The organism is Lysobacter spongiicola DSM 21749, from assembly GCF_900167055.1.
Lineage (GTDB): Bacteria > Pseudomonadota > Gammaproteobacteria > Xanthomonadales > Xanthomonadaceae > Novilysobacter > Novilysobacter spongiicola.
In genome coordinates this window covers 569,623-625,503 of record NZ_FUXP01000001.1, presented here as the reverse complement: position 1 = coordinate 625,503, position 55,881 = coordinate 569,623, and the positions used below count along the sequence as shown (strand labels likewise).

Below are 55,881 nucleotides of genomic sequence, written 5' to 3'. Positions count from 1 at the left end.
GCGAAGATGGCGGCCACCCTGCCGGCGCTCTACGTAACCGGCGAGGAGTCGCTGTCCCAGGTGGCCGGTCGCGGTTCGCGCCTGGGCTTGCCACTCGATGGCGTGAATGCGCTGGCGGAAACCTCGGTCGAGAAGATCCTGGAGCAGGCGGTGGCGACCCAGCCGCGGTTGATCGTTGCCGACTCGATCCAGACCCTGTGGACGGAGTCATTGGCCGCGGCCCCGGGTTCAGTCAGCCAGGTGCGGGAAAGTGCCGCACGGCTGGTCCGCTATGCGAAGGAAACAGGCACCGCGGTGTTCCTGGTGGGGCACGTGACCAAGGAGGGCGGCATCGCCGGCCCGCGCGTGCTCGAACACATGGTCGACGCGGTGCTGTACTTCGAAGGCGAGTCCGGCAGCCGCTTCCGCGTGCTGCGCGCGTTCAAGAACCGCTTCGGCGCCGTCAACGAACTCGGTGTCTTCGCGATGGGCGACAAGGGCCTGCGCGAAGTCCCCAACCCCTCGGCGATCTTTCTCTCCGGCAGTGCCAGTCCACAGCCGGGCAGCTGCGTGATGGTCACCCGCGAAGGAACGCGCCCCCTATTGGTGGAAGTGCAGGCGCTGGTTGATTCCTCGCCGCTGTCCAACCCACGGCGCGTCGCGGTCGGCATGGAAGGCAACCGGCTGGCGATGCTGCTGGCGGTGCTGCACCGGCATGGCGGCATCGGTGTCGGCGACCAGGACGTGTTCGTCAATGTCGTCGGCGGCATCCGCGTGCAGGAGACCGCGGCCGACCTGCCGGTGCTGCTGGCAGTGCTGTCCTCGCTGCGCGACCAGCCGCTCGCCGAACAGGTGATCGCATTCGGCGAGGTCGGCCTCTCTGGCGAGATCCGTCCGGTTCCCAATGGCGAGGATCGTCTCAAGGAAGCCGCTACACACGGGTTCAAGCGCGCCATCGTGCCCAAGGGCAATGCGCCCCGCAGCGGCAAGGTGGGCAGCATGGAGGTGATCGCGGTGGAGCGGCTGTCGGAGGCCCTGGAGGCGATATGAGTCTGGGGCGAAGGGGTCTGGCACGTGTTGCGCGCGCAGTCTTGAAGCGATTGGTCGTGATCGCGGTTCTTTCGGGGTGCAACTGGGTCCCAGTGGGAGCATCCCAGGTGCAACCCGGTAGCCAGCAAGCTGGCCAAGGCGAGGCTGCTGCCGGCCGTGAGGACGCCTGTGAAAGTGCTTCCGCGCCTGATCTGCGGGATCTTTGGGGCCGCTATACGGTTGTTTCGGTCCAACGGTATCGGGGAGGCTTGACGCCGGAACCGGACGCGCTTGAACGGATAGGAAGAGCGGTGATCCTTTCCGAAGATGAATTCGTGTACGACGGTTCAGCCCTCTCGGCCCCGCGATACCGTCTGGTGTGCCAGGACGACATCGTCGTCGAAGGAGAAGTGCCAAGTCCTGCTGGCCGCAGTGTCACCTCGTTCTACGGCTTTCGTTCCGAGCGCGAGGTGATCTGGATTCTCAAGGTGAGGGGGGAGGGCGACGGTCGTTCGATCTTCGTGTTCGAGATCGCCGGCGCCGGGAATGGGCTGGAACTGTGGGAGCCATACGATGGCTTCATCTATCTGATGGAAAGGCAGGCGGGCCTGGGGGGTACGAGCCGCGATAGCCGGCACAGCTGCGGTGTCGCTGCTTGCCGCTGATCGGCCGCGTGACACTCTGGCCCTGTCGCAGCCGACAGGGGGCATACCGTCAGCCCCCCCTTTGGCCGGTGCCGCGCTCAACCTTGTCCCAGCACCAGCTCCAGCACGAACTTCGAGCCAAAGAACGCCAGGACCAGCAGTGCCATCGCCACGAGTGTCCAACGGATGGCGGTCGAGCCGCGCCAGCCGCGGACCCTGCGGCCCAGCAACAGCAGGCCGAACGCCAACCAGGACAGGATGCTCAGCACCGTCTTGTGCACGAGGTGCTGGGCAAGCAGGTTCTCCACGAAAAGCACGCCCGTCAGAAGGGCGGCGCTCAACAGCACGAATCCAACGGCGATCGTCCGGAACAGCAGGGTCTCCAACTGGACCAGGGGCGGCAGCGCACGTAGCCAGGCGTGGTACTGGCGACGCCGCAGCGCGCGGTCCTGCATCCATAGCATCACCGCCAGCAATGCGGCGATGGCCAGCGTGGCGTAGGCCAGCAGGGCCAGCCATGCATGCAGCTGCAGCCGCCAGTCGAGTGCTTCGGGCTCGAGCCGTCCGTACAGGTGGTAGCCGAGCAGGGCGAGGATCGCCACGGGATAGACGACCACGCCAAGTGCAGCCATGCGTCCGTTAGCCCCCACCGCCGTGGTCAGAGTCGTCATCCCCAGCGTGACCAGTGAAAGGGCTGCATAGAAGTGCAGGTCCGCGCCTCCGTGCGCTTGCCAGGCCAACCCGTGGACCAGTGCGTGCAACACCACCGCGGGCACGGCTGCCCACAGCCAGGCCTTGGGCGGGCGCGGGTCGGGCCCATGCCTGACGCCGGCGACCAGCAGGCCGGCCGAGGCCAGGTAAAGAGCCATGGCGATGAGAACGATTGTCATCGGAGAAGTCTCGCACAGCCGCGGCCGTAACGGCCGGCTTTGTTATCGTCGATCCATGAGCTTCCACATGGCCGACATCCGCGATAAACGCCCCACCCGGCGCCGGGCCGTCGCCGTCGGTGAGCTGCAGGCGGGGCCCAGGGCGTTCCCGATGATCGTGGAACGCACGCTGCCGAAGGGTGATGCGCTGGCCATGGCCGAAGTCGCGGGCCTCCAGGGCGCGAAGCTGGCATCGGCGCTGATGCCCCTGTGCCACCCCTTGCCGCTGGACCTGGTCCGTATCCATTGCGAAACGCTGGCGGAGCGCCAGGTGGTGAGGGTGTACTGCGAGTGCGCGGTCGAGGCGCGCACCGGGGTGGAGATGGAGGCCCTGGCGGGCGTCAATGCCGCGCTGTTGACGCTCTACGACCTGTGCAAGCCCGTGGAACCCGCGCTGGTCATCGGCCCGGTTCGCCTGTTGTTCAAGGAGGGTGGGAAGTCCGGCTTGTGGCTCAACCCCGATGGCTTGACCCAGGCGGAGCAGGAGCGGTTCCGGCCGCGGGCGCCCGCCGGTCTGGATGGCGCGCGCTGCGCCGTTCTCACCTTGAGCGACCGCGTCAGTGCCAGTAGCGCCGAGGACCGCTCGGGACCCGTCCTGGCGCAGGCGCTTGCCGCTCTCGGTGGTCACGTCGCGGAGATGGGAGTCCTGCCTGACGGCATCGAGCCGCTATGCGGACGCCTGCGTGAGCTGGCCGAGGACGGCGTCAAGCTGTGCCTGTGCACTGGCGGCACCGGGCTGGGTCCGCGCGACCTCACACCGGAAGCCCTGGCGCACTCGGGGGGGCGCCCGATCCCGGGATTGTCCGAGATGCTGCGCTCGGAAGGCAGCCGTCATACCGCGATGGCGTGGCTCAGCCGGGGCGGCGCAGTGCAAGTCGAGGGAATGCTGGTGATCTCGCTCCCGGGTAGCGAGCGTGCGGTCCGGCAGGGCTTCGACATACTGGCGCCGGTGCTGGCCCACGCGCTGGCGATGATCGATGGCGGGGGCCACGAGTGAAGGTCGAAATCCTTCTCTTCGGGGCGCTGCGGGATCTCCAGCCGGAACCGTGGCTGGAGGTCGAGATGCCGGATGCGGCTTCAGTCGCCGGACTGCGCGAGGTGCTGAAACATCACGCGCAGGGACATTGGCCCGCGCTGCCTCAGGGCCTGCTGGACCGCTGCGCCTTCGCCAGCGACACCACAGTGCTGCGCGATGGCGACGCGCTGCCCCCGGGATCGGTTGTGGCGGTGCTGCCGCCAGTGAGTGGGGGCTGAAATGCAATTCGCGAAGTGCGAGGTCCGGGACGTGGCAAACGCCGTGCTGGAGCCGAAGGAGGCGCTGGAGTTCGTTTCGCGCCCCAGCTTTGGCGGCATGGCGCTGTTCATCGGGCAGGTCCGGGACCTCAACCTCGGCAAGTCCGTGGTGGCCGTGGAGTACGACGTCTTCATGCCGCTGGCGGTGGCGGGATTCGAGGCGATCGCCGGCGAGGCACGAACGGTGTACGGGGACGGGGTGGCGATCTACATCGGCCATGCGCAGGGGCGCCTCGGAGTCGGGGGGCTGGCGATGGTCGTGGCCGCCGCCAGTCCGCACCGCGAAGAGGCGTTCGGCGCCTGCCGGCAGGTGGTGGAGGCGGTCAAGCACACCAGTCCCATCTGGAAGCGTGAGCACTACACCGACGGCAGCAGCCAGTGGAGCGAGGGCTGCGCGCTGTGCGGGCCGGAGGGCGCGCCGGGCTATACTTCAAGGTCGGTTCCACCCCCACGACCCCGGTAACAGCTCATGTTCGAATCTCTGACCCAACGCCTGTCGGGCACCATGGAGCGCCTGCGTGGGCGCGGCCGGCTGACCGAGGAAAATATCCGCGAGTCGCTGCGCGAGGTCCGCATCGCCCTGCTGGAGGCCGATGTGGCGTTGCCGGTGGTGCAGGCCCTGATCGAGCGCATCAAGGTGCGGGCGGTCGGGCAGGAGGTGCTGAAGTCGCTGACGCCGGGCCAGGCGCTCATCAAGATCGTGCGCGACGAGATGACGGTGGTCATGGGCGCGCAGTCGTCCGAGCTGAACCTCAACGTGCCGGCGCCGGCGGTGATCCTGATGGCGGGCCTGCAGGGCGCCGGCAAGACGACCACCGTCGGCAAGCTGGCCAAGCACCTCAAGGACAAGCGCAAGAAGAAGGTGATGGTGGTCTCGGCCGACGTCTACCGGCCGGCCGCGATCGAGCAGCTGCGCACGCTGGCCGGCCAGGTCGACGTGATGTTCTTCGAGTCGCGTGCCGACCAGAAGCCCGAGGCAATCGTCCGCGCCGCCATCGAGGATGCGCGCAAGTCCTATGCGGACGTGCTGATCGTCGATACCGCCGGCCGCCTGGCGATCGACGAAGCGATGATGGAGGAGATCAAGGCCCTCCACGGTGCGGTAAAGCCGGTCGAGACCCTGTTCGTCGTCGATTCGATGACCGGCCAGGACGCCGCCGCCACCGCCAAGGCCTTCGGCGAGGCGCTGCCGCTGACCGGCGTGGTCCTGACCAAGACCGACGGCGACGCGCGTGGCGGCGCGGCCCTGAGCGTGCGCTACATCACCGGCAAGCCGATCAAGTTCATCGGTACCAGCGAGAAGCCGGAAGGCCTGGACGTGTTCCACCCCGAGCGCGTCGCCGGCCGCATCCTCGACATGGGCGACGTGCTGTCGCTGGTCGAGCAGGTCGAGCAGCAGGTCGACAAGGACAAGGCGACGCGCCTGGCGGAGAAGGTCGCCAAGGGCAAGAAGTTCAATCTGGAGGACATGCGCGACCAGCTCGAACAGATGCAGGGCATGGGCGGCCTGAGCGGCCTGATGGACAAGCTGCCGGGCATCGGCCAGATTCCCGAGTCCGTCAAGAGCCAGGTTACCGGCAAGGAAGTGCCGCGGCTGGTGGCGATCATCAACTCGATGACCATCAAGGAGCGGCGCAATCCGGCCCTGCTGAACGGCTCCCGCCGCAAGCGCATCGCCACTGGCGCCGGCGTGACGCCGGCCGACGTGAACCGCCTGATGAAGCAGTACCAGCAGATGGAAAAGATGATGGGCAAGCTGGGCCGCGGCGGCATGAAGGGGATGATGCGCGGCATGAAGGGCATGATGGGCGGCCGCGGCGGCATGCCGTTCTAGGAAAAATGTCTTATACTCGCCGGCTTACCCCGTCATTCCGGCGGCTGGGCAACACAGGAAAACACCCATGGTCAAGATCCGACTGACCCGCGGCGGCGCCAAGAAGCGTCCGTTCTACCACATCATCGTTACCGACAGCCGCAGCGCCCGCGACGGCCGCAACATCGAGCGCGTCGGTTACTACAACCCCGTCGCCACCGGCGGCGAGAAGCGCGTCGAGCTCGACACCGCGCGCGTGCAGCACTGGCTGGGCAACGGCGCGCAGCTGACCGACAAGGTCGCCGTGCTGTACAAGGAAGCGCTGAAGTCGGCCGACGCGCCGGCTGCTTCCGCAGCCTGACCTGCGGGCCGCGCTCCGGCGCGGCCGCATGCAATGAACGATCAAGGGCGTCGCATCCTCCTCGGACGGGTGGCTGGCGCCCTTGGCTTGCGTGGCGAGGTGAAACTTGAGTCGTGGACCGAGCCCCGGGACGCGATCTTCCGCTACCAGCCCTGGACCCTGCGCGATGCGCAGGGGCGCGAGCGCCAGATCGAGGGCGTCCGTGGCCGCGACAGCGGCAAACACATCGTCGCAACCTTCCCTGATGTCACCGATCGCGACGGCGCCGAAGCCCTCCGCGGCCTCGAGATCCACGTCCCGCGCGAAGCGTTGCCGCCTGCCAAACCCGGCGAGTTCTACTGGGTCGACCTGGAAGGCCTGCGCGTCGTCACCGTTGATGGCGTGCCACTGGGGACGGTGTCGCACCTGTTTTCCACCGGCGCCAATGACGTGCTGGTGGCCCGGGACGACGAGCGCGAACGGATGATCCCGTTCGTACGCCCGCAGTACGTGACCGACATCGATCTGGAAGGTGGCGTGGTAACCGTGGACTGGGACCCCGAGTTCTAGCCCGCGCTATGCGTATCGACGTCGTCAGCCTGTTCCCTGATTTCATCGCCCAGTGCGCCGCCTTTGGTGTCACCGGGCGGGCAGTGGAGCGCGGGCTCCTTTGGCTGCACGGCTGGAACCCACGCGACTATGCGGAAGGCAACTACCGCAAGGTCGACGACCGGCCTTTCGGTGGAGGGCCGGGCATGGTCATGCTGATCGACCCGCTGCGGAACGCGTTGCAGGCCGCGCGCCAGGCGGATCCGGCGCCATCGCGCACCATCTACCTCAGTCCCCAGGGCCGCCCGCTGACCCAGTCGCGGGTGCGTGAGCTCGCTGGGGAACAGCGGCTGGTGCTGCTGTGCGGCCGCTACGAAGGCATCGACGAGCGCCTGGTGGCCGCGGAGGTTGATGAGGAAATCTCCATCGGCGACTACGTGCTCTCCGGTGGGGAGCTGGCAGCCGCCGTGCTGGTCGATGCGGTGACCCGGTTGCAGGAGGGGGCACTGAACGATGCCGAGTCCGCGCAGCAGGACAGTTTCGGCGATGGCCTGCTGGACTGCCCGCACTACACGCGGCCGGTGGAGCACGAGCTGGGCGCGGTCCCGGAGGTGTTGCTGTCGGGCAACCACGCCCATATCGCCGCCTGGCGTCGGATGCAGTCGCTGGGGCGGACCTCGCAGCGGCGGCCGGACCTGCTCGACGAGCAGGCGCTTTCAAAGGCTGACCGCAAGCTGCTCGAGCAATGGCGGGTGGAGCAAGGGTAGGAGCGACGTGAGTCGCGACCTGTACATTCCGCCCCGGGCCGGGTGAGGTCGCGACTGACGTCGCTCCTACGGGAGGCTGCTGCCCTATGGCGTTCCGGCCGCGTCTGTCGCTATAATGTGCGGCTTAGCTACATCCATGCCATGACGCGGGTCCACGTGCACTCGCGCAACAACGACTCCAACAGGCCCGACCATGAACAAGCCCTCGCTCAACACGCTGTTGCAAGAATTCGAATCCGACCAGGTGCAGCGCCAGCTGCCTGACTTCAGCCCCGGCGACACCGTCGTGGTCAACGTGAAGGTCAAGGAAGGCAATCGCGAGCGCGTCCAGGCCTACGAGGGCGTGGTCATCGCCATGAAGAACGCCGGCCTCAACTCCGCCTTCACCGTGCGCAAGATCTCGCACGGCTTCGGCGTCGAGCGCGTGTTCCAGACCCACAGCGCCACCATCGACTCGGTCGAGCTGAAGCGCCGCGGCAAGGTCCGTGCCGGCAAGCTGTACTACCTGCGTGGCCTGGAAGGCAAGAAGGCGCGCATCAAGGAAGACCTGGCCGCCTACGCCAAGGCCAAGGCGGACGCCGCTGCCGCCAAGTAAGCCGGCGCAGCAGGCTCCAGCATGGACGGCCACCGAAAGGTGGCCGTTCGCGTTTCCGGCCTCCGGCCATGCACGACGCTTTCGCCGATGCCACGGATAATGGCCCGATGAGCAGCCACGATGCCCCGACCACCGTACGCCTGGACCTCTGGCTCTGGGCGGCGCGCTTCTTCAAGACCCGCAGCCTCGCCAAGCAGGCGGTGGAAACCGGAAAGGTCGAGGTCGGGGGGCAGCGCGCCAAGGCCGCCCGCGGCGTGCGCCTCGGCGACAGCCTGAAGGTGACGCGCGGTGATGAGCACTTTGAAATCAGCGTGCTCGGCCTCAGCGACAACCGCGGGCCCGCTGCGGTGGCGCGCACGCTCTATGAGGAATCCGAGGCTTCGCGGCTGGAGCGTGAGCGGGTGCGTGCAGTCCGTGCCGCAGAACGCACCGGCTACCACGCCCCCGATACCAAGCCCGACAAGCGTGCGCGCCGGCTGATCCGCGCGCTGGGCGACATCGATTCGTTCTAGGTCACCCGACCGGCGTAGTCCGGGAGCTCCGGGTTGCGACGGAACTCGAAGATCAGTCGGGTCTCGATGTGGGCGACTTCAGGACGCTCGGTAAAGGCTTCCAGCGCCAGGTCGCGCAGGTGGTTGCTGTCCCTGACGCCCACGTGCACGAGGAAGTCGTCGGCCCCGGCCACGTGGTAGAACGCCAGCACCTCGGGCAGGCTGGCGAGATGCCGGTGGAAGCTGTCCAGTTGCCCACGCGAATGCCGCGCCAGCCGCACCGAGACCATCGCCTGCAGCTGTATGCCGATGGCCGCTGGCGAGATCTCGGCGTGGAAGCCCTGGATGGTGCCGGTGGACAGCAGCCTGCGCACCCGTTCGAAAGCCGTCGAGGGCGCGATTCCCGCATGTTCGGCAAGCTCCTTGTTGGGCAGCCGAGCATTCTTCCGCAGAAGGCTCAAAAGGGCGAAATCGATTCTGTCGAGCATGGTTGAACGGCTCCGGGGTCGAAGGATATTCGTCAGTTGCCGCTGTAGGTGTACAGCATTCTACGATGCAGGGCATACACCGATCATGAGCCCCGCCATGCCTCGTTTCTATACCAGTGCCGTGCACGCCGGCCGCCAGGACTTCCGCGAGCTGTGCGTGCACGCGCCGCCGCTGGACCTGTCGACCACCTATCCGGTCGACGATCTCGCCACCGGCACCGCCAGCTTCGACGCCCTGGTGGCGGGGGAGGCCGAAGCGGGGAATCCGATCTACGCCCGGCTGCACAATCCCACCGTGGCCCGTACCGAGCGTGCCATTGCGGAACTGGAGGGTACAGACGCCTGCGTCGCCTTCGGTTCCGGGATGGCCGCACTGACCGCGGTGCTGATGGAGCGCCGCCAGCACGGCGGCCACGTGCTGGTGGTGCGGCCGCTGTATGGCACCTCCGACCACCTGCTTGCGAGTGGCCTGTGCGGGCTGGAAGCGGAGTTCGTCGAGGCCGGCGACATCGGCGCGAGGCTGCGCGCGGACACCACGTTGGTGGTGATCGAGACACCGGCCAACCCGACCCTGGCGCTGGTCGACATCGCCGCCGTGGTCGCGGCGGCCGGGGACGTGCCGGTACTGGTGGACTCCACCTTCGCCACGCCGGTGTTGCAGAACCCGGCATCGCTGGGGGCGACCTATGTCCTGCACAGCGCCACCAAGTTCCTCGGTGGGCACGGGGACGTCATTGCCGGTGTCGTCTGCTGCGATGACGACCATGCCCGGCCCCTGCGCACGGTGAGGGCGGCGACCGGTGCCTTGCTGCATCCGCTGGCCGCCTACCTGTTGCATCGCGGGCTGCCGACGTTGGCGCTACGGGTGGAGCGGGCTCAGGCGAATGCCGGTGAGGTGGCACGAAGGCTGGAACGCCATCCCGCCGTCGCCGCCGTCCATTACCCGGGCCTGGGCAATGTCCGGAATGCGCACCTGGTGGGTAGCCAGATGCGCGGGGCGGGGGCCTTGATCGCGTTCGAGATGAAGGAGGGCAAGGCGGCTGCCGCGGCGGTGATGCGGGGGGTCCGCATCATCACCCCTGCGGTGAGCCTGGGTTCGGTGGACAGCCTGATCCAGCATCCGGCCGGGCTGACGCATCGGGTCGTGGATGCCGCGGCGCAGGACGCCAACGGCATCACGCCGGGGTTGCTGCGCCTGTCAGTCGGCATCGAGCATGTCGAGGACCTGTGGGAGGACCTTGCGCAGGCGTTGGACGCGGCTGCGGATACGGGTGGCGTGACGGAGCTTCGGGCGCGGGCGTAAGGAGTTGGCGGGGCTTCGCGGGTCGCGACTGACGTCGCTCCTACAGAAGGACCGGCAATACGGATGAGCCGGACGATCGCGCCATCGCACTTGTAGGAGCGACTTCAGTCGCGACCTGTACATCGTGGCCGGAGCTGCGCGGTCGCGGCTGAAGCCGTTCCTACAGAAGACACCGCCCAACACGGATCTGCTGGCGACTGCGCCTCCGCTTTTGTAGGAGCGACTTCAGTCGCGACCTGTACATCATGGCCGGAGGTGCGCGGTCGCGTCTGAAGCCGCTCCTACAGAAGGCAGCCCCTCACGACAGCGACTTCAGCCGGTATAGCGCCTCCAGTGCTTGCTTGGGGGTCAGCTCGTCCGGGTCCAGCGCCGCAAGGGCATCCATCGCTGCCGAGCTGGGCGAGAACAGGCCGATCTGCTGCGGCTGGTCCAGCGACGCGGCGGCCATCGACGGTTTCGGTGCATCGCGGCTGTGCTGCTCCAGTTCCGCCAGCCGGCCCCGCGCCTGGTTGATCACCGCCCTGGGCAGTCCCGCCAATGCGGCCACCTGCAGGCCGAAGCTGCGGTTCGCCGGCCCTTCCTTGACCGCATGCATGAACACCAGGTCGTCGCCATGCTCGACCGCGTCCAGATGCACGTTGGCGATGCCGCTGCCACCGCTGCGGTTGGGCTCGCCGGCAAGGGTCGTCAGCTCGAAGTAGTGCGTCGCGAACAACGTGTAGGCGCGGTTCGCGTGGGCAAGGTGGCGGGCACAGGCTTCGGCGAGTGCCAAGCCGTCATAGGTCGAAGTGCCGCGGCCGATCTCGTCCATCAGCACCAGTGACTCCGCGGTCGCGTGGTGGAGGATGTAGCTGGTTTCGCTCATCTCCACCATGAAGGTGGACTGGCCGCGGGCGAGGTCGTCGCCGGCGCCGATGCGGGTCAGGATGCGGTCGACCGGGCCGATCACCGCCCGTGACGCCGGTACGAAGCTGCCGATGTGCGCCAGCAGCACGATCAGCGCGTTCTGGCGCATGTAGGTGCTCTTGCCGCCCATGTTCGGGCCGGTGATCACCAGCATGCGGCGGGTGTCGTCCAGGCGCAGGTCGTTGGGTTCGAACGGCTCGTCGCGCACCGCCTCCACCACCGGATGCCGGCCGCGTTCGATGCAGATGCCCGGATCCTCGGACAGCTCCGGGCGTGACCAGTCCAGCGCCTGCGCGCGCTCGGAGAGGCAGGCCAGCACGTCGAGCTCCGCCAGGGCCGCCGCGCACCGTTTCATCGGCTCCAGCCGTTCGCCGAGCGTGTCCAGCAACTGCTCGTACAGCAGCCGCTCCCGGGCCAGGGCACGTTCGCGCGCCGACAGCACCTTGTCCTCGAAGGCCTTCAGCTCTTCGGTGATGTAGCGCTCGGCGTTGGTCAGCGTCTGCCGACGGGTGTAGTGGGTGGGCGCCTTGGCGGCGTGCACCTTGCTGACCTCTAGGTAGTAGCCGTGCACGCGGTTGTATCCGACCTTCAGGGTCGGGATGCCGCTGGCCTCGCGTTCCCGGATCTCCAGGTCGACCAGGAACTGGTCGGCGGTGGTGGAGAGCGTGCGCAGCTCGTCGAGTTGGGCGTCATGACCGGTGGCAAAGACGCCGCCGTCGCGGGCGAGCACCGGCGGCTGCTCGACAATCGCCGCTCGCAGCAGGTGCGCCTGTGCATCGTGCTCGCCGAGTTCGGCCAACAGCTCGTCCAGGCGCGGCGAGCCCAGCGGGGCGAGCAGGCGCTCGACCTGCGGCAGCAGCCCGAGCCCATCGCGCAGCGTGGACAGGTCGCGGGGGCGGGCGCTGCGCAAGGCGATGCGCGACAGGATGCGTTCCAGGTCGCCCAACGCCCGGAAGCACTCGCGCAGGTCATCGCCTGCGCGTGAGTCGATCAGCGCCTGCACGGCCTGGTGGCGTCGGCGCAGGACGATGCGATCGCGCAATGGCCGGTGCAGCCAGCGGCGCAACAGGCGGCCCCCCATCGGAGTAACGGTGGCATCGAGCACACCCAACAGCGTGTGCCGCGCATCCCCGTCGACCCGGGTGTCGAGCTCCAGATGGCGGCGGGTGGCGGCGTTCATCGCGATGGCGCCGTCGCCGGATTCGACCGCGATCGACGTCAGGTGGGGCAGCCGCTGCTTCTGGGTTTCTTCGACGTAGCCCAGCAGCGCCGCCGCAGCGGCGATGGCCTGGGGGCGCTCCTCGATACCGAAGCCGGAAAGGTCGTGCAGGCCGAAGAACTTCAACAACTGGCGACGGCCGCTGTCGGCGTCGAACAGCCACGGTGCACGTCGACGGACCCCGGTGCGCCCGGAAATGAAGGCAGGCCAGCCGTCCTCGTCCGGACACAGGGTTTCGGCTGGATCAAGGCGGGCCAGTTCGGCTTCCAGTGCGTCCTGGCTCGCCACCTCGTTGACCAGGAAGCGACCACCGGCCAGGTCCGCCCAGGCGATGCCATAGCCCGACTTGCCGCGGGATACAGCCAGCAGCAGCGTGTCGCGGCGCTCGCTCAGCAGGGCCTCGTCGGTGACGGTGCCGGGGGTGACGATGCGCACCACCTTGCGCTCGACCAGGCCCTTGCTGGCGGCGGGGTCGCCAATCTGCTCGCAGATCGCCACCGACTCCCCCAGCGCCACCAGCCGGGCCAGGTAGCCTTCGGCGGAGTGGTGGGGCACGCCTGCCATCGGGATCGGCTGGCCACCGGAGCTGCCGCGCTGGGTCAGGGTGATGTCCAGCAGGCGGGCGGCCTTGCGGGCGTCGTCGTAGAAGAGTTCGTAGAAGTCGCCCATGCGGAAGAACAGCAGCACGTCGGGGTGCTCTGCCTTGGCGGCGAAGAACTGCTTCATCAACGGCGTGTGTTCCGCCGTTTTCGTAGTGCCGGAGGCGGCAGGTTCCATGGAGTCCCGGGAGCTCGCGTTGCGCACCGCATTGTGCCATCGGCGGCTCTGCGTCTGGGCCATCGTCCGTGCTGGACACGGCGGTTGCAGGTGCCGGGACTGTGCTAACTTCCGCTGCAGGACGGGCATGGATGCTTCCCGCCGCAGTCCCCCACGGCGGCCGGGCGCGCACCCGCCTCAAGTCGCCGCCGCAAGGCCGGCCTCTAATGCTGTGTCATGGCAAGGGGACAACATGATGAATATGAAACCCACCCGCTCGATGCTCGCAAGCGCAGTGCTGGTGGCGCTTGCCATGGGCGCTGCACCCGTGGCTGCCCAGGAGGCGGAAGCGCCCGCCGCGACGGAGGAGCAGCGCCCCACCACGTTGTCCGGACTGACCGTTACCGCGCAGAAGCGTGAGGAGCAGTTGCAGGACGTGCCGGTCGCCGTGACCGCGCTGGACGAACAACTACTGCAGGACACCGGCATCCGCGACATCAAGGACCTTCAGGTGCTGGTGCCGGGCCTGACCGTGACCAGCACCCAGAACGAGGCCATCACGACTGCCCGCATCCGGGGTATCGGTACGGTGGGCGACAACGTCGGCCTGGAATCCTCGGTCGGCGTGGTGATCGACGGCGTCTACCGGTCGCGCAACAGCGTCGGCTTCGGCGACCTCGGCGAGCTCGAGCGGATCGAGGTCCTCAAGGGCCCGCAGGGAACCGTTTTCGGCAAGAACACCTCGGCCGGCGTCATCAATGTGGTGACGCGGCGACCCAGCTACACCCAGTCCGCCGAGGCCGAAGTCACCGCCGGAAATTACGGCGCGATGGGGGTGGCCGGCTACTACAACGATGCACTGAGCGACAACGCCGCTTTCAGCGTCTATGCCGCCAAGCGCAAGCGCGACGGCTGGATGGACGTGGTCACCGGCAAGGGACCGCGTACGGAGACAGAGGACTACGACCAGAACTACCACCTGCTGCGCGGCCAATTGCTGTTGGAGCCGACCGACAACGTCGATGTCACCTTCATCGCCGACTACACCAGTCGCGAGGAGAACTGCTGCACCGCCGTGCAGCTGGTGACTGGCGGCACCGCCCCGGTGATCAACGCGCTGGGCGGTGGCAACGCGATCGCGATCCCGGCCGATCCGTTCGCCCGCGTCGCCTACAGCAATCGCAGCACCGAGCAGGACATCAAGGACAAGGGCATTTCAATGCAGGTCGATTGGGAGTCGCCGTGGTTCGGCGGCGCCACCCTGACCTCGATCACCGCCTCGCGTGACTGGCAATCGATCAACGGCCTGGACTTCGACTTCACCACCGCCGACCTGCTGTACCGGGAAGCCGACGCGGACGAATCCTTCAGCGGCTTCGAGAACTTCAGCCAGGAGTTCCGCCTGACCGGCGCCTCCGACTCGGTCGACTGGATGGTCGGGCTGTTCTACTCGGACGAAGATCTCACGCGGAACGACTCCTACCGGATCGGCGCGGACTACGAGCCCTACCTGTCGACCCTCGTCGGCTCGCAGGTACTTGGGGGACTCGCACAGCAACTGGCGCCGTTCGACATCGATGTCGACATGTCGAACCCCGCGCTGTTCATGTCGCAGGTCAGTGGGCAGCCCTTCGGCAGCAACTTCGCCGGGTTGGGCGCGCATGACCGCTACAAGCAGGACGCCCGCAGCCTGGGCCTGTTCACCAACAACACCTGGCACGCTACCGATGCGCTCGACCTGACGCTCGGGCTGCGCTACACCACCGAAAAGAAGGAGCTGAGCTCGGTCTACTCCAACCCCAACGGAAGCGTGGGTTGCGGCTCGGTGCTGGCCAATCCCGCAGGGCGGGTGGCGGCGGCGCTGATGGCGCGCGGGGTACCGATCACGTCGCTCCCACCCGAGCTGCAAGCGCAGATCCTGGGCGCCGTGGCGCCGCAGGTCGCCGGTTACATGTGCCTGCCCTGGGCCAACGCGCTGCACAACGGACGTGTCACCGACCAGGATCGGGAAGAGAAGGAGTGGTCGGGCACCGTCAAGGCGGCCTACCGCTGGAACGAGCACGTCATGACCTACGCCTCCGCGGCGCGTGGTTACAAGGCGGGCGGATTCAACCTCGACCGCGTGCAATCTTCGAACGGCCTGTCCAGCGGCGGGTCGGGAATCACCCCCGTGGACGACACCTCGTTCCCGGGTGAGTTCGTGGACAGCTTCGAACTGGGTGCCAAGACCACCTGGGCCGACGGCAACCTGCTGCTCAACGCCACGCTGTTCCACCAGACCTACGAGGACTTCCAGCTCAACAGCTTCCTGGGTACCAGCTTCGTGGTCCGATCGATCCCGGAGGTGGTGTCGCAGGGTGTCGACGCCGAGCTGATGTGGCAGCCTGCCGCGGTGGATGGGCTGATGCTGCAGGGCGGCCTGATGTACGCCGATACCACCTATGCCGATGACATTCCCGGCGCGGACTTCGCCCCCGGCGGACAGCTGTACAAGCTGCCGGGCAACCAGGCGAGCTTTGCCCCGGAATGGTCCGGCACGGCATCGGCGACCTACGAGTGGGGCTTCGGTGCCGACCTCGTCGGGCGGTTCAACATCGGCGCCAAGTACATGTCGGACTACAACACCGGTTCCGACCTGGACGACGAGAAGCACCAGGATGCCTTCACCGTATTCAACGCACGGCTCGGGTTCGGTGCCGCGGACCGCAGCTGGATGGTCGAGCTGTGGGGCCAGAACATCTTCGACGAGGACTACGTGCAGGTGGGCTTTGACGGACCGCTGCAGGCGATCGGTTCGCCGGAGCCGGGCGACCCGATGAATACCTACAACGCCTTCCTCGGCGCACCGGCGATGTACGGCGTGACTTTCAGGATGAGGTACTAGCCTGCGGAGGAGGGCGCGCGGGTCGTGCCGGTGACGGTATAGTCCGCGAATGAGCAAAGACGCCTCCGACGACGCACTGCGCAGCCTCGCCGAGCAGGTCGGCGAGGCTGCGCGGCACCACCACCACCGGCTGGTTGCAGCGGAAAGCTGCACAGGCGGGTGGATCTCCAAGACGCTCACCGACGTTCCCGGGTCGTCCGCATGGTTCGAGTGCGGCATGACCGCCTACAGCTACGAGGCCAAGCAGGCGATGCTCGGCGTCCAGCCCAGCACGCTGGAAGAACATGGCGCAGTGAGCCGGGAGACCGCGATCGAGATGGTGTCCGGTGCCCTCGTGCATTCCGGCGCCAGCCTTGCCGTGGCGGTGACGGGTATCGCGGGCCCGGGAGGCGGTACCGATGACAAGCCGGTCGGGACGGTATGGATCGCCTGGAAGCGCAGGGGAGGGTACCCGACCGCACTGGTGTTCCACTTCGAGGGCGACCGGGAATCGGTGCGTCGGCAGACCGTGGCTGCCGCGCTGCACGGGCTGCTCGACCTGGCGAACTGAGCGGCGCTTGCAGCGTCCGGGGTTCATTAGTAGCATTACTACTAATGAACCCCCTGACTGATACCCAGCGCGCGATCCTCACCCTCATTGCCGAGCGCATCAGCGAGGAAGGCATGCCGCCCTCCCAGGCTGAAATCGCGCGGGCGATGGGGTTCTCCAGTGTCCGGGCAGCCCAGTACCACCTCGAGGCGCTCGAGCAGGCGGGTGCCATCCAGCGCCTTCCCGGCAAAGCCCGCGGGATCCGGCTGCTCCAGCCGCATGTTGAAAACGAGGTCGGTTCCGCGGTCACCCCCGACACCGGTGATGCGCTGCTGCTGCCGATCCTTGGGCGGGTGGCGGCAGGGGCACCCATCGGTGCCGACGCCGGTATCGACGATCACCTGCTGCTCGACCGCAACATCTTCTTCCCGTCACCGGATTACCTGCTGAAGGTGAGTGGGGATTCGATGCGTGATGAAGGCATTTTCGACGGCGACCTCATCGGCGTGCACCGCACGCCCGAGGCCAGGAATGGCCAGATCGTCGTGGCCCGCATCGATGACGAGATCACGGTCAAGCTGCTGAAGGTCGGCAAGGACCGTATCCGCCTGCTGCCGCGCAACCCGGACTACCAGCCGATCGAGGTGTTGCCCGACCAGGACTTCGCCATTGAGGGGCTCTACTGTGGCCTCGTGCGCCGTGGTCGCTGAAATGCCCGGGCACGGCGCGGTGTTTTCCGACCCCGTCGCGATGCCTGGACCGATGCGGCCGGCTCGCCTCCATCTCCCAACATCCACCCCAGGGCCACTGTCGCAATCCGTGCGACCGGCTCCCCCTAATCTGGACGCACTCAACTGATGGCATCAAGGACAACGACAATGGACGACAACAAGAAGCGTGCGCTGGCCGCAGCCCTGGGCCAGATCGAGAAGCAGTTCGGCAAGGGGTCGGTCATGCGCATGGGCGACCGCGTCGTGGAAGCCGCCGAGGTGATCGGGACCGGTTCGCTGATGCTGGATATCGCGCTGGGCATCGGCGGCCTGCCGAAGGGACGCGTGGTCGAGATCTACGGACCGGAATCCTCGGGCAAGACCACGTTGACGCTGCAGGCTATCGCCCAGTGCCAGAAGGCGGGCGGAACCGCGGCGTTCATCGATGCAGAGCACGCGCTTGATCCGGTCTACGCCGCCAAGCTGGGCGTCAACGTCGAGGACCTGCTGCTGTCGCAGCCCGATACCGGTGAGCAGGCGCTGGAAATCGCCGACATGCTGGTGCGCTCCGCCGCCGTCGACATCGTCGTGGTGGACTCGGTCGCCGCGCTGACGCCGCGTGCGGAAATCGAGGGCGAGATGGGCGACCAGCTCCCGGGCCTGCAGGCCCGCCTGATGAGCCAGGCACTGCGAAAGCTGACCGGCAATATCAAGCGTTCCAACACGCTGGTGGTCTTCATCAACCAGCTGCGCATGAAGATCGGCCAGATGATGCCGGGACAGAGCCCCGAGGTGACCACCGGCGGCAATGCCCTGAAGTTCTACGCATCGGTGCGTCTGGACATCCGCCGCATCGGTTCGATCAAGAAGGGCGACGAGATCATCGGCAACCAGACCAAGATCAAGGTGGTCAAGAACAAGCTGGCGCCCCCGTTCAAGCAGGTCATCACCGAGATCCTGTATGGCCAGGGCATCTCCCGCGAAGGCGAGCTGATCGACATGGGCGTGGAAGCCAAGCTGGTCGAGAAGGCCGGCGCCTGGTACAGCTGCGGTGACGAGCGGATCGGGCAGGGCAAGGAGAACGCCCGCCAGTACCTGAAGGACAATCCTGAAGTGGCTGCCCGGCTGGAAGCGGCGTTGCGCGAGAAGTTCGTGCCGGCGGAAGCCCGTCCGGAGGAGTCGGACGCCGCCGAGGTCGAGGCCTGACCAGGCCTCGGCTTGACTGATGCCGGACGAACGTCCCGACAATGAAGGCGCCGACGGCGGCCTGTTCGGTCCCGGCGGCGCCACCGGCCGGCGGCGAAAGCGCCAGCCCCAGACCCCGATGCAGCGTGCATTGGGGCTGCTGGTGCGTCGCGAGCATTCACGCAAGGAGCTGGTGCGGAAACTGGTCACCCGGGGGCTGGATGCCACCGAGGTGGAGCAGGCGGTGGACCGGCTTGCCGAGGCGGGATGGCAGGACGACAACCGGTTTGCCGAGAACATCGTCCGCGCGCGCGCCAATGCAGGCTACGGCCCGATCCATATCCGCGCCGAGCTCGGCACGCACGGGCTCGACAGCGACGCCATCGATGCCGCGATGGAGACGTTCGACGGGGACTGGCTGGAGAACGCACGCGAACTGGTAGTGCGCCGGTACGGGGAATCCGTCCCCGATGACCTGCCCCTCCGGCGGAAGGCGGCGGACCTGCTCATGCGGCGCGGGTTCCCCGGCCAGGTCGTGCAGGCCGCCACGCGGTGGGATCCAGACGACTGAGGCAGCGGCTCGACCTGCCTGATACGCTAAGAGGCTTTCCGCAGTTGCCGATGCGGCCCATGGCCCCCATGCTCGGGGATCGGGCGCACGCGCCTGCCCAGCCCCTTCTTATCCGTGCCAGGCATGAACAACAGACCCAGCATCAGCACCAGCGACATCCGCCGTGACTTCCTCGAGTTTTTCCGGGACAGGGGCCACACGATCGTACCGTCCGCACCGCTGGTGCCGGCGAACGACCCGACCCTGCTGTTCACCAACTCCGGCATGGTGCAGTTCAAGAACGTCTTCCTCGGCAGCGAGAAGCCGGGCTACGTGCGGGCGGCCGACGTGCAGCGGTGCCTGCGCGCCGGGGGCAAGCACAACGATCTCGACCAGGTCGGCTACACCGCCCGGCATCACACCTTCTTCGAGATGCTGGGCAACTGGTCGTTCGGCGACTACTTCAAGAAGGATGCGATCCATTGGGCGTGGGAACTGCTGACCCAAGTCTGGAAGCTCCCGGCCGAGCGCCTGCTGGTGACCGTCTACCAGACCGATGACGAGGCCTACGACATCTGGAAGGACGAGATCGGCATCCCGCCCGAGAGGATCGTCCGCATAGGCGACAACAAGGGCGCGCCGTTCGCCTCCGACAATTTCTGGCAGATGGCCGACACTGGTCCGTGTGGGCCGTCCACCGAGATCTTCTACGATCACGGCGACCAGCACTTCGGCGGCCCTCCGGGCTCCCCTGACGAAGACGGCGATCGCTTCATCGAGATCTGGAACCTGGTGTTCATGCAGTTCGACCGCCAGCCCGATGGCACGCTGGCGCCACTGCCAGCGCCCTGCGTCGATACCGGCATGGGCCTGGAGCGGCTCGCGGCCATCCTGCAGGGCAAGCACGGGAACTACGAGATTGACCTGTTCCAGCACCTGATCGCCGCCGCCGGTCGCCTGACCGATACCACGGATCTCGACAACAAGTCGCTGCGCGTCATCGCCGACCATATCCGTGCGTGTGCGTTCCTGATCGTGGACGGGGTGTTGCCCTCCAACGAAGGCCGGGGCTACGTGTTGCGCCGGATCATTCGCCGCGCCCTGCGCCACGGCTGGATCCTCGGCAGGAAGCAGCCCTTCTTCCACCACATGCTGGAGCCGCTGATCAAGGTGATGGGCGAGGCGTATCCGGAGCTGGGCAAGAACCGCGAGATCATCGCGCGGGCACTGCTCGCCGAGGAGGAGCGCTTCGCCGAGACGCTGGACTCCGGCATGCGCATCTTCGATGAAGTGGCGGCGCGCTGCGACGGTGTCATTCCGGGCGCGGACGCGTTCCGGTTGTACGACACCTATGGTTTCCCGGTGGACCTCACGGCGGATATCGCCCGTGAACGCGGCCTTTCCATCGATATGGCGGGCTTCGACGAGGCGATGGAGCAGCAGCGGCAGACCGCACGCGCGGCGGGCAAGTTCGGTGGCGCGGTGTCCATCCCGGCCGAACTGGTCGCACAGCTGCGGCCCACGGAGTTCCTCGGATACGACTGCCTCACCGACGGCGGGCTGGAAGTGGTCGCGCTGCTGAAGGATGGGCGTCCGGTCGATGCCATCGAGGCTGGCGACGAGGCGGTGGTGATTCTCGATCGAACGCCGTTCTACGCCGAGAGCGGTGGCCAGATGGGCGATGCCGGCGAGCTGGACATGCAGGGCACCCGTTTCGTCGTCGGCGATACGGTGAAGCTCGCAGGTCAGTTCCATGGCCACGTCGGCCGTTTGTCCGATGGCACGATCAAGCGAGGTGACCACGTGCTTGCGTCGGTTGACGAGTCGCGTCGGCGGGCCATCGTGCTCAACCATTCCGCGACCCACCTGCTGCACGCGGCCCTGCGCGAGGTGCTCGGAGAGCACGTCGCGCAGAAGGGTTCGCTGGTGGCTCCAGAGCGCCTTCGGTTCGACTTCTCCCATTTCCAGCCGGTGTCCGCCGAAGAGCTCGCGCGGGTCGAGCAGCGCGTCAACGAGGAAATCCGCGCCAACCACGAGGCGGAGATCCGCCACATGGGCATGCAGGACGCCCTCGACTTCGGCGCGATGGCGCTGTTCGGGGAAAAGTACGGCGACGAGGTCCGGGTGTTGCGCATGGGCAGTGCTTCGACAGAGCTGTGCGGCGGCACCCATGTCTCCAGGACGGGTGACATCGGGCTGTTCAAGATCGTGTCCGAAGGGGGCGTGTCCGCCGGTGTCCGCCGCATCGAAGCGGTGAGCGGCCAAGGCGCGCTGGATCACGTCGCCGCGGAGCAGCGGCGGCTGGACGAAGCTGCGAGGCTGCTCGGCGGTACCAGCGCGGAAATCACCGACAGGGTCCGTGCGCTCGTGGAACGGCAGAAGCGCCTGGAGCGGGAGCTCGAAGCCGCCCGCGCCAAGGCCGCCTCCGGAGCGACTTCCGGCCTGGCGGACTCGGCCGTCGAGGTTGGTGGGATGAAGGTCCTGGCCGCTCGCCTGGAGGGCCTGGATGCCAAGGCGCTGCGGGACACGCTCGATCGGTTAAAGAACCAGCTGGGTGATGCCGTTATCGTCCTTGCAGGGGCCGTGGATGGAAAGGCGGCTCTTGTCGCCGGCGTCAGCGGTGCCGCCCTGGGACGTATCAAGGCTGGGGAACTGTTGGCCCACGTCGCCAGCCAGGTCAATGGCAAGGGCGGTGGCCGTCCGGACATGGCCCAGGGCGGTGGCGAGGACAGTCCCGCGCTCCCGCAGGCGCTGGCCGGTGTTCCGGGCTGGGTGGAGGCGAAACTGTGCTGAACGTGTCCACAAAAGCATGACTTCCTTCGCTTGTTGGGATGTCCCGACGCGCGGATAATTGACGTTTACATGGCAACCGGCTGAGCTTGCGTATGATCACGGGCAAGGCCCGCCGGTGCACGAAGCGCCGGTACAAGGAGAATTCCAAATGTTGATCCTGACGCGTCGCGTCGGCGAGACCCTGATGATCGGCGACTCGGTGACCGTCACCGTGCTGGGCGTCAAGGGCAACCAGGTACGTATCGGCATTACCGCGCCGAAAGATGTGGCGGTGCACCGCGAAGAGATCTACCAGCGCATCCAGCGTGGCGAGGATGCGGGTTCCGCGGACGCGGGGAACGCCGGCGACTGAACAAAAGGTTTGCCGTGGGTGGGGTGAGCCGTTATGCTCTGCGCCCGCAAACGTTTCATGTCGCGGAGAGTTGCCCGAGTGGCTGAAGGGGCTCCCCTGCTAAGGGAGTATGGGGGTTAAACTCCATCGAGGGTTCGAATCCCTCACTCTCCGCCAGTTCCACTGGCCAAGGTGCAGCAGTTGCATCCGGCCAGGTTCCACCGGCCGCCTCAGGGCGGCTTTGTGTTCCCGGCACCTCGTTTCTCCAGGACCGCGAACGCGATTGGCAGTGAATTTGCAGTAACGGAAACATTGACGGAATGTTCTTCGATCGTCATAATTTTCCGACTACGCGCCCGTAGCTCAGCTGGATAGAGCACCAGGCTACGAACTTGGGGGTCGGAGGTTCGAATCCTTCCGGGCGCGCCATACAAGGCAAAAAAGCCGACGGGTCTCCCGCCGGCTTTTTTGTTGTCCGGGAGCCGAGCCGGGGCCATCGTTGTTGCCTATCGGATGCATCCGATCAAACGATTTCCCGCCGCGGTCCGTCGTGCCTAGGCTTGAGTGGATCCCGCTTCCACCTCGAGCCCAAGATGAGCCAGACCCCCAGACCCTCCCATCCGGTCCTGACCACGACCGCAGGCAGCCCTGTTGCCGACAACCAGAACTCGCTGTCCGCAGGCCCGCGTGGCCCGTTGCTGCTGCAGGACGTCCACCTGGTGGAGAAGCTGGCGCACCAGAATCGCGAACGCATTCCCGAGCGCGTGGTGCACGCGAAGGGGTGGGGGGCGTACGGCACCCTGAGCGTAACCGGCGACATCAGCCGGTTCACCCGGGCGAAGGCATTACAGCCTGGCGCTAAGACCGACCTGCTGATGCGTTTCTCGACAGTGGCCGGTGAAGCCGGTGCGGCGGACGCCGAGCGCGACGTGCGCGGGTTCGCGATCAAGTTCTACACCGAAGAGGGCAACTGGGACCTGGTCGGCAACAACACGCCGGTGTTCTTCATCCGTGATCCGCTCAAGTTCCCGGACTTCATCCGCACCCAGAAACGGCACCCCGTGACCAACCTGCGCTCGGCGACGGCGCAGTGGGATTTCTGGTCGCTTTCTCCCGAGAGCCTGCACCAGATCACCACATTGTTCTCTGACCGGGGGCTGCCCACGGACGTGCGCCACATCGACGGCTTCGGCTCCCACACCTACAGTCTTGTCAACGAAGCGGGCGAGCGCGTCTGGGTCAAGTTCCACTTCAAGAGCCAGCAGGGGCATCGCCACTGGACCAATGCGGAGGCGGCGGAGCAGGTCGGACGCAGCCGAGAAACCACCCAGGAGGACCTCTACGCTGCACTGGAGCGGGGCGAGTATCCGCGTTGGACCATGAAGATCCAGGTGATGACCGATGCCCAGGCAGACGACTGGTCCGAGCGCACCGGCTGGAACCCCTTCGATCTGACCAAAGTCTGGCCGCATGCGGACTTCCCGCTGATCGAGGTGGGCGTGCTGGAGCTCGATCGCAATCCGGTCAACTACTTCGCCGAAATCGAGCAGGTGGCGATGTCACCGGCCAATATCGTCCCGGGCATCGGCTTCTCGCCCGACAAGATGCTGCAAGGAAGGATCTTCAGCTATCCCGATGCGCAGCGGTATCGGCTCGGCGCCCACTACAACGCGCTACCAGTGAATGCGCCCCGGTGTCCGGTGCATCACTACCACAAGGACGGGGCGATGCGCTTCTTCGAGCCGCGCACAGTGGATGCTGATGCGTACTACGAACCCAACTCCGTGGGCGGTCCGAAGCAGGCGCCGGGGTTCGCGGAACCGGCATTGGCGTTGCGTGGCGATGCGGATCGCTTCGACCACCGCGACGGCAACGACGACTACACGCAGCCCGGCAACCTGTTCCGCCTGTTTGACGAGGGCCAGCGGGAGCGGCTGTTCGCGAATATCGCAGCGGCGATGCGCGGCGTGCCGGAGCATATCCAGCGGCGACAGCTGGCCCACTTCGACAAATGCGATCCTGCATACGGTCGCGGCGTTGCGATGGCGCTCGGGTTGGCGGAAGGCGCCGGAAGCGCCGGAGCCACGGGGGCAGCCGCGGAGGTCTCCGTGGCCTGACCCTCGAGGATCAGGCGCCGCCAGTCAGATCCAGGCCGGAGTCGGCGACCAGGGTGCGGGCGACCACGTCGGGGTGCTTCATCCAGTGGAAGTGGTCGGCCCGTGCGCCGAGCGCCGCGGCGTCCAGGGTGCGGACGGCCTTGGGTGGCAGCGGGATCTTCGAAAGCAGGAAACGCATCGAAGATTCCGGTGCCAGCCAGTCCTTCGCGAACAGCAATGCGTTGACCGGTGCGGCGATGGCACCCATGCCGGCTTCGGGTGCCGGTTCCATGCCGTCGACTTCGTAGCGGCCGGTGAGCGCCGTGTGCGCCCAGTGCTCCATGACACCGGGGGCTTCCTGGCCGCCAAAACCGATGCGGCGGCCGGGCAGGGCGCCGTTGCGCCGGGCCAGCCACGGCAGGAACCGATAGGCAAGCGGCAAGCCATAGCGGGTCGGCCGGGGGAACGCGCGCCAGTACGGTGCGCCGCTGGCGACCAGCCACAGGCGATCGGCGATTCCGGGTGAGCGCCCCAGCAGGCAGCAGGCCAGCTGTCCGCCAAGGCTGTGCCCACCGATGATCGTCGGTATGGGAGGCGCACCTTCGGTCATGGCAGCGTGGCTGGCCGGGAGATCGTGCTGCAGCAATTCCGGGTAGCCCCAGTCACTGCCGTTGCCGGCACGCAAGGTGCTGCTGCCGTGCCCGCGCCACTCGTGCAGGAACGTTGCCACGCCCTCCCGCGCCAGGGCATCGGCGAACGGCTGGTAATGGCGTGCCGCCACGCCCAGCGCGGGCAGCCAGAGCAGGGAAGCCACCGGATGCTCCGGCATCGTTGCCAGCAACTCCCACTGATGGCCATCCGCGGCCTCGACCTTCACCGGCGTCGCGTTCGTCATCGTGCTGCCTCCGTCGCGGACATCGCGCCGAAGTGGTCAAGTACCAGCACCTCACTGCGGCCGGGGCGATAGCCGCTGCGCAATGCCCGGTGCACGTAGTGCGATGCGTCCAGGCATGCAGTCTGCAGTGGCTTGCCCAATGCCAGGTTCGCCGCCACGGCCGAGGCCAGTGTGCAGCCGGTGCCATGGGCGTCGACGTCTAGCCGCGGGTTCTCGATACGCCCGATGTCCCTGCCGGGCTCCGAAACCAGGTCGAGCACGTCGCCGCCATCATCCAGGTGCCCGCCCTTGAGGAGGACGGCGGCGGCACCCGCTGCGTGCAGGGCGGCGCATGCGGCGTGCATGGCTTCGCGGTCGGGGATCGGCTGGCCCAGCAGCAGCTCCGCCTCCGGCAGGTTGGGCGTCACCAGCGTGGCCAGTGGCAGCAACCGGCTGCGCATCGCATCCAGGGCGTCGGTCTCCAGCAGGCGCGCGCCGGAGGTGGCCACCATCACCGGGTCCAGGACCACGTGCCCGGGCCGGTGGCGTTCGATCATCGCCGCCACCTCGGCGATGACCTCGGCAGTGGCGAGCATGCCGAGCTTCACCACGGCGACATTGAAGTCGTCGAAGCAGGCATCGAGCTGGGCCCGAAGGAATGCCACGTCCGGTACGTGCACCGAGGTGACGCCGCGGGTGTGCTGCGCCGTCAGGGCTGCGATGGCGCTGAGTCCGTGGACGCGGTGGGCGGCGAAGGTCTTGAGGTCGGCCTGTATGCCGGCGCCACCGCCGGAATCGGAGCCGGCGATGGTCAGGGCGCAGACGGGACGGGGATCGGTATTCATCCGCCCATTGTCCCCGAACCGCAGGCATATGTAGGAGCGACTTCAGCCGCGACCGGAACGCGCCGCACAGACGCCGCCTCCTCGATCGCGGCTGAAGCCGCTCCTACGAGGGCGGAGGGGCTGGAAGGGCGAACTGGCGGTATGCGAAGTAGGCCAGGCCGGTGCCGCCGGTCATCAGCGCGGGCAGGTAGAGCGTGGCGTAACCGAAATGCATGAACAGCCATGCCCCCAGCAGGCCGCCGCCGAAGAAGAACGCGATGACCAGCGTACACAGGGCGAGCCGGCGGCGGCCCAGCGGCAGCCCGCGCAGCGCATGCCCGAGCATGATGCCCAGGTCGGTGAACATGCCGCTGACGTGCGAGGTACGGATCAGTGCGCCGCTGTAGGTGGTGGCCATGGCGTTCTGCAGCCCGCAGGCGACGGCCGCGAGCATCGGACCGGCCAGGTGCTGCTGGCGGAACAGCGGGATGGCCAGCAGCAACAGGACCGATTCGATCGTGAGGGCGACGCCATAGCGGCGCCCGAGCCGCAGGGTGCTGTCCTGGATGATCAGGCCACTGAGCATCGAGCCGAAGACAAAGGCCGCGATCATGGCGCCCAGGTGCAGCACCGCGGTGCGGTCGCCGACGACCAGCGCCGCCCCCAGCAGCGAGGTATTGCCGGTGAGGTGGGTGATCGCCTGTTCCTGGAAACCCAGGAAGCCGACCACGTTGACGATACCCGCCACCGTGGCCAGCGCCGCTCCGCCCACCCATACCCAGCCGGCGAACCGCTCGGCCATCGTGCTACAGCACTTCCGAAGCGTAGTCCGCCAGGCGCGAGCGCTCGCCGCGGCGCAGGGTCACGTGGGCGCTGTGCGGCCAGTCCTTGAACCGGTCCACCGCGTAGGTCAGGCCGGACGTGGTTTCCGTCAGGTAAGGCGTGTCGATCTGCTCGACGTTGCCCAGGCAGATGATCTTGGTGCCCGGGCCGGCGCGGGTGATCAGGGTCTTCATCTGCTTGGGCGTGAGGTTCTGCGCCTCGTCGAGGATCAGCCAGCGGGTGAGGAAGGTGCGCCCGCGCATGAAGTTCAGCGAGCGGATCTTGATGCGGCTGGCGAGCAGGTCGTTGGTCGCCGCGCGGCCCCAGCTGCCGCCTTCCTGGTTGTGCGTGAGCACCTCGAGGTTGTCGGTGAGCGCGCCCATCCACGGCGTCATCTTCTCTTCCTCGGTGCCCGGCAGGAAGCCGATGTCCTCACCGACGCTGACCGTCGCGCGGGTCATGATGATCTCCCGGTAGCGCTGCTGGTCCATCGTCTGGGCCAGTCCGGCGGCCAGCGCAAGCAGCGTCTTGCCGGTGCCGGCGGTGCCGAGCAGGGTGACGAAGTCGATGTCCGGGTCCATCAATGCGTTGAGGGCGAAGTTCTGCTCCCGGTTGCGCGCGGTGATGCCCCAGACCGAGCGCTGGCTGTGCCGGAAGTCCTCGACGATCTGCAGCACCACCTTGTCCGGTCCCACCTGGTCGACCTTGAGTTCGGCTTCGTCGTCGCCCGGCAGGTACAGGTACTGGTTCGGATACCAGTCATCGCCCTCGACGCGGGAAATCTCGTAGTAGGTACGGCCGCGGTCGGTCCAGGATCGCAGTTCCTTGCCGTGGCGCTTCCAGAAGTCCTCCGGCAGTTCGGTGGCGCCGGTGTACAGCAGGCTGAAATCGTCCAGCGCCCGGTCGTTCTCGTAGTCCTCCGAGCGGATGCCGGCGATGGCCGCCTTGATGCGCAGGTTGATGTCCTTGGAGACGAACACCACGTCCATCTCCGGCGCACCTTCCTTCAGCGCGAGGATGGCCCCGAGGATCGCGTTGTCCGGTACCACGGCGCCGAAGCGCTTGCCTGCGTCGAAGTCGCCGGTCTGGAACAGCAGGCAACCGACGCTACCGGCGCCGCGCAACTGCAGCCCCTGGGGGGATGCCAGCGGGATGCCGGTCTGGATCCGGTCGGTGCCGGCCGCTTCGACCAGCTCGTTGAGGAAGCGGCTGACCTGGCGCGCGTTGCGGCTGGCTTCGGACGTGCCCTTCTTGCCGTTGTCGAGCTCTTCGATCACCTGCATCGGCAGGTAGACATCGTGCTCCTCGAACTTGAACAGCGCCGTGGGGTCGTGCATCAACACGTTGGTGTCCAGCACATAGGTCCGCTTGCTTCTCGTCATCGCGCACTCCACTGGGGTTGGCTCACGGCAAAGCCCACCACGGACCCGCGCGGCGGGGTGGTGGGAGAAAAATGGGGAGAGGTGGTCACCGGTTCGCGGCGGCCTTGAGTGCGTCGAGCACGGCTTGGGCATGTCCCGGTACTTTCACCGGTTGCCATGTCTGGGCGATGACGCCTTCGGGATCGATAAGGTAGGTGCTGCGGACGATGCTCATCACCTTGCGGCCGTACATGTTCTTCTCGCGAATCACGCCGAACGCGTTGCACAGCGATTCGTCCTTGTCGCTGACCAGTTCGAAATCGAAGCCCTGTTTGGCGCGGAAGTTCTGGTGCGACTTCACCGAATCCCGGGAGACGCCGAGGACGGTGGCGCCCAGCCTCTGGAACTCCGGAAGCAGGTCGTTGAAGTCACGCCCTTCGTTGGTGCAGCCCGGGGTGCTGTCCTTGGGGTAGAAGTACAGCACCACCCAGTGGCCGGCATGCTCGCCGAGGGTGGTGGTTTCCCCGCTGGAAAGCGTGAGGGGCAGGGTGGTCGGGACGGTGTCGCCGGTATCGAGCAAGGGACGCTCCTCAGAACTTCATCGGGTCCATGATGGCATCGAGGTTCAGGTGGTCGCAGAACTCCAGGAAATCGTCGCGCAGCGCGGCGATGTGCATGCTCGCCGGCACGCCGATGGTGATCTGCGCCGAATACATGTCCGCGCCGGTCTGCATGGCGCGATAGCGCGAGCAGTGCAGGCTCTCGATGGTGATCCCCTGGCGGTCGAAGAAATCCGCCAGCTGGAAGGTGATGCCCGGCTTGTCCGCGGCCACCACTTCGACCACGTACGGCAGCAGGTCCGATCGCACCTCCTTCTCGCTGGTGCGGTACCAGACCAGCTTCAGGCTCTCTTCGCGCTCCAGGCGCGCGAGCATCGCTTCGAGCTTGGCGATGGCGTCCCATGAGCCGACGGCGAGCGCCGTCATCGAAACATCCCGCCCGACGGTCGACAGCCGCGCATCGGCCAGGTTGCACCCGCTGTCAGCCACGCGCCGCGACACCGGCAACAGCGGCGATTCCGGATGCGTCGTATAGGCGTTGATCAGGAGATGGTTTTCGTTGGGCGACGGTCGGGGGGTGGGATCGGTCAAGACGGCGCCTGCAATGGAGAAAACTGGCTTCCGGATGCCCGGTTGCTGCCTGGGGCCGGATACTGAATGACGTCCCGCGAACGGGTCGTGATTGAAAAGCAGCATACTTGCCCGTGCTTTCGCGCCGCAAGTAACATCAGCCGGCACCGGCCCCCGTGGCCGGACGCGCATCCCGTCCCCAGCCAAAGGCCTTCCCTTGCGACTTTCCGGCAGCATCACCGCGTTGGCCACTCCCTTCGATGTCGATCGGGAGCTTGACCTGGATGCATGGCGTCGCCTGATCGACGCACAGCTGGAAGGCGGCACGGAGGCGGTGGTGGTCGCCGGGTCGACCGGCGAGGCGGCAGCGCTTTACGACGCCGAGTTCGACGCACTGGTGCGCTCCGCGGTCGAGCACGTCGCGGGGCGCATTCCGGTGGTGGTCGGAACCGGGCTGTCCAATACCGCCAAGACCATCGAGCAGACCCGCCGGGCGCGCCTGCTGGGTGCCGATGCCGCGCTGGTGGTGACGCCGCCGTACGTGAGGCCGACGCAGGCCGGGCTGGTGGCGCATTACCGCGCAGTCGCCGACGACGGCGCGCTCCCGCTCATCCTGTACAACGTGCCCGGCAGGACGGGTTGCGACATGCAGCCCGACACCGTCGGCGAGCTGGCCAGCCATGGCCGGATCATCGGCATCAAGGAGGCGAGGGACGACGCGGCGAGGATGGAAGCGCTGCTGGCGGTCAAGGCCGACGGTTTCGTGGTCCTCACCGGCGATGATCCGACCGCGTGCCGCGCCATGCTGGCTGGTGCCGATGGCGTCATCTCGGTCGCGTCCAATGTGTTGCCCCGATCCTTCCGCCGGCTGTGCGAGCTGTCGCGCGTCGGCAAGCGCGACGCCGCCGAGGGGTGGAACGAGCGCCTCGCGTCCATCGTGGCATTCATGGGCGTGGAGCCGAACCCGATCCCGGTGAAGGCGCTGCTCGCACTGCAGGGCATCGGCCACGGCCTGAGGTTGCCGCTGCTCGCCCTGTCCGATGACCATCATTCCGAAGCGGCTTCGATCGGCGCCTCGATCCGTGAACTTGAAGCCGCCTGCGACGCCGTCGAGGCCTGACTGGAGATCCACATGCCTTCCATCCCCCAGATGTCCCGCCGCACGATGTCCCGCACCGCCTTGGGCAGTGCCCTTCTCGTGGCGCTCGTCGCCACCTCCGGCTGCAGCTGGTTCCGCAAGACCGACGACCTTTATGCGCAGGCGCCGCAGAACCGCCCGCTCGAAGTGCCGCCCGACCTTGACGTGCCCGCCGGCCATGGCGCCGCCGCACCGGCAGGTTCGGTCACCGCCTCGCAGGCGATCGCTGCCGCCCCCGGCGCCGCACCGGCGCCCGCGACAAACGGTGCCACCGCGAGCGCCGCGACCGGCTTCATGGTGGAGGGCAACAGGGACGCGGTGTTCGCACGTGTCGATGCCGCCCTGGCCGGAATCGACGGTGTCGAAGTGGCGAGCCGGGCGGAGCTGCTGGGTGCCCTGGACATCAACTACATGGGCAGCAACTTCCTGGTCCGTGTCAGTGACGCGCAGGGTGGCTCGTATGTCTCGGCGGTCGACCCGCGCGGTACGCCGGCCAACTCCGAGGCGTCCACGCGACTGATCGCACTGCTACAGGAAAGCCTGGCGGCAGCCGCCAACTGAGGCTCAACGTTCCAGCAGATCCAGCTTGCCCGGCTTGCCTTCCCAGTCCTTGGCGTCGGGCGGCGGATCCTTGCGGGTGGTGATGACCGGCCACTCCTTGCCGAGCTCGGCATTCAACTGGATGAAGACTTCCTGGCCGGCGGGGACGTCGTCCTCCGGGTAGATCGCGTTGACGGGGCACTCGGGCTCGCACAGGGTGCAGTCGATGCACTCGTCGGGGTCGATCACCAGGAAGTTCGGCCCTTCATGGAAGCAGTCCACCGGGCACACCTCGACACAGTCGGTGTACTTGCACTTGATGCAGTTCTCGGTGACGACGAAGGGCATGGACAGGTTCCAGTAGGGCGAGCCCGGCAATTGTAGCCATTCGGGCAGTGGCGACCCAGAGCGCGGGCGGCATCTATAAAGAAGAAAGCCCGCACATCACTGTGCGGGCTTTCGGTATTGGCGCTCCCTACGAGATTCGAACTCGTGTTTTAGCCTTGAGAGGGCCACGTCCTAGGCCTCTAGACGAAGGGAGCAGATCCGCGCCGGACTCTCAACGTCACGCGGCTTGCTAGTATAGTGGGCTAATTCGTGCCCGGCAACGGGTGCCCCCGAAATTTTCCAAGCCGCGGCGACGCCCGCTCGATGCCAGACAACGACCAACATTCCAGCCCCACCCTCCGGATCATCCCGCGCGACCAGCACAACGTTTCGCGCAAGGACATCAGCCCCAACGCCCTGCGGGTGCTGTACCGGCTCCGCGACGCCGGCTTCGGCGCCTACTTGGTGGGCGGTGCCGTCAGGGACATCCTCGTAGGCGGCCACCCCAAGGATTTCGACGTCGCCACCGATGCGACGCCCGAGCAGGTCAGGCAGTTGTTCCGCAACTGCCGGTTGATCGGCCGGCGCTTCCGGCTCGCCCACGTGGTGTTCGGCCGGGAGATCATCGAGGTCGCCACTTTCCGGGCCAACGTGGACGACGGCAGCGGCGACCGGGAACTGCACGAGGGCGGGCGCCTGTTGCGCGACAACGTCTACGGCTCGATCGAGGATGACGCGGTACGGCGCGACTTCACCGCCAACGCGCTGTACTACGCGGTCGAGGACTTTTCCGTCCGCGACTACACCGGCGGCTTCGAGGACGTCCAGAACCGCCTGATGCGCCTCATCGGGGATCCCGAAGCGCGCTACCGCGAGGATCCGGTGCGCATGCTCCGGGCGATCAGGCTCTCGGCGAAGCTGCAGTTCGATATCGAGCAGGCCACGGCCGCACCGATTCCCGCCCTTGCGCCGCTGTTGGCGGAAGCAGCGCCGGCGCGCTTGTTCGAAGAGTGCCTGAAGCTGTTCCTCTCCGGGCATGCGGTGGAGAGCTTCCTGAGGCTGGAGCGCCACCAGCTGCTGCCGGCCCTGTTCCCGGAAACCGCGGCTGCACTGGCGGCCAACCGGAGCGGCGCCCTGCGGAAGATGCTGCTCGCAGGGCTCGAAGGTACCGACAAGCGAGTGGCCAATGAGGAGCCGGTATCGCCGGCGTTCCTGTTCGCGCTGCTGTTGTGGCCGGCTTATTGCCGGGCCCTGATCGCGCTGCAAGCGCAGGGCGTGCATGCCAGCGAAGCACAGCGGCGCGCGGCCGACCGGGTGACGGTGCACCAGCTGGACATGGTTGCGTTGCCCCGGCGTTTCTCTGTCCCGATGCAGGAGATCTGGCTGTTGCAGTCCCGCTTCGGCACGCGCCAGCGCAAGCGGGTGTTCCGCATGCTCGCCCATCCGCGCTTCCGCGCGGCGTTCGATTTCCTCAGTCTCCGGCTGGTCGCTTCCGACGAGCACGCCGACGACGTCGAGTTCTGGCGCGAAGCCCAGCTGCAACCGGGCGATGCGCTGTCGGCGCAGCTTCCGGGACACCAGGGGCCGGTGGCATCCGAGGCGGGAGAGGGCGGGGAAGATGCCGGTGAACCCCGGGCTCGTCCACGCCGTCGACGCCGCAAGCCCGCAGCCGCCGGAGAATGAGCACGCCGGTGGTCGCATTCGTCGGCCTCGGCAGCAACCTGGGGGACAGCGCCGGCACCATGGAGCAGGCCCTGCGGGGTCTGGATACCATCCCGGGCAGCCGCCTGCTCCGCCGGTCCCGTCTCTATCGGACGCCGGCCTGGGGCGTAACGGATCAGCCGGACTTCCTCAACGCGGTCGCCATGCTTCAAACCACGCTGCCGGCGCGGGAGTTGCTGCAGGAACTGCTGGAACTCGAGCGCGAGGCCGGGCGCGTTCGCCGGGAGGACGGGGCCGACCGCTGGGGACCGCGGACGCTTGATCTCGATTTGCTGATGCATGGCACGTCGCACTTCGACGAGGCCGGGCTCTGCGTGCCACACCCCCGCCTGCACGAACGCGCGTTCGTCCTCCTGCCGATGCTCGAGATCGCGCCGGAGGTGGTCGTGCCGGGTCGTGGTCCGGCACGCGAACTGCTCGACGCGATGGATGCCGACGGCATCGAAGCGCTACCGTATGCCGACCCGCTGCCCCCCGGCGCGACCTGCTGAGGCTCCCCCATGTACACCTCCGCCCCCGATGCTCCCAGGCGCTCGCCCTGGACCGTACCCAGATTGCGCGAGGCCAAGCGCGAGGGCCGCAAGCTCGCCATGCTCACCTGTTACGACGCCGGCTTTGCGCGCGCGATCGACGATGCCGGCATCGATCTGGTGCTGGTTGGCGATTCGCTCGGCATGGTGGTGCAGGGGCGCAGCAGTACGCTGCCGGTCACGGTGGACGACATCGCGTACCACACCCGCTGCGTCAGGCGTGGCCTCTCGTCCGCCTTGTTGGTCGCCGACATGCCGTTCCAGTCGGATGCCTCGCCCGCGCTTGCGCTCCAGGCGGCCACGCGCTTCCTGCAGGCGGGTGCGGCGATGGTGAAGATCGAGGGCGCGGGGCCGAAGCTGGAGGTGATCCGTTACCTCGTCGAACGCGAGATTCCCGTGTGCGCCCACCTTGGCCTGACGCCACAGTCGGTCCTGCGGCTGGGTGGATACAAGGTGCAGGGACGTGATGAAGCGGCAGCCGCCCGGTTGCGCGAAGACGCACGCGCGGTGGCCGAAGCGGGCGCCGAACTGCTCGTGCTCGAATGCGTGCCTTCGCCGGTCGCGGCCGCGGTCACCGCCGACGTTGACATCGCCACGATCGGGATCGGCGCGGGCCCCGGCTGCGACGGGCAGGTGCTGGTGCTGCACGACATGCTCGGGCTGGACAGTGGCCACCGGCGTCCAAAGTTCGTCAAGGATTTCCTGGCCGAAGGCGGATCCGTGCCCGGGGCGGTGCTGGCATACGTCGACGCCGTCAGGGAAGGGCGCTTCCCGGATGCCGCCCACTCCTATGACTGATACCTTCGCCGTCATCCCGGCCGCGGGCCGCTGTCGATGATCCAGACCGTTACGCAATTGCCGGAACTGCGCAGCAGGGTCGGCCGATGGAAGAGTGAAGGCCTGCGGGTCGCGTTCGTGCCGACCATGGGCAACCTTCATGCCGGTCATCATTCGCTGGTCGCCCTGGCACGCTCCCGGGCTGATCGGGTGGTCGCCAGCGTGTTCGTCAACCCGACCCAGTTCGGCCCGGGCGAGGACTTCGAGCGCTACCCGCGCACGCCCGACCAGGACGTGGCGGGACTGGGTGAGGCCGGAGCCGACATCGCGTGGCTGCCCGATGTCGAAATCATGTATCCGTATGGCGTGGAGGGGACGGTGCACGTGCGCGTACCGGGGGTCACCTCGATGCTGGAGGGCGAACACCGCCCGGGACACTTCGATGGCGTGGCCACGGTGGTGTCCCGGCTGCTGAACCAGGTGGCGCCGGACATTGCGGTCTTTGGCCGCAAGGATTACCAGCAACTGGCGGTCATCCGGTACATGGTGCGGGACCTGGCGTTCCCCGTGGAGATCGTAGCCGCCCCTACGCTGCGTGAACCGGATGGACTCGCGATGAGTTCCCGCAACCAGTTCCTGAGCTCGGAGGAGAGGCGCCTCGCGCCGGAGATCCACCGCTGCCTGCAGGAGATGCGTGACGCGATGACGGCCGGCACGCCGCGGGAAGAGGCAGAGCGCCAAGCCCGCGACCAATTGACAGCTGCCGGCTTCCAGGTCGACTACGCAGCCATCCGCCGTCCGGACCTGCTGGAACCGGAGCCCGGCATCAGCGGACCGAAGGTTGCTCTGGTGGCGGCCCGGCTCGGGCGGACCCGGTTGATCGACAACCTCGAGTTCGATACCTGAACGGCCACCCGGGCGTGCGCGTGGGCGCGAGTTGGCGGCCTTCATCGTTCCGCCACCGTTGTGTTGGCATCGTGCCCGCACTGATAAACTTGCCGCTCGCAAACGGCCGCAATTTCGCGGACGGAGTCATCTGAATGCAACTGAATCTGCTCAAGGCAAAGATCCACCGCGCGACCGTCACCCACGCCGAGCTGCACTATGAAGGCTCCTGCGCGATCGACGGCCGGTTGCTCGATATTTCGGGTATCCGGGAGTACGAGCAGGTGCACATCTACAACATCAACAGCGGCCACCGCTTCGTGACCTACGCGATCCGCGGCGAAGAAGGCAGTGGCATCATCTCGGTCAACGGTGCCGCGGCGCATTGTGCGCAGCCGGGCGATCTCGTGATCATCTGCGCCTACGGTCAGTGCGACGAGGCCGAAGCCGCGGGCTTCAAGCCGACGCTGGTGTACGTGGACCGCGACAATCGCCTGACCCACACCAACGATTCGATTCCCGCACAGGCGGCCTGAATCCCCCGGTGGTCATGGAACGGACCAGCATCACCTCCGCAGTCAAGCAACTGCGCGCCCATGCGGCGCGACTGGACACCACCACGATCGGCGACCTGTTGAAGCAGGATCCCTCCCGCGCCGGTCGGCACTGGTTGCGGGTGGGTCCGTTGCAAGCCAACTTCGCCCGCCAACGCTATGACGATACGGCGCTCGAGGCACTGTTCTCGATGGCCGAAACCGCTGGCGTGGCCGAGCAGCTGCGTGCTCTTTTCGATGGGGAGCCGCTGAACCGGACAGAGGCGCGTCCCGCTTTGCACACCGCGCTGCGGGGCGACCTCGGCAGCGCACCGGTAGCGCGTGAGGCCAGCCAGCAAGCCCGCGCCGCCCGCGCACAGATGCGCGCAATGGTGGAACGGATGTCCGGCAGCGGCATCACCGACGTGGTCAGCGTCGGCATCGGCGGCTCCGACCTGGGTCCGCGGCTGGTGGTGGATGCGCTGGCCGGCAGTAGCGGCCAGCGGCTGCGCGTGCACTTCCTGTCCAACGTCGACCCGGCGGCGGCCGATGCCGCGACTGCTGCACTGGACCCGGCCCGTACCGCGGTCCTGCTGGTATCCAAGAGCTTCGGCACCGAGGAGACCCTGCTCAACGGTCGCATCCTGCAACGTTGGCTCGGCGACGACAGCCGGTTGTTCGCCATCACCGCGAACGCGGAGCGGGCCGAGGCGGCGTTTGCCATCCCCCGCGAGCGCATCCTCCCGATGTGGGACTGGGTGGGGGGGCGTTACTCGATGTGGTCGGCGGTGGGTTTCCCGATCGCGCTCGCGCTCGGCATGGACGGGTTCGAAGCGTTGCTGGCGGGCGCCGCCGAAATGGACGCCCACGTGCTCCAGGCGCCGGTGCGGGAAAACCTCGCCGTCCGCCACGCACTCACCGCGGTGTGGAACCGCAACGGCCTGGGCCTCTCCACCCATGCCGTGATCCCGTACGCCGAGCGCCTGCGCCTCCTGCCCAACTACCTGCAGCAGCTCGTGATGGAGAGCCTGGGTAAATCCGCGCGTAGCGATGGAAGGCCGGTCGCCGGCGATACGGTACCGGTGTGGTGGGGCGGAGTCGGTACCGACACGCAGCACAGCTTCTTCCAGGCGTTGCACCAGGGCACCCAGGTGGTGCCGATGGACTTCATCGGCGTGGTCGACACCGGCAGCGCGGAGGCGGAGAACGCCCGTGCGCTACTCGCGAACCTGCTCGCGCAGGCCGAGGCGCTTGCCAACGGGCAGGCTGACGATGACCTCCACCGCAGCTACCCGGGCAATCGCCCGAGCACCATGCTGTTGCTTGATCGACTCGATGCGCGGTCACTGGGCGCATTGGTGGCGATGTACGAGCACAGCGTTTTCGTACAGGGCGTGCTCTGGGAGATCAATCCGTTCGACCAGTTCGGAGTCGAGCTGGGCAAACGCCTCGCCAAGGGGCTGATGCCTGCGCTGAAAGGCGAAGCCGAGGCGGAAGACCCCGTGACGCGCGAACTGCTGGCACGCATCCGCCGCTGAGGTGCGGCGCTGTCGCGCCAGGATCAGCACTCGCGTTCGCGATGCTGCCGGAGCGCCCATTCGACATGCTCCCTCACCAGTCCGTCGGGGTTGTCCCGGCGCGCGTCCAACGCGTCCAGTACGGCGGGCGTGGTGGGTGCGTTCCCCAGCGCCACGGCGATGTTGCGCAGCCACCGCCGGTGGCCGCTGCGGCGGATCGCCGAGCCTTCGGTACGCTGCAGGAACTCCTCTTCGGTCCACGCGAACAGCTCCGGCAGGCTCGCCTCGTCCAGGTTGTTGCGGACGCGGAAGTCCGGCTCGTCGGTGCGCTTGGCGAACTTGTTCCAGGGACAGGCGAGCTGGCAGTCGTCGCAGCCGAAAATCCGGTTGCCGATCGGCTTGCGCAACTCTTCCGGGATGGCGCCGTCGTGTTCGATGGTCAGGTAGGAGATGCAGCGGCGAGCATCCAGCCGATAGGGCGCAGTGATGGCGCCGGTGGGGCAGACATCGATGCATCGCGTGCAGGTGCCGCAATGCGAGGTGGCCGGCGCGTCGACGGGCAGCGGCAGGTCAACGTAGATCTCCCCGAGGAAGAACCATGAGCCGCCATCGCGGTCGATCAGGCAGGTGTGCTTGCCGATCCAGCCCAGGCCAGCGTTGCGGGCAAGGGCCCGCTCCAGCACGGGGGCGGAGTCGACGAACGCGCGGTAGCCGAAGGGCCCCACCAGTTCGGCGATGCGGTCGGCCAGCTTCTGCAGGCGTTGGCGCATGAGCTTGTGGTAATCGCGCCCCAGCGCGTAGCGCGCGACGTATGCCCGCTCGCCATCCGCCAGCGTCTGCCAGGCCTCCTCGTCGTCGCGGCGGCCGTAGTCCAGGCCGACGGAGATCACCCGCAGCGTGCCGGGCAGCAACTCGGCGGGCCGGGACCGCGCGCTGCCATGCCGCGCCATCCAATCCATTGAACCGTGCAGTCCCCGGGCGAGCCAGTCGAGCAGGTGTGCTTCGTCCTCACCCAGGTCCACGCCGCTGATGCCGCAGCGCTGGAAGCCCAGATCGGCTGCGAGTTCGCGGATGCGCCCTGCGAGTTCCGCGGGGTCGGCTTGCGGTTGATTGGGGGCGGGGGCGGACACGGATGCAAGTATAGAATCGATGCCATGCCCACCGCCTCCGACCTCTACGGTCCTGACGCCTTGCGCGCCCTCGAGGCGCTTGCCGCCGACGCCTGTGGCGACGCGTTCGAGCCGATGCGCCGGGCCGGTTCGGCCGCGTACGAAGTCGCCGCGCGGTCATGGCCACGTGCGCAGCGGATCGTGGTCATCTGTGGCCCCGGCAACAATGGCGGCGACGGCTACGTCTTCGCCCTGCGTGCACTGGAGCAGGGGCGTGATGCGCTGGTGGTGCGCATGCCTGCCCATCAACCGCGGCCGGGGCTTGCTTCCCGTGCATGCGGCGAGTTTTTGGCGGCTGGTGGCCTTGTCCAGGAATTCAACGGCACGTTGCCGGTGGCCGACCTGCTGGTGGATGCGCTGTTCGGCATCGGCTTCTCCCGCGTGCCCGGCGAGGACACTGCTCCGCTGATCGATGCGATCAACAGTCATGGAGCGCCGGTGCTGGCGTTGGACGTGCCCAGTGGCGTGGTTGCTGCGACGGGTGCCGTGCCCGGCGCCGCGGTTGAAGCCGGTTGCACCGTGGAGTTCATCGTGGCGAAGGCCGGGCTTCGAACCGGGGCCGCACGTGACCATGTCGGTCGGCTCGAGCTGGCCTCGCTTTCGCTGGATCCCACGCTGCTGGAGAACGTCGAATCCGCCGCCGAACGACTGGTGCCGGCAGATCTCGCGCGATGGCTCCGGCCGCGCCGGCGCGACAGCCACAAGGGCCGCCACGGCCGGGTCCTGCTGGTGGGCGGCGACCACGGACACGGTGGCGCGATCATCCTTTGCGCAGAGGCCGCCTTGCGCTCAGGCGCCGGCCTGGTCGAGGTGCTGACGCGCGAGGCGCACGTGTCGGGGGCGCTTGCCCGCGTACCGGAGGCGATGGTCAGGGCCACCCCTGATGCGGCGCAGCCTGTCGCGGCCGCCCTTTCGGGTCACGCGGATGTGATCGCCATTGGTCCGGGGCTGGGGCAGGACTGCTGGGGCCGCTCGCTGTTCGAAGAGGTGCGCGCGTCGGGCACAGCCATGGTGCTGGATGCCGATGCACTCAACCTGCTCGCGCTTTCACCCTGCAGGCTGCCGTCCGGGACGGTGCTGACCCCTCATCCCGGGGAGGCGGGGCGGTTGCTGGGGTGCACGGTCGCGGACGTCCAGGCCGACCGCTTTGCCAGCGCAGCGGCGCTGGTCGAGCGTTACGGCGCGGTGGTGGTGCTCAAGGGCGCCGGTACGATCATTGCCGCGCCCGGACGCACGCCGCGGCTCATTGATGCAGGCAATCCGGGCATGGCGGTCGGCGGAATGGGGGACCTGTTGACCGGTGCGGTCGCGGCGATGCTGGGGCAGGGGCTGGAACCTTTCGATGCCGCCAGTGCGGCAGCCCTGTTGCATTCGGCTGCGGGCGACGCAGCGGCCGCGATCGACGGACAACGCGGATTGCTGCCCACGGACTTGACGCCCTGGTTGCGCCGTCTTTCGAATCCGGAGTTCCATCCTTGGACCTGACCTTCCACCTTGAAGACACCGCCAGTACCGAAGCCCTCGGCCGTGGCCTGGCGCTGACCCGCCCCCCGCTTGCGGTGGTTTACCTGCGCGGGGACCTCGGTGCCGGCAAGTCCACACTCGCCCGCGCGCTTCTGAGGGCGCTTGGCGTGGAGGGGACTATCCGGAGTCCGACCTACACGCTGGTGGAGCGCTATCCACTCGCGGAAGGACGGGAGGCCTGGCACCTGGACCTCTACCGCATCGCCGACCCCGGGGAGCTGGAGTATCTCGGCCTGGACGGCGAACTGGTAACCCTGTGGCTGGTGGAATGGCCGGAAAAGGGGGCCGGAGCCCTGCCGATGGCGGACCTGGTGGTGGATCTGGCAATCGACGGTGACGGGCGGCGGGCCCGGGTGCAGGCCGGGTCGACCAATGGCCGGTCCTGGCTGTCGAAGGTAGGCGCCGACGTCCCGTTTGCACCCGACTCCTGAACAATTCCACAAGAAGATCCGGCAGGTGCTGGATATCTAAGGGAAAAAGTTCTTGCATTTGGACGGGTGCGGTGCTTGACTACCGCTCATGCGAGCCGACCGGGCCATTCTCCAGACGTTCATCCTTGGCCTGGCGCTGCTCGTCGGCCTGTTGACGGGTGTCAGCAAGGCCAACGAAATCAAGGGCTTGACCGTAAGCAGCGGCGCGACCGGCACCCGTGCCGAGATCGCCTTGGCCGAGGCGGGCGATTTCAACATCATCAAGCTCAGTGGCCCCGATCGCCTCGTGGTGGATCTCGCCGGCACCTCCATCGCCGGCGGCGTCCAGGTGCCATCAGGCGCTGGCGTCGTCAGCCGTGTCCGTACCGGCCAGCCCGTACCGGGCACCGCCCGCGTCGTGTTCGACCTGGGCGAGACCGTTGCACCCCTCCAGCCACGGATCGAACAGGGCGCATCCGGCCCGAAGCTGGTGGTGGAGTGGCCCGACGACGGCGCTGCCCGCCTGGCAACGGAGAACACGGGCGCGACCGCCACGCCTGCACCCGCCCCGGCGACAAGCGCGGACCCCATCGACCAGGCGGCCGCGTCTTCGGAGGCAACGAGCCGCCTGATCTCGGAAATCGCTGCACGTGCGATGGCGCAGCAACCGGCAGCCGCATCGACCGGTTCGGCCGCGCAGGTTTCTCTTCCGCCAGTGCCCACCACGGTTGCCACCGGCGTGCCAACTCCGGCGCCCGGCGCCGCGCCGGCACGGGAGCAGCCCGCGGCCACCCCGGCGAAGACGCTGCAGCAGGTGATGCAGGGCACCCCGATGCGACCGCTCGTCATCGCCATCGATCCGGGGCATGGTGGACAGGACCCGGGCGCCATCGGCAAGAGTGGCACCCGCGAGAAAGACGTGGTGCTCGAAATCAGCAGGGAGCTGGCGCGGCAGATCAACGCCACCCCAGGCATGCGTGCCTATCTCACCCGCGACCGCGATGTCTTCATTCCGTTGAACAAGCGCGCGAGCCTCGCCCGTTCGGCGGGGGCCGACATGTTTATCTCGATCCATGCGGATGCGGCCGAGAACCGGGCAGCCGATGGCTCCTCGGTGTACGTGCTGTCGCTGAAAGGTGCTTCTTCCCAGCGTGCCCGCTGGCTGGCCAACAAGGAGAACGCGGCCGACCTGGTCGGTGGCGCGCGCCTGCCGCAGAACAACGACACGCTCACCTCGGTATTGCTCGACCTGACCCAGAGCGGGAACATGAAGGCATCTGAAGAAGCGGCGGGCGAGATCCTCGACGGCCTTAAGCGCGTGGGCAACATCCACAAGCCTCAGATCGAGCGGGCGAACTTCGCCGTACTGCGTACCTCCGATATCCCGGCGATGCTGGTCGAAACGGCCTTCATCTCCAATCCCGAAGAAGAGCGTCGCTTGCAGGACCCGGGATTCCGCCGAAAGGTGGCGGGCGCCGTGCTTGACGGCATCAATACGTTCTTCACCCGCCAGCCCCCTCCGGGCACCCTGTACGCCGCACGCGCTGCCACGGGCGGCGGTGCTGCCGGCGCGGCCGGCGGCAGCCCCTAGCGCACCCGGTTCCGCCCCTTCCGCGCTGGCGGCACTCCTGGATTGGTTATGATGGACGGCCTTGCCTGTCCGGTCTTCGCGCCTCCGTGCCGATCCTTCTGCTTCCCGACACCCTGATCAACCAGATCGCCGCGGGCGAAGTCGTGGAGAGGCCCGCCTCGGTGGTGAAGGAGCTGGTCGAGAACGCTCTCGATGCCGGAGCGCACAGGGTCGACATCGATCTCGAGGAAGGCGGCGTGCGCCTGATCCGTATTCGCGACGACGGCGCGGGGATGGAACCCGACCAGCTCCCCTTGGCGATCTCCCGGCACGCCACCAGCAAGATCGCTTCGCTCGATGATCTGGAGGGTGTCTCGACGCTCGGTTTCCGCGGCGAGGCGCTGCCCTCGATCGCTTCGGTCAGCCGGTTCCGGCTCGCATCCCGGCGTCCCGAGGCGGAGCACGGTGCGGCGCTGGAGGTCGAAGGCGGGGCGGTCGGGGAGGTCATGCCGCGACCGCATCCGCCAGGTACCACGGTCGAGGTTCGCGACCTGTTCTTCAACGTGCCCGCCCGTCGCAAGTTCCTGCGCGCGGAGCGGACCGAACTGGGGCACATCGAGGAATGGTTGCGCCAGTTGGCGCTGGCGCGCCCCGACGTTGAGCTGCGCGTGTCCCACAATGGGAAACCCTCCCGGCGCTGGAAGGGCGAGGGTGACGACCTGCTGTCGGACAGCCGTCTGCACGCGACGCTCGGCGAAGAGTTCGCCCGCAACGCCATCCGGCTGGACCACAGTGGGGCGGGATTGCGGCTGCACGGATGGATCGCCCAGCCGGCCTACAACCGGGCCAGTGCCGACCAGCAGTACCTGTACTGCAATGGCCGCGCGATCCGCGACCGCAGCGTCGCCCATGCCGTCAAGCAAGCCTATTCCGACGTGTTGTTCCACGGGCGGCAGCCGGCTTACGTCCTGTTCCTGGAGCTGGACCCGCGGCGGGTGGACGTCAACGTACATCCAGCGAAACACGAAGTGCGGTTCCGCGATTCGCGGCTCATCCACGACTTCGTCTACCGCACGCTTCAAGGTGTATTGGCCGAGACGCGCGCGGGCTCCACGCCGTCCGCGCTCGACGCCCCGCATATGCAACACGCGACGCAACCGATGGAGGGTGCTGCTGCCTGGGGACGGCAGCAGGCTCCGCTTGGACTGCGGCAGGTCGCCGAGGCACGTGCCGGGTACGAAGCGCTCTATGGGCGCAGCGATGCGGTGGAGTCCCATGACGCGGATGCCGCCAATCCGGGCATGGCTTTCGCGCCGTCCGTGCCGACCGGGCCTGGTGCGGGGGCGACGGACGCCGAGGGCGATGCCACCCTGCCGCCCCTCGGTTACGCGGTTGCCCAGCTGCATGGCATCTACGTGCTGGCCGAGAGCCGAGATGGCCTGGTGGTGGTGGACATGCACGCCGCGCATGAGCGCATCGGCTACGAAAAACTCAAGCGCGCCCATGACGGAGAAGGGTTGCGAAGCCAGCCGCTGCTGGTGCCGGTAACGGTCGCGGTCTCCGAGCGCGAGGCTGATGTCGCCGAACGCGAGGCGGAGACGCTGGCGAAGCTTGCATTCGAGGTGACGCGCGCGGGGCCACAGTCGCTCGCGGTGAGGAGCGTTCCGGCCCTTCTGGCCCATGCCGACGTGGAGGCGTTGCTGCGCGACGTGCTGGCGGACCTTCGCGAACACGGCCAGTCGCGGCGGATCGCCGAAGCGCGCGACGAGTTGCTCTCCAGCATGGCCTGCCACGGCGCAGTCCGGGCCAACCGCCGCCTCACGCTGCCGGAAATGAATGCGCTGCTGAGGGAAATGGAAGCGACGGAGCGCTCCGGCCAGTGCAACCACGGCCGGCCGACCTGGGCCTTCTTCAGCTTGCCGGAGATCGACAAATGGTTCCTTCGAGGGCGCTGACTTGAACCGCTCAGCGTTTGCGGCATACCTGCTGTCCGGCCTGGCCGCCCTTGCCCTGTCCGGTTGCGGCGGCCAAAACCCATCCGATAGCGCCACGGAGGCGACGATGTCCCCCGAAGTCGAAGTATTCCAGAAGTACCAGGCCGCCTGGCGAGAGGACCGGCGCCAGGCGCTGCTGGAGCCCGATGGCTGGGCGAGCCTGATCGGCCTGCACTGGTTGGAGCCCGGGCCCCACTACGTCGGCAGCAATGCCGACAACGGGATCCGGTTGACGATGGGGCCCAAATACCTGGGCATGATCGAAGTCGGCAGTGGGCGCATCCGTCTCGTCCCGGAGCAGGGGACGGCGCTGCTGCTGGATGGTGAGCCGGTTAAGGGCGAGGCCACGCTGCGTGCGGATGACGACCCGGACGGTCCCAGCATCCTCGGTTTCGATGACGGGCGGGGGCAGGCGACGGTGATCCGGCGCGGCGATCGGTACGCGCTGCGTGTCCGCCATGCCGACGCGCCGACCCGTCTCGGGTTCAAGGGGCTTGAATACTGGCCCGCGGCCCTCGAATGGCAGGTGGCGGGCCGGTTCGTCCCGCACCCCGAGGGGCAGACCATGGACGTCGCGAACATTGTCGGCACGACGGACCCGGTGTCCAACCCGGGGATGGTCGAGTTCGAAGTGGATGGCGTCACCCACCGGCTCGAGGCCCTGGACCAGGGCGGCAACCAGTTGTTCCTGGTCTTCGCCGACCTGACCAGTGGCCACGAGAGCTACGGGGCGGGCAGGTTCCTCTACGCCCCCATGCCGGATGCGCAGGGCCGGGTGGTGCTGGACTTCAACCGTGCCTACAACCCGCCCTGCGCGTTCACTGCCTACGCCACATGCCCGTTGCCGCCCGACAGCAACAGGCTTGGCCTGGCAGTGACGGCGGGGGAGAAGGCCTATGGACGCTGAGCGAGTGGCGAAGGCAACCCGAGGCGCTACTACCGTGGCAAGGCCGGTGGCGTTCGCTCTGCTGCTGGCGGCCCATGCGGCCGCCGCCGGTGCCCGGGTGCCTGCGACGGGTGTGGCGGACCCACCCCAGGCCACGCCAGTCGCCCACGTACCACCGGTGCCCCTGTTGTGGCAGGTGTCGGATGCCGATTCCTCGCTCTACCTGCTGGGGTCCTTCCACCTGCTCAAACGCGGAGACTATCCGCTCTCGAGCGATATCCAGCTTGCCTTCGATGCCGCCGACGAGGTCGTGTTCGAAGTGGCGCCCGAACAGCTCGACGACCCGACCACCCAGCAGCGCTTCATGGCGGCGGCGGCCCACGACGATGGCCGTACCCTCTCGGAGGTGCTGTCTCCGGAGCTCCGGTCGGCCCTGGACCGCTTGCTCGCGCAGCAGGGTGGATCGGTCCGGCAGGTGGATGCCTACGAGCCCTGGTTCGTGAACCTGTCGCTGGTGTTGGGACTCTCGCAGTCACTGGACTTCAGGTCCGAACTCGGCCTCGATCGCCACCTGATGGATCTTGCGGCGCAGCGCGGGAAGCGGGTGGCGGGACTGGAAACACTCGACGACCAGCTCGATGCCCTGGACGCCTCGCCGATGTCCGAACAGGTCGAGGGCCTGGCGGATTTCGTGGAGCAGCTCGACGAGATGCCGGGAAAGTTGTCCGACCTCCACCAGGCCTGGCGAGACGGGAACCTCGAGGTCCTCGACGCGATGACACGCGTGGAGATGAAGGAAAAGACGCCGCAGACCTATCGGCTGGTGAACGTCCGCCGCAACCAGGCATGGCTCCCCCGTCTCCAGTCGATGCTGGATGATCGACAGGAGGGCGAGGTCATGGTCGTCGTGGGTGCGCTGCACCTGCTCGGCGATGACGGCCTGGTCGAGCAGCTGCGCGGGCGGGGCTATGAGGTGGAGCGTGTGTGTTCGGCGTGTCGTGAGGCCGGACCGTTGCCTGCGGAGTGACAGCGCCCCGGTTTCGCCTGCCCGCTCAGGCAGGTCTCGCCGGAACCAGTTCGATGCAATCCACGGGGCACGCCGGCACGCACAGCTCGCAACCTGTACAGAGCGGCTCTACGACCGTATGCATGTGCTTGGCGCCGCCGATGATCGCGTCCACGGGGCAGGCCTGGATGCACTTGGTGCAGCCGATGCAATCCTGTTCGACCACGAGCGCCACCTGAGGCGGCTTGTGGGCGCCGCGGGTGCGGTCGAACGGCCGGGGTGGCTCCCCCAGCAGGCGTGCCAGCGCACGCGCGCCCTCGTCGCCGCCGGGGGGGCAGCGCTCCACTCCCGCTTCGCCTGCGGCCATCGCCTCGGCATAGGGCCTGCACCCGGCGTAGCCGCACTGGCCGCATTGCGTCTGCGGCAACAGGCGGTCCAGGCGTTCGACGAGGTCGGTCATCCCGGTCAGCGGACCGGCATCCCCGCCTGCGCACCGTGGTCGGCGTCGAGCAATGCGAGCGAGCCGGCATCGAAGCCCGCCGACAGGATCATTCCCTCACTGATGCCAAAGCGCATCTTGCGGGGGGCGAGGTTGGCGATGAAGACGACGCTGCGGCCGACGAGCTTTTCCGGCTCCGGATAGGAGGCGCGGATGCCCGAGAAGATCTGGCGCTTGCCGAGCTCCCCGCCATCCAGTTCGAAGCGCAGCAGCTTGTCCGAACCTTCAACCAGCTCGCACGCCAGCACCTTCCCGATCCGCAGGTCCAGGCGGGCGAAGTCGTCGATGCCGATGGTCTGCGGCTGTGCGGCTTCCATTACCGGGGCCTGCTTCGGTGCTTCGGCTTTCGCCTCCGCGGCGGTGGTGGTGGGCTTGAGGGATTCCTTGCTGGCGTCGGTCATGGCCTGGATCTGCTTGGGGTCGATACGGGTGAACAGTGGTGCGTACGCGGCGATGCGGTGGCCGAGCAGGGGCTCGGCAAGTGTGTCCCAGCTCGTGACCGGCGCCGCCAGGAAGGTCTCTGCTTCGGCCGTCACCCGCGGTAGCACCGGCTTGAGTGCGGCGTTGAGTACCCGGAACAGGTTCAGTCCCTGGGTGCACACCGCCTGCAGCTCCGCATCGGCGCCTTCCTGCTTCGCGATTACCCACGGCTTGTGATCGTCGATGTAGCGGTTGGCCTCGTCGGCCAACGTCATTGTCAGGCGAAGGGCGATGGCCGCTTCGTTGCGCAGGTAGGCGGCGGCGATCGGCTCCAGTTGCGCCACGAACCGCGAGTACATCGCGGCATCCGGCAGCTGGTCGGCCAGCTGGCCATCGAAACGCTTGCTGATGAAGCCCGCGCAGCGGCTTGCCAGGTTCACGAACTTGCCGACCAGGTCGGCATTGACGCGTGCCACGAAGTCCGAGAGGTTCAGGTCGAGGTCGTCGACCCCGCCACTGGTCTTGGTGGCGAAGTAGTAACGCAGCGCCTCGGCATGCAGCCCGGACTCGAGATAGGTGCGGGCCATGACGAATGTGCCGCGCGACTTGGACATTTTCGCGCCGTCGACGGTCAGGTAGCCATTGACGTGGAGCCGGGTGGGGGCACGGAAGCCGGCACCGTGCAGCACGGCCGGCCAGAACAGGCCATGGAAGTTGACGATGTCCTTGCCGATGAAGTGGTGGAGCTCGGCTTCGCTGTCGCGCTTGAGGTAGCTGAAGAAGTCCAGCCCTTCGCGCTCGCACAGCGCCTGGAAGCTGGCGAGGTAGCCGATCGGGGCGTCGATCCAGACATACAGGTACTTGCCGGGATGGCCGGGGATCTCGAAGCCGAAGTAGGGGGCGTCGCGTGAGATATCCCACGCGCGGAGGCCGCCCTCTGCGTCCAGCCACTCGAGCAGCTTCGCCTTGACCCCCGGGAGCGCCACGTCGCCGGACAACCAGTCACGCAGGAATCCTTCGAAATCGCCGACTTCGAAGAAGAAGTGTTCCGACTCGCGCAGCTCCGGCGTGGCCCCGCTCACGACCGACCGCGGTTCCTTCAGTTCGGTGGGCGCATAGGTGGCACCGCAGTGCTCGCAGTTGTCCCCGTACTGGTCGGCGGTGCCGCAGTTGGGGCAGGTGCCCTTGACAAAGCGATCGGGCAGGAACATGCCCTTGGCCGGATCGTACAGCTGGGCAACGGAGCGCCGGCGGATGTGGCCGTTGTTGTCGAGCTTGGCGTAGAACGCCTCGGTCAAGGCCCGGTTGCGTCGCGAGTGGGTCGAGTCGTAGTGGTCGAACGCCACCCCGAAATCGGCGAAGTCGCGCTCGTGGCTGGCCTGGATGCCGGCGATGTACTGCTCTGGCGTCAGCCCCGCCTTTTCGGCGGCCAGCATGATGGGGGTGCCATGGGTATCGTCGGCGCAGACGAAGTGCGCGGTATTCCCCGCCAGCCGGTGGGCGCGGGCAAAGATGTCGCCCTGGATGTAGCCGACCAGGTGGCCCAGGTGCAGGGGGCCGTTGGCGTAGGGCAGGGCGCAGGTGACGACGAGCTCGCGTGGCATGGGCATCGGGCTGGCAGGGGAACGCGCGATTATCGCATGCGTTTCCCGGCTGGCCGCCTATGTAGCCCGTTCCGGAAAGCAGAAGGCCCGCCGAAGCGGGCCGTCCAGGTCAGGCGGGAGCCAAGGTCAGTTGCGCTGCCAGGTCTGCGTCTTGCCAAGCAGGGAGAAGCCCTTGAAGCCCCGGACCTCGAGCTTCGAACCGCCGTCGATCGGCTGCATCTTCACTGAGTAGACCTTGCCACTGGCCGGGTCGAGGATGTTGCCGCCTTCCCATGTGTCACCCTTCCGGTTCACGCCCCAGAGGATGACCATGCCTTCGATCGGCTGGTCCTTGCGTTCGCCATCGCACTTGCTGCAGACCGGGTTCGGCCCCTGCGAGGACTGCAGGACCTCCACCACCCGGCCAGCCAGGCTGCCGTTGCGGGTCTCGTAGATCTCCACCGTCGACTTGGGCTGGTTGGTCTTGTCGTCGATCGTGGTCCAGGTGCCGACAGGCGTTTCCTGCGCGAAGGCGGAAAAAGAGAGTGCGAGCAGCGGGAGTGCTAACACGGTAGCAAGGATGCGCATGGTCCCCTCCAAGGTTACGGACATTGCTGTGGACGCGTCCGGCGACGCGATCAGTCCTTATACCGCATCCCTTGTCCCGCCGGTGAGCTGCCGGGCGAATCCTTAAGGATCATTAACATGGGCGGCTCATGACGTGGATCAGCGGCATCCAGGGGGAGCCGCTGCGACAATGTGCCTTCCGCCGCCGTAACGAGAAACGCAGTGACCGAAATACTTCAAAAGCGCATTGGTGATGTCTTGCTTCCCGGAACGCGGCACTCCCTGGAGGCATTGGGCGCGAAGGTGAAAGTGGCCGAAGGTGGCGCAGGAGCTGCGGTATCCGTGGAGCTCGGGGTGCCGGTGGGAACACTGGAAGGGCCGCTACGGGCGTCCCTGTCCGACTTGGCGGCCGCAGAAGGCGCGAAGCTGGTCCATGTGGAGGTTGCATCGCGCATCCGCGCCCACGCGGTACAGCCGAAACTCCAGCCGCTGCAGAACGTGCGCAACATCATCGCCGTGGGGTCGGGCAAGGGTGGCGTCGGCAAGTCCACCACCGCTGTCAACCTGGCCATGGCGCTCTCGGCGGCAGGGGCGAAGGTGGGTGTCCTGGACGCGGACGTATATGGCCCCAGCATTCCGATGATGCTGGGCCTCAGCGGCAAGCCGGACAGCCCGGACGGCAAGTCGATCGAGCCGATGCGCGCCCACGGTGTCGAGGCGATGTCGATCGGATTGCTGGTCGAGCAGGACACGCCGATGATCTGGCGCGGTCCGATGGCAACCTCGGCCTTGACCCAGCTGCTGAACGACACGCGCTGGGGCGATCTGGATTACCTGATCGTGGACCTGCCGCCGGGGACGGGTGACATCCAGCTGACGCTGGCGCAGAAGATCCCGGTGGCCGGGGCGGTCATCGTGACGACGCCGCAGGACATTGCCACGCTGGACGCCAGGAAGGCCCTGAAGATGTTCGAGAAGGTGGGAGTGCCGGTGCTGGGGCTGGTGGAGAACATGGCCGTGCATGTCTGCAGCAACTGCGGACACGCGGAACATGTCTTCGGCGAAGGTGGAGGCCAGCGCATGGCGAGCCAGTACGGGGTGCCGCTGCTGGGCAGTCTCCCGCTGGAGCTGGCGATCCGCGAACAAGGGGATGCGGGGGTGCCGGTGGTCGTGGCGCAACCCGATTCCCCGGCGGCGCAGTCGTACCGCGACGCGGCGCTGCAACTGGCGGTGCGGCTGGCGATGAGGCCCCGGGTCACGCCCGGAATCTCCGCCTCCCTTCTGTAGGGCTACAATCCTGCGCTTTCGTCGCGCGCGCTTTCATGCGACCCGCGCCTACCGCATCGGGAACTCCAATGAGCATCAAATCCGACCGCTGGATCCGTCAGATGGCCGAGCAGCACGGCATGATCGAGCCGTACGAGCCGGGGCAGGTGAAGCAGGCCGCGGACGGCCAGCGAATCGTGAGCTATGGCACCTCGAGCTATGGCTACGACGTGCGGTGCTCGCGCGAGTTCAAGGTCTTCACCAACATCAATTCGACGATCGTCGACCCGAAGCACTTTGATCCCGGCAGCTTCGTGGATGTCGAGGCTGACGAGTGCATCATCCCGCCCAACTCATTCGCACTGGCGCGGACCGTGGAGTTCTTCAGGATCCCGCGCGACACGTTGGTGGTGTGCCTGGGCAAGAGCACCTACGCGCGCTGCGGGATCATCGTGAACGTGACGCCGCTCGAACCGGAGTGGGAAGGACACGTGACTTTGGAGTTCTCCAACACCACGCCGCTGCCTGCGCGCATCTACGCCAACGAGGGTGTGGCGCAGATGCTGTTCTTCCAGTCCGACGAGGTCTGCGAGACCTCCTACAAGGACCGTGGCGGCAAGTACCAGGGCCAGCGGGGCGTTACGCTTCCGCGGACCTGAGTCGGGCGCTTACGCCGATGTCGTTCCGGGAGCGCGGATGACGACCCCGGCACGCTCCAGGCTCTTGCGCATTTCCCGCGCCAGCGCGGGCGCGTCGCTGCGGTCGCCGTGCAGGCACAGCGTGTCGGCGCGGAGCCGCAATCGAGGGCCATCCGCGGTGGTCACGCCGGTACCTGTTGCCAAGGCCACTGCCTGATCGACGGCAGCGTCGACCTCGGCGATGACCGCCCGGGGGTCGGAACGCGGCAGCAACCGGGCGTCTGGACCGTAGCGCCGCTCGGCGAATACCTCGTGGGCCACGCGCAGGCCCTCGCGTTCGCCGGTTTCCACCAAGGAAGAGCCGGACAGTCCGAACAGGACCAGCGAGCGATCAACCCTGGCGACGGCGGACGCGATCGCGCTGGCGGTTGTCGGATCCCGGGCCGAGAGGTTATAGAGCGCCCCGTGCGGCTTGACGTGCGATAGGACGATGCCTTCTTCCGCGGCGATGGTGGCAAGAAGGGTGCATTGCTCCAGCACGACGTCTTCGATCCCGGCCGGAGACAGCGCCATTTCCCGCCGTCCGAAATGCGCGCGGTCCGGAAAGGAGGGGTGGGCACCCGCCGCTACGCCATGCTCGACGCACAGCCGCAGGGTGGCGCGCATGGTGGACAGGTCGCCGGCGTGGCCACCGCACGCGATGCTGGCGGAGGTGATCCACGGGAGGATGGCCGCGTCGTCGAATCCTTCGCCGAGGTCGCAGTTGAAGTCGACGGTCCGGGTCATGATCGTGCGTCCAGCATCAGTTGCACCCTCGCCAGGAGTGCGCGTTGCCCACGCCATAGTCCCGCCGCCGTTTCCGCGTCTATGGACTCGAAGGTGAGGGCAGTGCCGGGCGCAGCCTGTGCCAGGCGTCGCAGGTCGACTGCCGCCACGTGGCCCATCCGGGGATAGCCGCCGACGGTCTGGGCATCGGCCAGCAGCACGATCGGTTTCCCCTCCGGGGGAAGCTGGATGGTCCCGGGCGCCACCGGCGACGAGACCATGTTCCCTCTGTCGGCGGACAGCGGTTTCCCCTCCAGGCGCAGGCCTTGCCGATTGCTATCGGTACCGACCGTCCAGCGTTGACTGCAGATGTGCGGACCGGTCCAGCCAGTTGCGCGCACGTACCGGATCGGCGCCTCGGGCGATGGGCGGCCGTCGGGTGCGACCCACCACGTCGGCGCCTGCGGCACGGCTTTGCTCGTCAGGGGCACGTGGCCGGCAACCTGCAGGACGTCTCCGCGCCGGAGCGGCCGGCCGTCCAACCCGCCGAACCCGCTCTTCAGGTCGGTGCTACGGCTGCCAAGCACCCTGGGTACCGACAGCCCTCCCGCGAATGCGAGCCAGGCGCGGATGCCGCCGCTGAACCCGCCCAGTCTCAAGGTGCCGGCGGGCAGGGTGACGGGGCGGCCGGAAGGGACCGGGCGAGTCGTGCCGGCGGTGTCGGCCTCGGGCACGAAACCGGCTTGCGCCTCGGCTCCGCACAACGCGATCTGCATCGGCCGCCGGAGCCGCAGGACAGGGCCGTGCAAGGTGCACTCCAGCACCGCCGCGTTGTCCGGGTTGCCGACCAGGCAGTTCGCGACTGAGGCAGCGAGGGGATCGAGCGCACCCGCAAGCGCCACGCCGAGATGGCGCCATCCGCTCCGTCCCAGATCCTGGACGGTCGTCAGCGGCCCGGGCGAGAGCACTTCGATCGTCATGCGTTGCCTGCACCCTGATCGCCCGCAAGACGGTCGAACTCGGACACGTCGATGGACGTGAAGCGCACCCGGTCGCCCGGTGCCACCGAACACGGCGGCTCACGCAGTGGGTCGAACAGTGTCAACGGCGTACGGCCGAGCAGGTGCCAGCCGCCCGGGCTCTCGCGCGGGTAGATGCCGGTCTGTGCACCGGCAATGCCCACGCTGCCGGCAGCCACGCGGACACGCGGGGAGTCCAGCCGTGGCAATGCCAGGTCCGCGTCGAGCCCGGAGAGATACGGGAAGCCGGGTGCGAAACCGATCATGGCGACCGTGTATTGCCCGGATGCATGGCGTCGAACGAGCTCATCGGGCTGCATGCCGAGTTCCGCGGCGGCGGTGTCGAGATCCGGCCCGGCCGCGCCTCCGTACAGGACGGGAACGTCGACCTCGCGTGTGCGGACGGCCTCGACGGCACCGGTATCCGACAAAGCGGCATCCAGCAGGTGCTGGCGAACCCGGTCACGATCGACCTCGCCCGGATCGAAGAACACTGCAAGGCTCGCATAGGCCGGGACGATGTCCTGGACGCCCTCAAGGCCCACCGCCGACAACCGGGTCGCGGTGGCATGGACTCTCCGGTTGAGCTGGTCGTCGATGACGTCGCCGAAAACCAGCAGCCAGGCGTCGTCGGCCAGTGGTTCGATGGCGGGCCGGCCGGTGCTCACGTCCTCAGTGCGCTACGTATCAGCTCCACGCGCTCGACGAGCTTCTCCGGGGAGTAGGGACGGGCGGTTGCGGTGCCCCATACCGGTTTCGGCCAGGCGATATCGTCGTGGAATCGGGCGATGACGTGCACGTGCAACTGCGGCACCAGGTTGCCCAAGGCGGCGACGTTGAGTTTGTCCGGGCGGAAGCCCTGGCGCAGCGCGCGGCTGGCGGCGGTGATTTCCCGGCCGAGCCGGTCCTGCTGGCCGTCGTCCAGGTCGATCCATTCCACCGCGCCTTCGATCCGCGGCACCAGGATCAGCCACGGATGGTTGGCATCGTCCATCAGGCGTAGCTCGCTCAGTTCGAGGTGCGCCACCGGATGGGTGTCTTCAGCCAACTGTGGATGCAGGTGCCAACCCTGGGGCTGGGAGTGGGAGCGCGGGTTCATCGCAGGGCCTCCGAGAAGAAGTCGATGGTTCGCGTCCATGCAAGGGTGGCACTGGCTGGATCGTGGTCGGACCGCTGGTCGCAATTGAAGCCGTGGCCGGCCGGATACTCGTGGATGATCGCCCCGGGATGCTTCGAACGGTGCAGGGCGACGTGTTCCGGGGGAATGATCGGATCGCGTTGGCCGAAGTGGAACATCATCGGCGCGCGCAGGAGTTCGTCCAGGAACGGTACGCTCTGGCCGCCGTAATAGCTGACCGCCGGCAAGCCCAGTCGGGTGTTCGCAAGCAGTGCGATGGTGCCACCCCAGCAGAAGCCCATCGTTCCGGTGCGCAGGCCGCCACGCTCAAGCAAGTGGGCGGTCGCGGCGACCAGGTCGATGGCGCGGTCGGCCCCCAGTTCCCGCCTCAGTTCCCGCCCGCGCTGGGTGCCGGCGTCGTCGTAGTCGAGTTCCAGCCCACGTTCCAGAGGGTCGAACAGGGCAGGGGCCACGGCCACGAAGCCTTCGCTGGCAACCCGCTCGGCGACGCTGCGCACGTGCGCGTTCAGACCGAAAATCTCCTGGATGACCACCACGGCGCCACGGGATGGGCCGGCAGGGTCGCAGCGCCAGCCCCGAATGGGGCCGTGGACGGTCTCGATATCGATCCAATGGTTCATCCCGACTCCGTTCAGTTTGAGGCCGTGCATCGCTGTGGTGATTCTAGCGCCGGGGCTATAATTCGCGACCCGCCGCCGATGCCGGTCCCGCGCTTTTTGCCGGGAGCCGCGCCGTGGACGGGCGTCCTCCGCTACCTGGCTGTCCAATGTCCCTGCACGAGCTACCGGTGAAGCCGATCCCGGCGCCCGCCACGCCCCGCGCCACGTCCACGCGCTCCGCTGCCGCCAACCCGAAGGTCGGCTTCGTCAGCCTGGGCTGCCCCAAGGCGCTGGTCGATTCCGAGCGCATCCTCACGCAACTGCGGGTGGAGGGCTACGACCTGGTGCCGACCTACGACGATGCCGACGTGGTGGTGGTGAACACCTGCGGCTTCATCGATTCCGCCGTGGCCGAGTCACTCGACGCGATCGGCGAGGCCATGGCGGAGAACGGCAAGGTCATCGTCACCGGTTGCCTGGGCAAGCGCGAGGAGATCATCCGGCAGGCGCACCCGGGAGTGCTTTCAATCAGCGGCCCGCAGGATTACGCGAGCGTGCTGGACGCCGTCCACACGGCGCTGCCGCCGCGGCACGATCCCTTCATCAGCCTGGTGCCGGACACCGGCATCAAGCTGACCCCGAAGCACTATGCCTACCTGAAGATTTCCGAAGGCTGCAACCATCGCTGCACCTTCTGCATCATCCCGTCGATGCGCGGCGATTTGGTTTCGCGCCCGGTCGACGAGGTGCTGCGCGAAGCCGAGCGCCTCGCGATGGGCGGCGTGCGCGAGTTGCTGGTGGTCTCGCAGGACACCTCGGCCTACGGCGTCGACGTGCGCTACGCCGAACGCGAGTGGCGTGGCAGGCAGTACCAGACCCGGATGAAGGCGCTGTGCGAGGGTCTGGGCGAACTGGGCCTCTGGACGCGGCTGCACTACGTCTACCCGTACCCGCACGTCGACGAAATCATCCCGCTGATGGCCGAGGGGCGGATCCTGCCGTACCTGGACATCCCGTTCCAGCACGCCAGCCCGCGCATCCTGAAGCTGATGAAGCGCCCCGGCGCGGTCGACAAGACCCTGGAGCGCATCCAGCGCTGGCGGTCGGTCTGCCCCGAGCTGACCATCCGCTCGACCTTCATCGTCGGCTTCCCCGGCGAGACCGACGCCGAGTTCGAGGCGTTGCTGGACTTCCTCGACGAGGCGCAACTGGACCGCGTCGGCGCGTTCGCCTACTCGCCGGTGGAAGGAGCGCGCGCCAACGAGCTGCCCGATCCGGTGCCCGAGGCCTTGCAGCAGGAACGGCTGGCCCGCTTCATGGAGCGCCAGGCGGAAATCAGTGCCGTCCGGCTGGAAGCCAAGGTCGGCACGGTGCAGCGCTGCATCGTCGACAGCATCGATGGCGAACTGGCTATCGCCCGCTCGCAGGCCGATGCTCCCGAGATCGACGGGCTGGTGCAGATCCAGAACGGGCAGTTCGCCGGTCTGAAGCCGGGCGATTTCTGCGACGTGGAGATCATGGGCAGCGACGAGCACGACCTGTTCGGCGAGGTCGCGTTCGAGGATTGATGGCGAGGGCCCGAACAAGGTCACTTCGGCCCCGGACCCTGTCCCACGGCGCTTGCTTCGCGTAGGAGCGGCTTCAGCCGCGATCGTGGAGTCGGTGCAAG

General features: G+C 67.4%; 56 protein-coding genes and 3 tRNA genes (1 of these 59 only partly in view). 39 read left to right on the top strand and 20 right to left on the bottom strand.

Translation table 11 applies throughout. The features are described 5' to 3' along the window. Together radA and B5D37_RS02925 are read left to right on the top strand one after the other, a co-directional pair. Positions 1-1,029, top strand: the 3' portion of a protein-coding gene (gene radA, locus B5D37_RS02930; RefSeq protein ID WP_078757178.1) for a DNA repair protein RadA. Its footprint begins 390 nt before the window's first position; only the last 1,029 of its 1,419 coding nucleotides appear in the window; the start codon falls outside the window, past its left edge; it ends in the stop codon at positions 1,027-1,029. Positions 1,030-1,319: 290 nt separating this feature from the next. Continuing rightward, the gene (locus tag B5D37_RS02925) at positions 1,320-1,673 is read left to right on the top strand and encodes a hypothetical protein (protein ID WP_078757177.1); all 354 of its coding nucleotides are present in this window, start codon (positions 1,320-1,322) and stop codon (positions 1,671-1,673) included. A gap of 77 nt (positions 1,674-1,750) precedes the next feature. Here the strand turns inward: B5D37_RS02925 and B5D37_RS02920 are convergent, their stop codons facing one another. Next, on the bottom strand, positions 1,751-2,542 hold the full coding sequence (locus B5D37_RS02920) for a cytochrome C assembly family protein (RefSeq protein WP_078757176.1): 792 nt from the start codon (positions 2,540-2,542) through the stop codon (positions 1,751-1,753). 67 nt (positions 2,543-2,609) lie between these two features. Here B5D37_RS02920 and moaCB point away from each other — a divergent pair, with 67 nt between their 5' ends. The 9 genes from moaCB (at position 2,610) to B5D37_RS02875 (ending at position 8,450) form a co-directional block, all read left to right on the top strand. Beyond that, entirely contained in the window at positions 2,610-3,578 is a 969-nt protein-coding gene (gene moaCB, locus B5D37_RS02915; RefSeq protein ID WP_078757175.1) for a bifunctional molybdenum cofactor biosynthesis protein MoaC/MoaB, read from the top strand. After that, complete coding sequence (locus B5D37_RS02910) at positions 3,575-3,835, top strand: MoaD/ThiS family protein (protein ID WP_078757174.1); 261 nt, start codon at positions 3,575-3,577, stop codon at positions 3,833-3,835. The genes moaCB and B5D37_RS02910 overlap by 4 nt, the downstream gene beginning before the upstream one ends. A gap of 1 nt (position 3,836) precedes the next feature. Continuing rightward, positions 3,837-4,337, top strand: a complete 501-nt coding sequence (locus B5D37_RS02905; protein WP_078757173.1) for a molybdenum cofactor biosynthesis protein MoaE — start codon at positions 3,837-3,839, stop codon at positions 4,335-4,337. A 6-nt stretch (positions 4,338-4,343) separates the two neighbouring features. Then, positions 4,344-5,708, top strand: a complete 1,365-nt coding sequence (ffh, locus tag B5D37_RS02900; protein ID WP_078757172.1) for a signal recognition particle protein — start codon at positions 4,344-4,346, stop codon at positions 5,706-5,708. 67 nt (positions 5,709-5,775) lie between these two features. Then, positions 5,776-6,048 (top strand): 30S ribosomal protein S16, encoded by a 273-nt coding sequence (gene rpsP, locus B5D37_RS02895; protein WP_078757171.1) that lies wholly within the window; start codon positions 5,776-5,778, stop codon positions 6,046-6,048. Between the two features lie 33 nt (positions 6,049-6,081). Beyond that, complete coding sequence (gene rimM, locus B5D37_RS02890; protein WP_078757170.1) at positions 6,082-6,597, top strand: ribosome maturation factor RimM; 516 nt, start codon at positions 6,082-6,084, stop codon at positions 6,595-6,597. An 8-nt stretch (positions 6,598-6,605) separates the two neighbouring features. Continuing rightward, positions 6,606-7,343 carry a tRNA (guanosine(37)-N1)-methyltransferase TrmD gene (trmD, locus tag B5D37_RS02885; protein WP_078757169.1) on the top strand — a complete coding sequence of 246 codons (738 nt, stop codon included), beginning with the start codon at positions 6,606-6,608 and terminating at the stop codon, positions 7,341-7,343. A gap of 193 nt (positions 7,344-7,536) precedes the next feature. Further along, positions 7,537-7,938 (top strand): 50S ribosomal protein L19, encoded by a 402-nt coding sequence (rplS, locus tag B5D37_RS02880; protein ID WP_078757168.1) that lies wholly within the window; start codon positions 7,537-7,539, stop codon positions 7,936-7,938. 107 nt (positions 7,939-8,045) lie between these two features. Beyond that, on the top strand, positions 8,046-8,450 hold the full coding sequence (locus B5D37_RS02875) for an RNA-binding S4 domain-containing protein (RefSeq protein ID WP_078757459.1): 405 nt from the start codon (positions 8,046-8,048) through the stop codon (positions 8,448-8,450). On the opposite strand, the gene B5D37_RS02870 is transcribed toward B5D37_RS02875, so the two are convergent. Then, a complete protein-coding gene (locus tag B5D37_RS02870) occupies positions 8,447-8,917 on the bottom strand; it encodes an Lrp/AsnC family transcriptional regulator (RefSeq protein ID WP_078757167.1) in 471 nt (156 codons plus the stop codon). The genes B5D37_RS02875 and B5D37_RS02870 overlap by 4 nt on opposite strands. A gap of 97 nt (positions 8,918-9,014) precedes the next feature. Here B5D37_RS02870 and B5D37_RS02865 point away from each other — a divergent pair, with 97 nt between their 5' ends. Beyond that, positions 9,015-10,220, top strand: coding sequence for a trans-sulfuration enzyme family protein (locus B5D37_RS02865; protein WP_078757166.1), 1,206 nt, complete (start codon positions 9,015-9,017; stop codon positions 10,218-10,220). 298 nt (positions 10,221-10,518) lie between these two features. Here B5D37_RS02865 and mutS read toward each other — a convergent pair whose 3' ends face one another. After that, a complete protein-coding gene (mutS, locus tag B5D37_RS02860) occupies positions 10,519-13,122 on the bottom strand; it encodes a DNA mismatch repair protein MutS (RefSeq protein WP_425478025.1) in 2,604 nt (867 codons plus the stop codon). 235 nt (positions 13,123-13,357) lie between these two features. On the opposite strand from mutS, the gene B5D37_RS02855 reads away from it, so the two are divergent. The 10 genes from B5D37_RS02855 (at position 13,358) to B5D37_RS02810 (ending at position 24,200) form a co-directional block, all read left to right on the top strand. After that, a complete protein-coding gene (locus B5D37_RS02855; protein ID WP_078757457.1) occupies positions 13,358-15,985 on the top strand; it encodes a TonB-dependent receptor in 2,628 nt (875 codons plus the stop codon). A 49-nt stretch (positions 15,986-16,034) separates the two neighbouring features. Then, entirely contained in the window at positions 16,035-16,535 is a 501-nt protein-coding gene (locus tag B5D37_RS02850) for a CinA family protein (protein ID WP_078757165.1), read from the top strand. 44 nt (positions 16,536-16,579) lie between these two features. After that, on the top strand, positions 16,580-17,224 hold the full coding sequence (lexA, locus tag B5D37_RS02845; RefSeq protein WP_078757164.1) for a transcriptional repressor LexA: 645 nt from the start codon (positions 16,580-16,582) through the stop codon (positions 17,222-17,224). A gap of 168 nt (positions 17,225-17,392) precedes the next feature. Beyond that, a complete protein-coding gene (recA, locus tag B5D37_RS02840) occupies positions 17,393-18,430 on the top strand; it encodes a recombinase RecA (protein ID WP_078757163.1) in 1,038 nt (345 codons plus the stop codon). Between the two features lie 19 nt (positions 18,431-18,449). Continuing rightward, a complete protein-coding gene (gene recX, locus B5D37_RS02835) occupies positions 18,450-18,980 on the top strand; it encodes a recombination regulator RecX (protein ID WP_078757162.1) in 531 nt (176 codons plus the stop codon). A gap of 123 nt (positions 18,981-19,103) precedes the next feature. Further along, positions 19,104-21,752: an alanine--tRNA ligase gene (gene alaS / locus B5D37_RS02830; protein ID WP_078757161.1), complete on the top strand. Its 2,649-nt coding sequence runs from the start codon at positions 19,104-19,106 to the stop codon at positions 21,750-21,752. A 148-nt stretch (positions 21,753-21,900) separates the two neighbouring features. Continuing rightward, on the top strand, positions 21,901-22,104 hold the full coding sequence (gene csrA, locus B5D37_RS02825) for a carbon storage regulator CsrA (RefSeq protein WP_078757160.1): 204 nt from the start codon (positions 21,901-21,903) through the stop codon (positions 22,102-22,104). Between the two features lie 64 nt (positions 22,105-22,168). Next, positions 22,169-22,260, top strand: a tRNA-Ser gene (locus B5D37_RS02820). A gap of 175 nt (positions 22,261-22,435) precedes the next feature. Beyond that, positions 22,436-22,512: transfer RNA gene (locus B5D37_RS02815), tRNA-Arg, on the top strand. 164 nt (positions 22,513-22,676) lie between these two features. Next, a complete protein-coding gene (locus B5D37_RS02810) occupies positions 22,677-24,200 on the top strand; it encodes a catalase (RefSeq protein ID WP_078757159.1) in 1,524 nt (507 codons plus the stop codon). Between the two features lie 10 nt (positions 24,201-24,210). Here B5D37_RS02810 and B5D37_RS02805 read toward each other — a convergent pair whose 3' ends face one another. The 6 genes from B5D37_RS02805 to B5D37_RS02780 form a co-directional block, all read right to left on the bottom strand. Next, a complete protein-coding gene (locus tag B5D37_RS02805; protein ID WP_078757158.1) occupies positions 24,211-25,074 on the bottom strand; it encodes an alpha/beta hydrolase family protein in 864 nt (287 codons plus the stop codon). Beyond that, positions 25,071-25,898, bottom strand: a complete 828-nt coding sequence (gene thiD, locus B5D37_RS02800; protein WP_078757157.1) for a bifunctional hydroxymethylpyrimidine kinase/phosphomethylpyrimidine kinase — start codon at positions 25,896-25,898, stop codon at positions 25,071-25,073. The genes B5D37_RS02805 and thiD overlap by 4 nt, the downstream gene beginning before the upstream one ends. Before the next feature lie 103 nt (positions 25,899-26,001). Beyond that, complete coding sequence (locus tag B5D37_RS02795) at positions 26,002-26,679, bottom strand: YoaK family protein (protein WP_078757156.1); 678 nt, start codon at positions 26,677-26,679, stop codon at positions 26,002-26,004. Positions 26,680-26,683: 4 nt separating this feature from the next. Continuing rightward, complete coding sequence (locus B5D37_RS02790; protein WP_078757155.1) at positions 26,684-28,081, bottom strand: PhoH family protein; 1,398 nt, start codon at positions 28,079-28,081, stop codon at positions 26,684-26,686. Positions 28,082-28,166: 85 nt separating this feature from the next. Continuing rightward, entirely contained in the window at positions 28,167-28,640 is a 474-nt protein-coding gene (locus B5D37_RS02785) for a peroxiredoxin (RefSeq protein ID WP_078757154.1), read from the bottom strand. Positions 28,641-28,650: 10 nt separating this feature from the next. Next, positions 28,651-29,211, bottom strand: coding sequence for a glycine cleavage system transcriptional repressor (locus tag B5D37_RS02780; protein WP_078757153.1), 561 nt, complete (start codon positions 29,209-29,211; stop codon positions 28,651-28,653). A 196-nt stretch (positions 29,212-29,407) separates the two neighbouring features. On the opposite strand from B5D37_RS02780, the gene dapA reads away from it, so the two are divergent. Continuing rightward, a complete protein-coding gene (dapA, locus tag B5D37_RS02775; RefSeq protein ID WP_078757152.1) occupies positions 29,408-30,310 on the top strand; it encodes a 4-hydroxy-tetrahydrodipicolinate synthase in 903 nt (300 codons plus the stop codon). Between the two features lie 12 nt (positions 30,311-30,322). Beyond that, positions 30,323-30,889, top strand: a complete 567-nt coding sequence (locus tag B5D37_RS02770) for a hypothetical protein (RefSeq protein WP_078757151.1) — start codon at positions 30,323-30,325, stop codon at positions 30,887-30,889. Positions 30,890-30,892: 3 nt separating this feature from the next. On the opposite strand, the gene fdxA is transcribed toward B5D37_RS02770, so the two are convergent. Continuing rightward, positions 30,893-31,216 carry a ferredoxin FdxA gene (gene fdxA, locus B5D37_RS02765; protein WP_078757150.1) on the bottom strand — a complete coding sequence of 108 codons (324 nt, stop codon included), beginning with the start codon at positions 31,214-31,216 and terminating at the stop codon, positions 30,893-30,895. Positions 31,217-31,334: 118 nt separating this feature from the next. Beyond that, a tRNA-Glu gene (locus B5D37_RS02760) sits at positions 31,335-31,410 on the bottom strand. 109 nt (positions 31,411-31,519) lie between these two features. Between B5D37_RS02760 and pcnB the strand changes: the two genes are divergently transcribed. From pcnB to pgi, 6 genes are all read left to right on the top strand, one after another. After that, a complete protein-coding gene (gene pcnB / locus B5D37_RS02755) occupies positions 31,520-32,878 on the top strand; it encodes a polynucleotide adenylyltransferase PcnB (protein ID WP_078757149.1) in 1,359 nt (452 codons plus the stop codon). Continuing rightward, on the top strand, positions 32,875-33,408 hold the full coding sequence (folK, locus tag B5D37_RS02750; RefSeq protein ID WP_078757148.1) for a 2-amino-4-hydroxy-6-hydroxymethyldihydropteridine diphosphokinase: 534 nt from the start codon (positions 32,875-32,877) through the stop codon (positions 33,406-33,408). The genes pcnB and folK overlap by 4 nt, the downstream gene beginning before the upstream one ends. 9 nt (positions 33,409-33,417) lie before the next feature. Then, positions 33,418-34,245, top strand: coding sequence for a 3-methyl-2-oxobutanoate hydroxymethyltransferase (gene panB / locus B5D37_RS02745; RefSeq protein ID WP_078757147.1), 828 nt, complete (start codon positions 33,418-33,420; stop codon positions 34,243-34,245). Positions 34,246-34,281: 36 nt separating this feature from the next. Then, positions 34,282-35,130, top strand: a complete 849-nt coding sequence (gene panC / locus B5D37_RS02740) for a pantoate--beta-alanine ligase (protein WP_078757146.1) — start codon at positions 34,282-34,284, stop codon at positions 35,128-35,130. A gap of 134 nt (positions 35,131-35,264) precedes the next feature. Beyond that, positions 35,265-35,645, top strand: a complete 381-nt coding sequence (gene panD, locus B5D37_RS02735; protein WP_078757145.1) for an aspartate 1-decarboxylase — start codon at positions 35,265-35,267, stop codon at positions 35,643-35,645. 14 nt (positions 35,646-35,659) lie between these two features. Next, on the top strand, positions 35,660-37,180 hold the full coding sequence (gene pgi, locus B5D37_RS02730) for a glucose-6-phosphate isomerase (RefSeq protein WP_078757144.1): 1,521 nt from the start codon (positions 35,660-35,662) through the stop codon (positions 37,178-37,180). 23 nt (positions 37,181-37,203) lie between these two features. Here pgi and queG read toward each other — a convergent pair whose 3' ends face one another. Beyond that, the gene (queG, locus tag B5D37_RS02725; RefSeq protein WP_143814092.1) at positions 37,204-38,289 is read right to left on the bottom strand and encodes a tRNA epoxyqueuosine(34) reductase QueG; all 1,086 of its coding nucleotides are present in this window, start codon (positions 38,287-38,289) and stop codon (positions 37,204-37,206) included. Positions 38,290-38,313: 24 nt separating this feature from the next. Here queG and B5D37_RS02720 point away from each other — a divergent pair, with 24 nt between their 5' ends. The 6 genes from B5D37_RS02720 to B5D37_RS02695 all read left to right on the top strand — a co-directional run bounded on the left by B5D37_RS02720 (position 38,314) and on the right by B5D37_RS02695 (position 45,739). Beyond that, positions 38,314-39,813 carry an NAD(P)H-hydrate dehydratase gene (locus tag B5D37_RS02720; protein ID WP_078757142.1) on the top strand — a complete coding sequence of 500 codons (1,500 nt, stop codon included), beginning with the start codon at positions 38,314-38,316 and terminating at the stop codon, positions 39,811-39,813. Then, positions 39,804-40,283 carry a tRNA (adenosine(37)-N6)-threonylcarbamoyltransferase complex ATPase subunit type 1 TsaE gene (tsaE, locus tag B5D37_RS02715; RefSeq protein ID WP_425478016.1) on the top strand — a complete coding sequence of 160 codons (480 nt, stop codon included), beginning with the start codon at positions 39,804-39,806 and terminating at the stop codon, positions 40,281-40,283. Before B5D37_RS02720 ends, tsaE begins: the two co-directional genes overlap by 10 nt. Before the next feature lie 88 nt (positions 40,284-40,371). Then, entirely contained in the window at positions 40,372-41,853 is a 1,482-nt protein-coding gene (locus B5D37_RS02710) for an N-acetylmuramoyl-L-alanine amidase (RefSeq protein WP_078757141.1), read from the top strand. Between the two features lie 86 nt (positions 41,854-41,939). Next, positions 41,940-43,787 carry a DNA mismatch repair endonuclease MutL gene (mutL, locus tag B5D37_RS02705; protein WP_078757140.1) on the top strand — a complete coding sequence of 616 codons (1,848 nt, stop codon included), beginning with the start codon at positions 41,940-41,942 and terminating at the stop codon, positions 43,785-43,787. Between the two features lie 106 nt (positions 43,788-43,893). After that, a complete protein-coding gene (locus B5D37_RS02700) occupies positions 43,894-44,733 on the top strand; it encodes a DUF1684 domain-containing protein (protein ID WP_143814091.1) in 840 nt (279 codons plus the stop codon). Between the two features lie 46 nt (positions 44,734-44,779). Continuing rightward, positions 44,780-45,739, top strand: a complete 960-nt coding sequence (locus tag B5D37_RS02695) for a TraB/GumN family protein (protein WP_159447325.1) — start codon at positions 44,780-44,782, stop codon at positions 45,737-45,739. 25 nt (positions 45,740-45,764) lie between these two features. Here B5D37_RS02695 and rnfB read toward each other — a convergent pair whose 3' ends face one another. From rnfB to B5D37_RS02680, 3 genes are all read right to left on the bottom strand, one after another. Continuing rightward, on the bottom strand, positions 45,765-46,178 hold the full coding sequence (gene rnfB / locus B5D37_RS02690) for an Rnf electron transport complex subunit RnfB (protein ID WP_078757137.1): 414 nt from the start codon (positions 46,176-46,178) through the stop codon (positions 45,765-45,767). Between the two features lie 5 nt (positions 46,179-46,183). Continuing rightward, positions 46,184-48,241, bottom strand: coding sequence for a methionine--tRNA ligase (gene metG, locus B5D37_RS02685; RefSeq protein WP_078757136.1), 2,058 nt, complete (start codon positions 48,239-48,241; stop codon positions 46,184-46,186). A gap of 126 nt (positions 48,242-48,367) precedes the next feature. Continuing rightward, positions 48,368-48,808, bottom strand: a complete 441-nt coding sequence (locus tag B5D37_RS02680) for a DUF2147 domain-containing protein (protein ID WP_078757455.1) — start codon at positions 48,806-48,808, stop codon at positions 48,368-48,370. 171 nt (positions 48,809-48,979) lie between these two features. On the opposite strand from B5D37_RS02680, the gene apbC reads away from it, so the two are divergent. Together apbC and dcd are read left to right on the top strand one after the other, a co-directional pair. Next, complete coding sequence (apbC, locus tag B5D37_RS02675; RefSeq protein WP_327078546.1) at positions 48,980-50,074, top strand: iron-sulfur cluster carrier protein ApbC; 1,095 nt, start codon at positions 48,980-48,982, stop codon at positions 50,072-50,074. A 68-nt stretch (positions 50,075-50,142) separates the two neighbouring features. Further along, positions 50,143-50,712, top strand: coding sequence for a dCTP deaminase (gene dcd, locus B5D37_RS02670; protein WP_078757135.1), 570 nt, complete (start codon positions 50,143-50,145; stop codon positions 50,710-50,712). Positions 50,713-50,721: 9 nt separating this feature from the next. On the opposite strand, the gene B5D37_RS02665 is transcribed toward dcd, so the two are convergent. From B5D37_RS02665 to B5D37_RS02645, 5 genes are read right to left on the bottom strand one after another with little or no spacing between them, the layout of a single operon-like run. Further along, positions 50,722-51,477, bottom strand: a complete 756-nt coding sequence (locus B5D37_RS02665) for a 5-oxoprolinase subunit PxpA (protein WP_078757134.1) — start codon at positions 51,475-51,477, stop codon at positions 50,722-50,724. After that, a complete protein-coding gene (locus tag B5D37_RS02660) occupies positions 51,474-52,436 on the bottom strand; it encodes a 5-oxoprolinase subunit C family protein (RefSeq protein ID WP_078757133.1) in 963 nt (320 codons plus the stop codon). The genes B5D37_RS02665 and B5D37_RS02660 overlap by 4 nt, the downstream gene beginning before the upstream one ends. Beyond that, positions 52,433-53,143: a 5-oxoprolinase subunit PxpB gene (pxpB, locus tag B5D37_RS02655; RefSeq protein WP_078757132.1), complete on the bottom strand. Its 711-nt coding sequence runs from the start codon at positions 53,141-53,143 to the stop codon at positions 52,433-52,435. The genes B5D37_RS02660 and pxpB overlap by 4 nt, the downstream gene beginning before the upstream one ends. Continuing rightward, complete coding sequence (locus B5D37_RS02650) at positions 53,140-53,574, bottom strand: HIT family protein (protein WP_078757131.1); 435 nt, start codon at positions 53,572-53,574, stop codon at positions 53,140-53,142. Before B5D37_RS02650 ends, pxpB begins: the two co-directional genes overlap by 4 nt. Further along, positions 53,571-54,233, bottom strand: coding sequence for a dienelactone hydrolase family protein (locus tag B5D37_RS02645; protein WP_078757130.1), 663 nt, complete (start codon positions 54,231-54,233; stop codon positions 53,571-53,573). Before B5D37_RS02645 ends, B5D37_RS02650 begins: the two co-directional genes overlap by 4 nt. A 146-nt stretch (positions 54,234-54,379) precedes the next feature. Between B5D37_RS02645 and rimO the strand changes: the two genes are divergently transcribed. Beyond that, entirely contained in the window at positions 54,380-55,780 is a 1,401-nt protein-coding gene (gene rimO / locus B5D37_RS02640) for a 30S ribosomal protein S12 methylthiotransferase RimO (RefSeq protein ID WP_078757129.1), read from the top strand. Positions 55,781-55,881: the final 101 nt, after the last annotated feature.

Coding starts and splice junctions, on each gene's coding strand:
- B5D37_RS02920 (WP_078757176.1), bottom strand. CDS start 2,542: ATGACAATCGTTCTCATCGCCATGGCTCTTTACCTGGCCTCGGCCGGC.
- moaCB (WP_078757175.1), top strand. CDS start 2,610: ATGGCCGACATCCGCGATAAACGCCCCACCCGGCGCCGGGCCGTCGCC.
- B5D37_RS02905 (WP_078757173.1), top strand. CDS start 3,837: ATGCAATTCGCGAAGTGCGAGGTCCGGGACGTGGCAAACGCCGTGCTG.
- ffh (WP_078757172.1), top strand. CDS start 4,344: ATGTTCGAATCTCTGACCCAACGCCTGTCGGGCACCATGGAGCGCCTG.
- rpsP (WP_078757171.1), top strand. CDS start 5,776: ATGGTCAAGATCCGACTGACCCGCGGCGGCGCCAAGAAGCGTCCGTTC.
- rimM (WP_078757170.1), top strand. CDS start 6,082: ATGAACGATCAAGGGCGTCGCATCCTCCTCGGACGGGTGGCTGGCGCC.
- trmD (WP_078757169.1), top strand. CDS start 6,606: ATGCGTATCGACGTCGTCAGCCTGTTCCCTGATTTCATCGCCCAGTGC.
- rplS (WP_078757168.1), top strand. CDS start 7,537: ATGAACAAGCCCTCGCTCAACACGCTGTTGCAAGAATTCGAATCCGAC.
- B5D37_RS02875 (WP_078757459.1), top strand. CDS start 8,046: ATGAGCAGCCACGATGCCCCGACCACCGTACGCCTGGACCTCTGGCTC.
- B5D37_RS02870 (WP_078757167.1), bottom strand. CDS start 8,917: ATGCTCGACAGAATCGATTTCGCCCTTTTGAGCCTTCTGCGGAAGAAT.
- B5D37_RS02865 (WP_078757166.1), top strand. CDS start 9,015: ATGCCTCGTTTCTATACCAGTGCCGTGCACGCCGGCCGCCAGGACTTC.
- mutS (WP_425478025.1), bottom strand. CDS start 13,122: ATGGAACCTGCCGCCTCCGGCACTACGAAAACGGCGGAACACACGCCG.
- B5D37_RS02855 (WP_078757457.1), top strand. CDS start 13,358: ATGAATATGAAACCCACCCGCTCGATGCTCGCAAGCGCAGTGCTGGTG.
- B5D37_RS02850 (WP_078757165.1), top strand. CDS start 16,035: ATGAGCAAAGACGCCTCCGACGACGCACTGCGCAGCCTCGCCGAGCAG.
- lexA (WP_078757164.1), top strand. CDS start 16,580: ATGAACCCCCTGACTGATACCCAGCGCGCGATCCTCACCCTCATTGCC.
- recA (WP_078757163.1), top strand. CDS start 17,393: ATGGACGACAACAAGAAGCGTGCGCTGGCCGCAGCCCTGGGCCAGATC.
- recX (WP_078757162.1), top strand. CDS start 18,450: ATGCCGGACGAACGTCCCGACAATGAAGGCGCCGACGGCGGCCTGTTC.
- alaS (WP_078757161.1), top strand. CDS start 19,104: ATGAACAACAGACCCAGCATCAGCACCAGCGACATCCGCCGTGACTTC.
- csrA (WP_078757160.1), top strand. CDS start 21,901: ATGTTGATCCTGACGCGTCGCGTCGGCGAGACCCTGATGATCGGCGAC.
- B5D37_RS02810 (WP_078757159.1), top strand. CDS start 22,677: ATGAGCCAGACCCCCAGACCCTCCCATCCGGTCCTGACCACGACCGCA.
- B5D37_RS02805 (WP_078757158.1), bottom strand. CDS start 25,074: ATGACGAACGCGACGCCGGTGAAGGTCGAGGCCGCGGATGGCCATCAG.
- thiD (WP_078757157.1), bottom strand. CDS start 25,898: ATGAATACCGATCCCCGTCCCGTCTGCGCCCTGACCATCGCCGGCTCC.
- B5D37_RS02795 (WP_078757156.1), bottom strand. CDS start 26,679: ATGGCCGAGCGGTTCGCCGGCTGGGTATGGGTGGGCGGAGCGGCGCTG.
- B5D37_RS02790 (WP_078757155.1), bottom strand. CDS start 28,081: ATGACGAGAAGCAAGCGGACCTATGTGCTGGACACCAACGTGTTGATG.
- B5D37_RS02770 (WP_078757151.1), top strand. CDS start 30,323: ATGCCTTCCATCCCCCAGATGTCCCGCCGCACGATGTCCCGCACCGCC.
- fdxA (WP_078757150.1), bottom strand. CDS start 31,216: ATGCCCTTCGTCGTCACCGAGAACTGCATCAAGTGCAAGTACACCGAC.
- pcnB (WP_078757149.1), top strand. CDS start 31,520: ATGCCAGACAACGACCAACATTCCAGCCCCACCCTCCGGATCATCCCG.
- folK (WP_078757148.1), top strand. CDS start 32,875: ATGAGCACGCCGGTGGTCGCATTCGTCGGCCTCGGCAGCAACCTGGGG.
- panB (WP_078757147.1), top strand. CDS start 33,418: ATGTACACCTCCGCCCCCGATGCTCCCAGGCGCTCGCCCTGGACCGTA.
- panC (WP_078757146.1), top strand. CDS start 34,282: ATGATCCAGACCGTTACGCAATTGCCGGAACTGCGCAGCAGGGTCGGC.
- panD (WP_078757145.1), top strand. CDS start 35,265: ATGCAACTGAATCTGCTCAAGGCAAAGATCCACCGCGCGACCGTCACC.
- pgi (WP_078757144.1), top strand. CDS start 35,660: ATGGAACGGACCAGCATCACCTCCGCAGTCAAGCAACTGCGCGCCCAT.
- B5D37_RS02720 (WP_078757142.1), top strand. CDS start 38,314: ATGCCCACCGCCTCCGACCTCTACGGTCCTGACGCCTTGCGCGCCCTC.
- B5D37_RS02710 (WP_078757141.1), top strand. CDS start 40,372: ATGCGAGCCGACCGGGCCATTCTCCAGACGTTCATCCTTGGCCTGGCG.
- B5D37_RS02700 (WP_143814091.1), top strand. CDS start 43,894: ATGTCCCCCGAAGTCGAAGTATTCCAGAAGTACCAGGCCGCCTGGCGA.
- rnfB (WP_078757137.1), bottom strand. CDS start 46,178: ATGACCGACCTCGTCGAACGCCTGGACCGCCTGTTGCCGCAGACGCAA.
- metG (WP_078757136.1), bottom strand. CDS start 48,241: ATGCCACGCGAGCTCGTCGTCACCTGCGCCCTGCCCTACGCCAACGGC.
- B5D37_RS02680 (WP_078757455.1), bottom strand. CDS start 48,808: ATGCGCATCCTTGCTACCGTGTTAGCACTCCCGCTGCTCGCACTCTCT.
- dcd (WP_078757135.1), top strand. CDS start 50,143: ATGAGCATCAAATCCGACCGCTGGATCCGTCAGATGGCCGAGCAGCAC.
- B5D37_RS02665 (WP_078757134.1), bottom strand. CDS start 51,477: ATGACCCGGACCGTCGACTTCAACTGCGACCTCGGCGAAGGATTCGAC.
- B5D37_RS02660 (WP_078757133.1), bottom strand. CDS start 52,436: ATGACGATCGAAGTGCTCTCGCCCGGGCCGCTGACGACCGTCCAGGAT.
- B5D37_RS02650 (WP_078757131.1), bottom strand. CDS start 53,574: ATGAACCCGCGCTCCCACTCCCAGCCCCAGGGTTGGCACCTGCATCCA.
- B5D37_RS02645 (WP_078757130.1), bottom strand. CDS start 54,233: ATGAACCATTGGATCGATATCGAGACCGTCCACGGCCCCATTCGGGGC.
- rimO (WP_078757129.1), top strand. CDS start 54,380: ATGTCCCTGCACGAGCTACCGGTGAAGCCGATCCCGGCGCCCGCCACG.